The 55,111-nt window shown below is 74.3% G+C and carries 51 protein-coding genes and 2 pseudogenes; 24 read left to right on the forward strand and 29 right to left on the reverse strand.

Translation table 11 applies throughout. The annotated features are described in order from the left end of the window. Positions 1–128: 128 nt before the first annotated feature. The gene (gene xylA / locus ACZ55U_RS04860; RefSeq protein ID WP_465522465.1) at positions 129–1,301 is read right to left on the reverse strand and encodes a xylose isomerase; all 1,173 of its coding nucleotides are present in this window, start codon (positions 1,299–1,301) and stop codon (positions 129–131) included. A gap of 98 nt (positions 1,302–1,399) precedes the next feature. Between xylA and xylB the strand changes: the two genes are divergently transcribed. Both xylB and ACZ55U_RS04870 read left to right on the forward strand, forming a co-directional pair. After that, positions 1,400–2,830: a xylulokinase gene (gene xylB / locus ACZ55U_RS04865; protein WP_465522467.1), complete on the forward strand. Its 1,431-nt coding sequence runs from the start codon at positions 1,400–1,402 to the stop codon at positions 2,828–2,830. 13 nt (positions 2,831–2,843) lie between these two features. Next, positions 2,844–4,097 carry an ROK family transcriptional regulator gene (locus tag ACZ55U_RS04870; RefSeq protein ID WP_465522469.1) on the forward strand — a complete coding sequence of 418 codons (1,254 nt, stop codon included), beginning with the start codon at positions 2,844–2,846 and terminating at the stop codon, positions 4,095–4,097. A 193-nt stretch (positions 4,098–4,290) separates the two neighbouring features. Here ACZ55U_RS04870 and ACZ55U_RS04875 read toward each other — a convergent pair whose 3' ends face one another. From ACZ55U_RS04875 to ACZ55U_RS04895, 5 genes are all read right to left on the reverse strand, one after another. Next, positions 4,291–5,277, reverse strand: a complete 987-nt coding sequence (locus ACZ55U_RS04875; protein ID WP_465522471.1) for a glycoside hydrolase family 6 protein — start codon at positions 5,275–5,277, stop codon at positions 4,291–4,293. A gap of 14 nt (positions 5,278–5,291) precedes the next feature. Continuing rightward, the gene (locus tag ACZ55U_RS04880; protein ID WP_465522621.1) at positions 5,292–7,583 is read right to left on the reverse strand and encodes a beta-xylosidase/alpha-l-arabinosidase; all 2,292 of its coding nucleotides are present in this window, start codon (positions 7,581–7,583) and stop codon (positions 5,292–5,294) included. Positions 7,584–7,669: 86 nt separating this feature from the next. Next, positions 7,670–8,488: a carbohydrate ABC transporter permease gene (locus tag ACZ55U_RS04885; protein WP_465522473.1), complete on the reverse strand. Its 819-nt coding sequence runs from the start codon at positions 8,486–8,488 to the stop codon at positions 7,670–7,672. Beyond that, positions 8,488–9,426 (reverse strand): carbohydrate ABC transporter permease, encoded by a 939-nt coding sequence (locus ACZ55U_RS04890; protein ID WP_465522475.1) that lies wholly within the window; start codon positions 9,424–9,426, stop codon positions 8,488–8,490. The genes ACZ55U_RS04885 and ACZ55U_RS04890 overlap by 1 nt, the downstream gene beginning before the upstream one ends. Then, positions 9,423–10,715: an ABC transporter substrate-binding protein gene (locus ACZ55U_RS04895; RefSeq protein ID WP_465522477.1), complete on the reverse strand. Its 1,293-nt coding sequence runs from the start codon at positions 10,713–10,715 to the stop codon at positions 9,423–9,425. The genes ACZ55U_RS04890 and ACZ55U_RS04895 overlap by 4 nt, the downstream gene beginning before the upstream one ends. 181 nt (positions 10,716–10,896) lie before the next feature. On the opposite strand from ACZ55U_RS04895, the gene ACZ55U_RS04900 reads away from it, so the two are divergent. Together ACZ55U_RS04900 and ACZ55U_RS04905 are read left to right on the forward strand one after the other, a co-directional pair. Next, positions 10,897–11,904 carry a LacI family DNA-binding transcriptional regulator gene (locus ACZ55U_RS04900; protein ID WP_380460881.1) on the forward strand — a complete coding sequence of 336 codons (1,008 nt, stop codon included), beginning with the start codon at positions 10,897–10,899 and terminating at the stop codon, positions 11,902–11,904. 176 nt (positions 11,905–12,080) lie between these two features. Beyond that, complete coding sequence (locus tag ACZ55U_RS04905) at positions 12,081–13,547, forward strand: glycoside hydrolase family 10 protein (RefSeq protein ID WP_465522479.1); 1,467 nt, start codon at positions 12,081–12,083, stop codon at positions 13,545–13,547. A 97-nt stretch (positions 13,548–13,644) separates the two neighbouring features. Here ACZ55U_RS04905 and ACZ55U_RS04910 read toward each other — a convergent pair. The 10 genes and pseudogenes from ACZ55U_RS04910 to ACZ55U_RS04955 form a co-directional block, all read right to left on the reverse strand. Further along, positions 13,645–14,078: pseudogene (locus ACZ55U_RS04910) on the reverse strand (ATP-binding protein); the annotation flags it as partial. 8 nt (positions 14,079–14,086) lie between these two features. Next, positions 14,087–14,209: pseudogene (locus ACZ55U_RS04915) on the reverse strand (glycoside hydrolase family 5 protein); the annotation flags it as partial. 418 nt (positions 14,210–14,627) lie between these two features. Then, positions 14,628–15,014, reverse strand: a complete 387-nt coding sequence (locus tag ACZ55U_RS04920; RefSeq protein ID WP_465522481.1) for a VOC family protein — start codon at positions 15,012–15,014, stop codon at positions 14,628–14,630. A 214-nt stretch (positions 15,015–15,228) separates the two neighbouring features. Then, complete coding sequence (locus ACZ55U_RS04925) at positions 15,229–16,386, reverse strand: methyltransferase (RefSeq protein WP_465522483.1); 1,158 nt, start codon at positions 16,384–16,386, stop codon at positions 15,229–15,231. Positions 16,387–16,671: 285 nt separating this feature from the next. Next, positions 16,672–17,607 carry an STM4011 family radical SAM protein gene (locus ACZ55U_RS04930; protein WP_465522485.1) on the reverse strand — a complete coding sequence of 312 codons (936 nt, stop codon included), beginning with the start codon at positions 17,605–17,607 and terminating at the stop codon, positions 16,672–16,674. An 11-nt stretch (positions 17,608–17,618) separates the two neighbouring features. After that, positions 17,619–18,953, reverse strand: coding sequence for an STM4012 family radical SAM protein (locus tag ACZ55U_RS04935; RefSeq protein ID WP_465522487.1), 1,335 nt, complete (start codon positions 18,951–18,953; stop codon positions 17,619–17,621). Next, on the reverse strand, positions 18,950–19,792 hold the full coding sequence (locus tag ACZ55U_RS04940) for an STM4013/SEN3800 family hydrolase (RefSeq protein ID WP_465522623.1): 843 nt from the start codon (positions 19,790–19,792) through the stop codon (positions 18,950–18,952). Before ACZ55U_RS04940 ends, ACZ55U_RS04935 begins: the two co-directional genes overlap by 4 nt. A 29-nt stretch (positions 19,793–19,821) precedes the next feature. Then, positions 19,822–20,946, reverse strand: coding sequence for an STM4014 family protein (locus ACZ55U_RS04945; protein WP_465522489.1), 1,125 nt, complete (start codon positions 20,944–20,946; stop codon positions 19,822–19,824). A gap of 15 nt (positions 20,947–20,961) precedes the next feature. Next, positions 20,962–21,903: an STM4015 family protein gene (locus ACZ55U_RS04950; protein ID WP_465522491.1), complete on the reverse strand. Its 942-nt coding sequence runs from the start codon at positions 21,901–21,903 to the stop codon at positions 20,962–20,964. A 68-nt stretch (positions 21,904–21,971) separates the two neighbouring features. Then, complete coding sequence (locus ACZ55U_RS04955) at positions 21,972–22,949, reverse strand: STM4015 family protein (RefSeq protein WP_465522493.1); 978 nt, start codon at positions 22,947–22,949, stop codon at positions 21,972–21,974. Positions 22,950–23,150: 201 nt separating this feature from the next. Between ACZ55U_RS04955 and ACZ55U_RS04960 the strand changes: the two genes are divergently transcribed. The 4 genes from ACZ55U_RS04960 (at position 23,151) to ACZ55U_RS04975 (ending at position 26,830) form a co-directional block, all read left to right on the forward strand. Beyond that, positions 23,151–23,477, forward strand: a complete 327-nt coding sequence (locus ACZ55U_RS04960; protein WP_465522495.1) for a hypothetical protein — start codon at positions 23,151–23,153, stop codon at positions 23,475–23,477. 120 nt (positions 23,478–23,597) lie between these two features. Next, positions 23,598–24,716 carry a DUF6745 domain-containing protein gene (locus tag ACZ55U_RS04965; protein ID WP_465522497.1) on the forward strand — a complete coding sequence of 373 codons (1,119 nt, stop codon included), beginning with the start codon at positions 23,598–23,600 and terminating at the stop codon, positions 24,714–24,716. A 105-nt stretch (positions 24,717–24,821) separates the two neighbouring features. Beyond that, positions 24,822–25,616, forward strand: coding sequence for a MerR family transcriptional regulator (locus ACZ55U_RS04970; RefSeq protein ID WP_465522499.1), 795 nt, complete (start codon positions 24,822–24,824; stop codon positions 25,614–25,616). Then, positions 25,613–26,830: a glycosyltransferase gene (locus tag ACZ55U_RS04975; protein WP_465522501.1), complete on the forward strand. Its 1,218-nt coding sequence runs from the start codon at positions 25,613–25,615 to the stop codon at positions 26,828–26,830. Before ACZ55U_RS04970 ends, ACZ55U_RS04975 begins: the two co-directional genes overlap by 4 nt. Before the next feature lie 399 nt (positions 26,831–27,229). Here ACZ55U_RS04975 and ACZ55U_RS04980 read toward each other — a convergent pair whose 3' ends face one another. The 5 genes from ACZ55U_RS04980 to ACZ55U_RS05000 form a co-directional block, all read right to left on the reverse strand. Beyond that, complete coding sequence (locus tag ACZ55U_RS04980) at positions 27,230–27,469, reverse strand: hypothetical protein (protein WP_465522503.1); 240 nt, start codon at positions 27,467–27,469, stop codon at positions 27,230–27,232. Next, positions 27,466–27,717: a hypothetical protein gene (locus tag ACZ55U_RS04985; protein ID WP_465522505.1), complete on the reverse strand. Its 252-nt coding sequence runs from the start codon at positions 27,715–27,717 to the stop codon at positions 27,466–27,468. Before ACZ55U_RS04985 ends, ACZ55U_RS04980 begins: the two co-directional genes overlap by 4 nt. A gap of 260 nt (positions 27,718–27,977) precedes the next feature. Continuing rightward, positions 27,978–28,616: a VC0807 family protein gene (locus ACZ55U_RS04990; protein ID WP_465522507.1), complete on the reverse strand. Its 639-nt coding sequence runs from the start codon at positions 28,614–28,616 to the stop codon at positions 27,978–27,980. Further along, positions 28,613–29,257 carry a TetR/AcrR family transcriptional regulator gene (locus tag ACZ55U_RS04995; protein ID WP_465522509.1) on the reverse strand — a complete coding sequence of 215 codons (645 nt, stop codon included), beginning with the start codon at positions 29,255–29,257 and terminating at the stop codon, positions 28,613–28,615. The genes ACZ55U_RS04990 and ACZ55U_RS04995 overlap by 4 nt, the downstream gene beginning before the upstream one ends. A gap of 139 nt (positions 29,258–29,396) precedes the next feature. After that, entirely contained in the window at positions 29,397–30,170 is a 774-nt protein-coding gene (locus tag ACZ55U_RS05000; protein ID WP_465522511.1) for a class I SAM-dependent methyltransferase, read from the reverse strand. Between the two features lie 416 nt (positions 30,171–30,586). Between ACZ55U_RS05000 and ACZ55U_RS05005 the strand changes: the two genes are divergently transcribed. Next, positions 30,587–30,763 (forward strand): hypothetical protein, encoded by a 177-nt coding sequence (locus tag ACZ55U_RS05005; RefSeq protein WP_465522513.1) that lies wholly within the window; start codon positions 30,587–30,589, stop codon positions 30,761–30,763. Between the two features lie 158 nt (positions 30,764–30,921). Then, on the forward strand, positions 30,922–31,683 hold the full coding sequence (locus ACZ55U_RS05010; protein ID WP_465522515.1) for a class I SAM-dependent methyltransferase: 762 nt from the start codon (positions 30,922–30,924) through the stop codon (positions 31,681–31,683). A gap of 241 nt (positions 31,684–31,924) precedes the next feature. On the opposite strand, the gene ACZ55U_RS05015 is transcribed toward ACZ55U_RS05010, so the two are convergent. After that, a complete protein-coding gene (locus ACZ55U_RS05015; RefSeq protein ID WP_465522517.1) occupies positions 31,925–33,526 on the reverse strand; it encodes an ABC-F family ATP-binding cassette domain-containing protein in 1,602 nt (533 codons plus the stop codon). Between the two features lie 367 nt (positions 33,527–33,893). On the opposite strand from ACZ55U_RS05015, the gene ACZ55U_RS05020 reads away from it, so the two are divergent. Beyond that, positions 33,894–34,352 (forward strand): ATP-grasp domain-containing protein, encoded by a 459-nt coding sequence (locus tag ACZ55U_RS05020; RefSeq protein WP_465522519.1) that lies wholly within the window; start codon positions 33,894–33,896, stop codon positions 34,350–34,352. Positions 34,353–34,520: 168 nt separating this feature from the next. Beyond that, the gene (locus ACZ55U_RS05025) at positions 34,521–34,814 is read left to right on the forward strand and encodes a hypothetical protein (RefSeq protein WP_465522521.1); all 294 of its coding nucleotides are present in this window, start codon (positions 34,521–34,523) and stop codon (positions 34,812–34,814) included. Between the two features lie 252 nt (positions 34,815–35,066). Here ACZ55U_RS05025 and ACZ55U_RS05030 read toward each other — a convergent pair whose 3' ends face one another. Next, positions 35,067–36,473: an NAD(P)/FAD-dependent oxidoreductase gene (locus tag ACZ55U_RS05030; protein WP_465522522.1), complete on the reverse strand. Its 1,407-nt coding sequence runs from the start codon at positions 36,471–36,473 to the stop codon at positions 35,067–35,069. Between the two features lie 481 nt (positions 36,474–36,954). On the opposite strand from ACZ55U_RS05030, the gene ACZ55U_RS05035 reads away from it, so the two are divergent. The 5 genes from ACZ55U_RS05035 (at position 36,955) to ACZ55U_RS05055 (ending at position 41,232) form a co-directional block, all read left to right on the forward strand. Continuing rightward, positions 36,955–38,118: a magnesium and cobalt transport protein CorA gene (locus tag ACZ55U_RS05035; RefSeq protein WP_465522524.1), complete on the forward strand. Its 1,164-nt coding sequence runs from the start codon at positions 36,955–36,957 to the stop codon at positions 38,116–38,118. A gap of 143 nt (positions 38,119–38,261) precedes the next feature. Continuing rightward, entirely contained in the window at positions 38,262–38,858 is a 597-nt protein-coding gene (locus ACZ55U_RS05040) for a helix-turn-helix domain-containing protein (RefSeq protein WP_380733923.1), read from the forward strand. Between the two features lie 63 nt (positions 38,859–38,921). Continuing rightward, positions 38,922–39,983, forward strand: coding sequence for a signal peptidase I (gene lepB / locus ACZ55U_RS05045; RefSeq protein WP_465522526.1), 1,062 nt, complete (start codon positions 38,922–38,924; stop codon positions 39,981–39,983). Between the two features lie 280 nt (positions 39,984–40,263). Further along, positions 40,264–40,479 (forward strand): hypothetical protein, encoded by a 216-nt coding sequence (locus ACZ55U_RS05050; RefSeq protein WP_465522528.1) that lies wholly within the window; start codon positions 40,264–40,266, stop codon positions 40,477–40,479. Positions 40,480–40,572: 93 nt separating this feature from the next. Beyond that, positions 40,573–41,232 carry a double zinc ribbon domain-containing protein gene (locus tag ACZ55U_RS05055; RefSeq protein ID WP_465522530.1) on the forward strand — a complete coding sequence of 220 codons (660 nt, stop codon included), beginning with the start codon at positions 40,573–40,575 and terminating at the stop codon, positions 41,230–41,232. Between the two features lie 122 nt (positions 41,233–41,354). Here the strand turns inward: ACZ55U_RS05055 and ACZ55U_RS05060 are convergent, their stop codons facing one another. Continuing rightward, on the reverse strand, positions 41,355–42,842 hold the full coding sequence (locus tag ACZ55U_RS05060) for an LCP family protein (RefSeq protein WP_465522532.1): 1,488 nt from the start codon (positions 42,840–42,842) through the stop codon (positions 41,355–41,357). Between the two features lie 415 nt (positions 42,843–43,257). Between ACZ55U_RS05060 and ACZ55U_RS05065 the strand changes: the two genes are divergently transcribed. Both ACZ55U_RS05065 and ACZ55U_RS05070 read left to right on the forward strand, forming a co-directional pair. After that, positions 43,258–43,620 carry a hypothetical protein gene (locus tag ACZ55U_RS05065; RefSeq protein WP_465522534.1) on the forward strand — a complete coding sequence of 121 codons (363 nt, stop codon included), beginning with the start codon at positions 43,258–43,260 and terminating at the stop codon, positions 43,618–43,620. 187 nt (positions 43,621–43,807) lie between these two features. Continuing rightward, entirely contained in the window at positions 43,808–45,049 is a 1,242-nt protein-coding gene (locus ACZ55U_RS05070; RefSeq protein WP_465522536.1) for a trans-sulfuration enzyme family protein, read from the forward strand. 37 nt (positions 45,050–45,086) lie between these two features. On the opposite strand, the gene ACZ55U_RS05075 is transcribed toward ACZ55U_RS05070, so the two are convergent. Continuing rightward, positions 45,087–46,832: a SpoIIE family protein phosphatase gene (locus ACZ55U_RS05075; protein WP_465522538.1), complete on the reverse strand. Its 1,746-nt coding sequence runs from the start codon at positions 46,830–46,832 to the stop codon at positions 45,087–45,089. Positions 46,833–47,086: 254 nt separating this feature from the next. Between ACZ55U_RS05075 and ACZ55U_RS05080 the strand changes: the two genes are divergently transcribed. Both ACZ55U_RS05080 and ACZ55U_RS05085 read left to right on the forward strand, forming a co-directional pair. After that, on the forward strand, positions 47,087–48,316 hold the full coding sequence (locus ACZ55U_RS05080; protein WP_465522540.1) for an ROK family protein: 1,230 nt from the start codon (positions 47,087–47,089) through the stop codon (positions 48,314–48,316). 152 nt (positions 48,317–48,468) lie between these two features. After that, positions 48,469–49,002, forward strand: a complete 534-nt coding sequence (locus tag ACZ55U_RS05085) for a hypothetical protein (RefSeq protein ID WP_465522542.1) — start codon at positions 48,469–48,471, stop codon at positions 49,000–49,002. A 110-nt stretch (positions 49,003–49,112) separates the two neighbouring features. On the opposite strand, the gene ACZ55U_RS05090 is transcribed toward ACZ55U_RS05085, so the two are convergent. From ACZ55U_RS05090 to ACZ55U_RS05100, 3 genes are all read right to left on the reverse strand, one after another. Continuing rightward, positions 49,113–49,808, reverse strand: a complete 696-nt coding sequence (locus ACZ55U_RS05090) for a thiaminase II/PqqC family protein (RefSeq protein WP_465522544.1) — start codon at positions 49,806–49,808, stop codon at positions 49,113–49,115. A 216-nt stretch (positions 49,809–50,024) separates the two neighbouring features. After that, positions 50,025–50,930, reverse strand: a complete 906-nt coding sequence (locus tag ACZ55U_RS05095; RefSeq protein WP_465522546.1) for a ketopantoate reductase family protein — start codon at positions 50,928–50,930, stop codon at positions 50,025–50,027. A gap of 336 nt (positions 50,931–51,266) precedes the next feature. Further along, a complete protein-coding gene (locus ACZ55U_RS05100) occupies positions 51,267–51,785 on the reverse strand; it encodes a hypothetical protein (protein WP_465522548.1) in 519 nt (172 codons plus the stop codon). Between the two features lie 114 nt (positions 51,786–51,899). Between ACZ55U_RS05100 and ACZ55U_RS05105 the strand changes: the two genes are divergently transcribed. The 3 genes from ACZ55U_RS05105 to ACZ55U_RS05115 all read left to right on the forward strand — a co-directional run bounded on the left by ACZ55U_RS05105 (position 51,900) and on the right by ACZ55U_RS05115 (position 54,472). Then, a complete protein-coding gene (locus ACZ55U_RS05105; protein ID WP_465522550.1) occupies positions 51,900–52,307 on the forward strand; it encodes a hypothetical protein in 408 nt (135 codons plus the stop codon). Positions 52,308–52,571: 264 nt separating this feature from the next. Next, the gene (locus ACZ55U_RS05110) at positions 52,572–52,982 is read left to right on the forward strand and encodes a MarR family winged helix-turn-helix transcriptional regulator (protein ID WP_465522625.1); all 411 of its coding nucleotides are present in this window, start codon (positions 52,572–52,574) and stop codon (positions 52,980–52,982) included. Further along, positions 52,979–54,472, forward strand: a complete 1,494-nt coding sequence (locus tag ACZ55U_RS05115; protein WP_465522552.1) for an MFS transporter — start codon at positions 52,979–52,981, stop codon at positions 54,470–54,472. The genes ACZ55U_RS05110 and ACZ55U_RS05115 overlap by 4 nt, the downstream gene beginning before the upstream one ends. A gap of 7 nt (positions 54,473–54,479) precedes the next feature. Here the strand turns inward: ACZ55U_RS05115 and ACZ55U_RS05120 are convergent, their stop codons facing one another. Beyond that, positions 54,480–55,019 carry a DUF5959 family protein gene (locus tag ACZ55U_RS05120; protein WP_465522554.1) on the reverse strand — a complete coding sequence of 180 codons (540 nt, stop codon included), beginning with the start codon at positions 55,017–55,019 and terminating at the stop codon, positions 54,480–54,482. Positions 55,020–55,111: the final 92 nt, after the last annotated feature.

Below are 55,111 nucleotides of genomic sequence, written 5' to 3' on the forward strand. Positions count from 1 at the left end.
TCCACCCCTTCGCCCATCCGCAACTTCACCTACCTCCCTCCCCCCCCCCCCCTCCCCCCTCCCCCCCTCCCCCCCTCCCCCCCCCCCCCCCCCCCCCCCCCCCCCCCCCCCCCGGGAGCGGACTGCGGTCAGCGGGCGCCGAGGAGGTGTTCGAGGGCCAGCTGGTCCAGCTGCTCGAAGGCCATGCCGCGCCCGGCGGAGGCGTCCACGTCGAACTCCTCGAAGGCGGAGCGGTCCGCCAGCAGCCCGGCCAGGCCGTCCTGCGCGGTGGGGAGGGCGAGTTCGGGCAGCCGGGCGGCGGCGAGCGCGGCCCGCACCTCCGGGTCGGCCCGGAACGCGCGGGAGCGCTCGGCCAGCAGCAGGTAGTTGCGCATGCAGCCGGCCGCCGAGGCCCAGACGCCGTCGAAGTCCTCGGTGCGCGGCGGCTTGAAGTCGAAGTGCTTGGGGCCGTCGTAGCCGGCCGACTCCAGCAGGTCGACCAGCCAGAAGGCCTGCCGGAGGTCCCCCGCGCCGAAGCGGAAGTCCTGGTCGTACTTGATGCCGGACTGGCCGTTGAGGTCGATGTGGAACAGCTTGCCGTGCCACAGTGCCTGGGCGATGCCGTGCGGGAAGTTGAGCCCGGCCATCTGCTCGTGCCCCACCTCCGGGTTGACGCCGACCCGCTCGGGGCGCTCCAGCTCGTTGATGAACGCCAGGGCGTGGCCCACCGTGGGCAGCAGGATGTCGCCGCGCGGCTCGTTGGGCTTGGGCTCGATCGCGAACCGCAGGTCGTAGCCCTGCTGCTCGACGTACTCGCCCAGCAGGTCGAAGGCCTCCTTCAGCCGGTCCAGCGCGGTGCGCACGTCCTTCGCCGCGCCGGACTCGGCGCCCTCGCGGCCGCCCCAGGCGACGTAGACCGAGGCGCCGAGCTCCGCGGCCAGGTCGATGTTGCGGATCGTCTTGCGCAGCGCGTAGCGCCGCACGTCGCGGTCGTTGGCGGTGAAGGCGCCGTCCTTGAAGACGGGGTGGGTGAACAGGTTGGTGGTCGCCATCGGGACCTTCAGCCCGGCGGCGTCCAGCGCGGCGCGGAAGCGCTTGACGGTCGCCTCGCGGGTGGCCTCGTCCGCGCCGAAGGGGATCAGGTCGTCGTCGTGGAAGGTGACGCCGAAGGCGCCGAGTCCGGCCAGCCGCTGGACGGTCTCGACCGGGTCGAGGGCGGGGCGGGTGGCGTCGCCGAACGGGTCGCGTCCCTGCCAGCCGACGGTCCACAGGCCGAAGGTGAACTTGTGCGCGGGGGTGGGGGCGAGCGGGTCGCTGGACATGGTGCGGCTCCGTTTCCGTGCCGAGGGGGTGTTTGTCAGGGCTCTCAACAAATTAGTATGCCGGAACGTCAGAAGGAACCCCCTCACCGGAGGAACGCATGGCTGAGCAGCGTGTCGTGATCGGCTTCGACAGCTCGACCCAGTCCACCAAGGCCCTCGCCGTCGACATCGACACGGGCGCCGTCCTGGGCGAGGGCCGCGCCCCGCACACCGTCAGCGGGGGAGCCGGCCGGGAGAGCGATCCCGAGCAGTGGTGGCGGGCGTTCGAGGAGGCCGCCGTGCGGACCGGCTGGGCCGCCCGCGCGGCCGCCGTCTCGATCGCCGGCCAGCAGCACGGCCTGGTCACCCTGGACGCGGCCGGGGCGTCGGTCCGCCCCGCGCTGCTGTGGAACGACGTCCGCTCCGCCCCCCAGGCCGCCGGACTGCGGGCCGCGATCGGCCCGGCGGAGATCGCCCGCCGCACCGGCAGTCTGCCGACCGCCGCCTTCACGGCCTCGAAGTGGGCCTGGCTGCGCGCCACCGAGCCCGCCGCCGCCGACCGCGTCGCCGCCGTCCGCCTCCCGCACGACTTCCTCACCGAGCGGCTGACCGGGGAGGCGGTGACCGACCGCGGCGACGCCTCCGGGACGGGCTGGTGGGGGCCGGACGGCTACGACAAGGACGTCCTCGACCGCATCGGCCTCGACCCGGCCCTGCTGCCGCGGGTGCTCGGACCGGGCGCGCGGGCCGGCCTGGTGCGCCCGGGGACGGCGCTGCGCGCCGGGATGCCGGTGGCCGCCGGAACCGGCGACAACATGGCCGCCGCCCTCGGGCTCGGCCTGCGGCCCGGGCAGCCGGTGCTCAGCCTCGGCACCTCCGGGACGGTCTACGCCGTCGGCCGGCAGCGGCCGGTGGACCCGAGCGGGACGGTCGCCGGCTTCGCCGACGCCCTCGGCGGCTGGCTGCCGCTCGCCTGCACGCTCAACTGCACCCTCGCCGTCGACCGCTTCGCCGCCCTGCTCGGCCGCGACCGCGAGGAGGTCGAGGCCGGCGGCACCGCGGTGGTGCTGCCCTACCTGGACGGCGAGCGCACCCCGGACCTGCCCGGCGCCTCCGGTCTGATCCACGGGCTGCGCCACGACACCACGCCGGGGCAGCTGCTCCAGGCCGCGTACGACGGCGCCGCCCACGCCCTGCTCACCGCCCTCGGCGAGGTGCTGCGCGCGGGCGGTGAGGACCCGTCGGTCGAGGAGCCGCTGCTGCTGATCGGCGGCGGCGCCCGCGGCCGCGCCTGGCAGCGGACCGTCCTGCGGCTCTCCGGCCGGGCCGTCCGGGTGCCCGCCGCCCGGGAGCTGGTCGCGCTCGGCGCGGCCGCCCAGGCCGCCGCGCTGCTGACCGGCGAGCCCGCCGACGCGGTGGCCCGCCGCTGGCGCACCGCCGACGGCCCGCTGCTGGAGCCCGTGGCCCGGGACACGGACGCCCTCGAACGGATCAGCGGTACCCTGCGTCGGGCCGGGGCCTTGCAGGGCGCCCCGGCCGAGGACCGGTAGGAGGGGCGCGAGCGTGACCGTGGTCGGCAGAGCGAGGAACAGCCAGGGCGACGGGCCCGCGTCGCAGCAGGACTTGCGGCGGCGGAACCTCTCGGTGGTCCTCGGCGCGGTCGCCGCGCACGACCCGCTCGCCCGTCCGCTGTCCCGCGCGGACGTCGCCGTCCGCGTCGGCCTGACCAGGGCGGCCGTCTCCTCGCTGGTCGACGAGCTGATCGGGCGGGGTGCGCTGACCGAGGCGGAGACCGCCTCCGACGGACGGGTCGGCCGCCCCGGGCGCGCGCTGGCGGTGAGCGACGAGGGCCCGGCCGGCCTCGGTCTGGAGATCGGGGTCACGCACCTCGCCGCGTGCGTCGTGGACCTGCGCGGCGAACCCCGGGTGTGGCGCCGGGTGGAACGGGCGAACGCCGGCCGGCCGGTCGGGCAGGTGCTGGCGGAGACCGCCGAACTGGCCGCCGCGGCGGAGGCCGAGGCCCGCGGCCTCGGGCTGCGCGTCGAGGGCCGGGTCCTGGCCGTGCCCGGGGCGGTGGCGAACGAGCCGGTCGGACGGGTGGAGCGCGCGCCCAACCTCGGCTGGCGCACCGTCGGCGTCGCCGACCACTGGCCCGACCCGGACACCGTGCCCGAGCCGGAGAACGAGGCCAACCTCGGGGCCCTGGCCGAGTACTGGAACGCCGAGCAGGCCGCGGAGACCTTCGTGCACGTCTCCGCCGATGCCGGGATCGGTGCCGCCCTGGTGATCGACGGGCGGCTGTTCCGCGGCGCCCGCGGCTTCGCCGGCGAGCTCGGGCACGTCCCCGTCCACCCGGACGGCGTCCGGTGCGCCTGCGGCGGGCGCGGCTGCCTGGAGCAGTACGCGGGCCAGGCGGCCGTGCTGCGCGAGGCCGGTCTCGGGCAGGGCGGCCCGGGCCCGGCCGGTCCGGCGGAGGGCGGCGACCCGGTCGCCCTGCTGGCCGAGCGGGCGGGAGCCGGACACGTGCCGACCCTGGCGGCGCTGGACCGGGCCGGCCGGGCGCTGGGTCTCGCCCTCGCGTCCGCCGTCGACCTCATCGACCCGGACGGCCTGGTCCTCGGCGGCACCTACGCCGAACTGGCGGAGTGGCTGCTGCCGTCCGTCCGGGCCGAACTGGCCGACCGGATCACCGTCCGGCCCTGGGCGCCGGACGCGCTGCGGCCGTCCGCCCTGGGCCGGCGCGGTCCCGTGCTGGGCGCGGCGCAGACCACGGTCCGCCGCATCATGGCGGACCCCACCCTGCTCCCGGCGGGGTGACCCCGGGGCCGACGCGGGGTGCGGGGTGCGGGTCTCGGTCCATCGCACCATCAGGCGTCCGATGACTGCCGTGAGGCGGCTCGGCTGAGGGGAGCGCGGGCGAGCCCCGCCACGGGCGAACCGCGGCGGGGCTGTTTCCGGGGCCCGTCCGGCCCGAGGGCCATTGCTCAAGGACCGAGCCGGCGATCCACGGTCAGTAGCCGTAGATCATCTTGTACGCGACCTCGGGCAGGAACTGTCCGGCGGTCGACCCCGCGCCGACGCCGCAGTTGCCGTCGGACTCGCCGGGCACCTTGATCCACAGCAGCCCCTCGGCGCCGCCGCCCCAGGTCGACGCGGTGCCGATCCTGCGCCCGGCCGGGTTGCACCACTGGCCGTTGGACCCGTTGCCGTTGCGGCTGGTGTCGACGACGAACGGCTTGGTGAAGCCCTTCGTCGACTGCAGGGCCGCGTTGACCGCGTTGCCGTAGGCGAGGTTCTCCCCGGTGGTGAGGTAGTTCGACACGTTCAGCGAGAAGCCGTGGGCACCGGCCACCCCCGCCGCGGCCAGGTGCCGGGCCATCGTGTCGGCACTCAGCCAGGCCGGGTTGCCGGCGTCCAGGTAGACCCAGGCGTTCGGAGCCTTCGACGTGAACTGCGCGATGGCATCGGTCAGCAGCCCGTTGCGCTCCGCGACCTGGGCCGACGTCATGCAGCTCTCGTCGCCGAGCGAGTCGGGTTCGAGGACGACCACCGCCGGCCGGTTGCCGATGCCGCCGGCGAAGGCGGCGATCCAGGCCCGGTAGTCGGCGGCGCTGCCGGCCCCGCCGCCGGACTGCCCGGCGCAGATGTCGCGGTTGGGGATGTTGTACGCCACCAGGATCGGAGTCTTCCCGGCGGCGGCCGCCGCACTGGTGTAGGAGCCGGTCGCGGCCCCGATGGCGCCGCTCCAGTTGCCGAACCAGCGCCCCGTCGGCACGTTGGCGATCGACGCCTGGATCGCGGCGGCGCGGCCGTCGCCGGGGTTGGCGTTGACCCACCGCTGCGCGCTGGAGTCGGGGTCGGCATAGAACCCGTTGGCCGGCAGGCCGGGGGCGGTGGCGGGGTCGGCGGCGTGGGCGGACGCGGGGTGGAGCGCGAACAGGACGGCGGTCAGCGCGGGGGCCATGAGCAGGGACAGTCGGCGGCTCGATCGGCGCATCGGGGATTCCTCCGCTACGGGGTGGGGATGGGTGGGAGCTCCTGAACGGTGATGGTCGGGTGGAGGCGGCGGGTGTGGTCGAGCGGGCGCATCGGACCGGTGAGGCGCAGCCGCACGGTGAAGCGCGCGTCGGTGCTGGAGGCGGAGATCCGCAGCTCCAGCGCCCCGGGTTCGACGGTCCGCCGGCCGTCGCGCCCGGTGAAGGAGGCCAGGTCGGCCGGGAGGGCCAGCTCCACCCGGCAGCCGGCTCCGGCGTCCAGCGGGATCCGCTGGTAGCCGACCAGCCGCTGCACCGGCTGCACCACGGAGGCCACCGGGTCGTGCAGGTAGAACTGCACCACGTCGGTGCCCGTCCGCTCACCGGTGTTGCGCAGCTCGAAGGCGAGCCGGAACTCGCCGTCGGTGCCGGCCTCGGCCACGGCCACGTCGAGCCCGGACCACGCGAACTCGCTGTAGCCGAGGCCGTGGCCGAAACCGAAGGCGGGGGTCGGGTCGGCGCTGGAGACCTCGCCGGCCTGGGCCAGCCGCGCGGCCAGGTAGGTCGACGGCTGGACCCCGGGGTGCCCGGGCACGGAGACCGGCAGCCGGCCGGACGGGTTGACCCGCCCGCTGAGCACGCCCGCGAGCGCCCGGGTGCCCTCCTCGCCGGGGAAGAAGCACTGGACGATCGCCGCCGCCTCGGCGACCGCGCGCCCGAGTGCGTACGGCCGCCCCGCGAGCAGGGCGAGCACCACCGGTGTCCCGGCGTCCAGCAGGGCCTCCAGCAGCTCCCGCTGCCGGCCGGGCAGGTCGAGCGAGGCGGCGTCGCAGCCCTCGCCGCTGGTGCCACGGCCGAAGAGCCCGGCCCGGTCGCCGAGGACGAGCACCACGACGTCGGCCCACCGGGCGGTCCGCACCGCCTCGGCGATGCCGCCGGTGTCCTCGCCGTCGACCGTCACGCCGCGCACCGTGCGCAGCTCGCTGCCGGGGAACTCGGCCGCCAACGCCTCGCGCACGGTGGGCAGTTCGATGCCGAGCGGGGTCTTCGGGTGCTGGGTGCCGACGTGCACGGGGAAGGAGTAGCAGCCGAGCACGGCGGTGGGCTCGTCGGCGTTCGGGCCGATCAGCGCGATCCGGGCGGGCCCGGCCAACGGCAGCGCGCCGTCGTTGCGCAGCAGCACCACGGCCTGCTCGGCGATCTCGGCGGCGAGCGCGCGGTTGCCGGGCGGGTCGAGGTCGACCAGGCCGCGCAGCTCCTCGGGGTCGCCCGGGTCGGTGCCGGCGAGGGCGGCGGGCACCGGGCTCCAGTCCGGGTCCAGCAGCCCCAGCTGGATCTTCTGCACCAGGACGCGGCGCAGCGCCCGGTCGACCAGCTCCTCGGGCAGGGCGCCGGCCTCGACCGCGTCGAGCAGCGGCTGCCCGAAGGTCTTCACGGTCGGCAGTTCGACGTCGATGCCGCTGGTCAGGGCGAGCCGGGCGGCGTCGGTCCAGTCCTCGGCCACGCCGTGCAGGGCGTGCAGGAAGGCGATGCCGAAGTAGTCGGCGACGACCGTGCCGGTGAAGCCCCAGGTGTCCCGGAGCAGTCCGGTGAGCAGGGCCTCGTCGGCGGAGGAGGGGAGGCCGTCGGTGTCGGTGTAGGCGGGCATCACCGAGCGGGGCCTGCCCTCGCGGACGGTCATCTCGAAGGGCGGCAGGATGACGTCGGCGCGTTCGCGCGGGCCCATGGAGACGGGGGCGAGGTTGCGCCCGGCCCGGGAGGCCGAGTACCCGGCGAAGTGCTTGAGGGTGGCGACGATCCCGGCGGCCTCCAGACCCTGGACGTAGGCGGTGGCGACGGTGCCGACCAGGTACGGGTCCTCGCCGATGGTCTCCTCGACCCGACCCCAGCGGGCGTCGCGGACCACGTCGAGCACCGGCGCGAGGCCCTGGTGCACCCCGACGGACCGCAGGTCGCGCCCGATGGCGCCGGCCATCGTCCGGACGAGCTCCGGGTTGAAGGTGGCCCCCCACGACAGCGGTACGGGGTAGGCGGTGGCGCCCCAGGCGGCGAAGCCGGCCAGGCACTCCTCGTGGGCCAGCGCCGGGATGCCGAAGCGGTTGGCGGCGACGATCCGCTGCTGGCTGCGCAGCACCGAGAGCGCGCCGAGCGCCGGGTCGACCGGTGCGGTGCCGAACGGCCGGGTCAACTGCCCGAGCCCGTACGGCAGCAGGGTGTCCAGGTCGGGCGGCTCCTCCATCTCGTGCTGGTGCGGGGCGACTTCGTCGCCCGAGTCGCCGGCGCCCACCCAGACGCCGACCAGTTGGGCGGTCTTCTCCCGCAGGGTCATCGCGGCGATCAGGGCGTCCGCCCTGGCCTCCGGGGTGAGCGCGGTGTCCCGCCAGAGGGGCGCGGGCTCGGGGTCGCGGTGGTGGTTCACTTTCCTCCCACACCCATCAGGCCCTGGACCAGGGCGCGACGGGCGAACAGGTAGACGGCGAGTACGGGGAGCACGGACAGCACCACGGCACTGAGCAGCCCGGGCACGTCCACGCCGTGCTCGGTCTGGAACTCGTACAGGCCGAGGGTCATGACCTTGGTGGTGTCGGACTGGGTGAGGATCAGCGGGAAGAGGAAGCCGTTCCAGGCCTGGAGCGCGGCGAAGACCACGATCGAGGACAGGCCGCCCTTGGACAGCGGCAGGACCAGCTGCCGGAACACCCGGGCCGGGGAGGCGCCGTCCATCGTCATCGCCTCGTACAGCTCGGGCGTGATGTCGCGCATCGCACCGGTCAGTACCAGGGTGCAGACCGGCAGGCAGAAGGCGGCGGTCGGCAGGATGACCCCGATCAGGTGGTCGTACAGGCCGCTCTTGCTGATCAGGTAGAACATCGGCACGATCACCGCCTGGGCGGGGATCGCCAGGCCGAGCAGGAACATCCGGAACACCCAGCCGGTGGCCCGGCCGGGGGCGCGCACGATGGCGTAGGCGAGCGGCGGGACGACCAGCAGCACGATGGCGACCACGCTGACGGTGACGACCAGGGTGTTGAGGAAGTCCTGGCCGAAGCCGTTCGACAGGTCGGCCAGGTAGTTGTCCAGGGTCCACTGCGCCGGCGGATTCAGCGGGCCCTCGGTGGAGTAGTCGGCGCGGGTGCGGAAGGTGGCGATCAGCAGCACGTACAGCGGCAGGCCGACCAGCAGCAGCCACACCAGGGAGCCGAACCCGGCCAGGACGTTGGGGCGACGGCGCATCAGATGCCCTCCGCCGTACCGCGCATCCGGTCGTAGCCGGAGAGCCGGACCACCGCGAGCGAGATCAGGGTGGCGACCACGACGAGGACCAGGGCGATGGCCGAGCCCGCGCCGAAGTCGAAGCTCTTGAAGGCCTTCTGGTACATGTGGTAAGCGGTGACGGTGGTGTCGGTGCCGGGGCCGCCCTGGGTGAGGATCAGCACCGTGTCGAAGGTGGTCAGGCCTCCGACCACCATCAGGATCACCGAGGTGATGATCGTGTTGCGCAGCTGCGGCAGGGTGATGTGGAAGAACTGCCGCACCCGGCCGGCCCCGTCGACGGCCGCCGCCTGGTAGAGCACCTGCGGGATCGCCCGGGCGCCGCCCTGGTAGAGCAGCGCGTGCAGCGGGGTGAACTGCCACATGCCGACGAAGGTCAGCACCCCGATCGCGCCAGTGCGGCTGCCGAGCAGGTTGCCGTCGCCGAACAGCCAGGGGAGTTCGGCCGGCACGCCGAAGTTGGGGTCGAGCACGGCCCGCCAGACCACCGAGACGGCGGTCGCCGAGAGCAGCAGCGGCACGAAGTAGATCGCCGAGAGCACGGCCCGGTTGCGCTGCTGCCCGGCGGCCCAGACGCCGAGCAGGATGCTGACCGGCGTCTGCGTCACCACGCCGAGCGCGGTGAGCAGCAGGGTGGTCCAGACGGACTGGAGCATCACCGGGTCGTCGAGGAGGCCGGCCCAGTTGTCCAGGCCGTTGAAGCGCGGCTGGCCGATGCCGTCCCAGCTGGTGAAGGAGAGCACGACGACCAGCAGCAGCGGCACGATCGCGAACAGCAGGAAGAACACGCCCGCGGGCACCGCCCAGACGAAGCCCGGGCGGGTCGCCCCCGCACCGGAGCGCGTGCCGCGCGTCGTGGACCGGGTGGAGCGCGTCGTGGAGTGCGTGCCGCGCGTCATGAGGCCGGCAAGGCCTGCATGGCCTTGATGAAGCCGTCGGCGTCGATCCTGCCGTCGAAGAACTGCTGGACGGCGGTGTAGATCGGCGTCATGGCGCTCGGCGGGTAGGCCTGGTCCCAGGAGAGCTGGAACGAGGGCGCGGCCTTGACCAGCTCGTACTGGTCCTTGGAGTAGCCGGGGCTGGCCGAGAGGTGGAGGAAGTCGGCGGTGCCGGTGGTGGTCGGCAGGTTGCCGATGGCGAGCTGCGCCTTCACGAACTCCTCGGAGTACATCAGCTTGAGGAAGGCCGCGACGGCCTCCGGGTGCTTGGTCTTCTTCAGCACGGAGTAGAAGTTGTTGGTGTTGCCGACGACGTCCGCCGGGTCGCCCTTGCCGCCGGTGACGGCCGGGAAGGGCGAGTAGCCGAGGCCGGAGGCGGCGAACTCGGGGTTGGCGTCCTGCTGGGTGGAGTAGTACCAGGAGCCCATCAGCTCGAAGGCGGCCTTGCCCTTGGCGACCAGGGCGGGGGAGCCGCCGTCGGTGAACTTCACGGAGTCGGCGTTGTTGCCGAAGGCCCCGGCGTCGACCAGCTGCTTGAGGGCGGCCAGCGCCTTGCGGCTGTCCTCGCTCTCCCAGGCCGTCCGGTCGCCGCTCAGCGCGCGCTGGAACAGGCCGGGGCCGGCCACCCGATCGTAGAGGTACTCGAACCACATCAGGGCGGGCCACCGGTCGCCGCCGCCCAGGGCGATCGGGGTGATCCCCTTGGCCTTCAACGCCCTGGTGGCGTCGAGCAGTTCGTCCCAGGTCTTCGGCGGGGTGAGCCCGGCGTCGGCGAGCACCTTCTTGTTGTGGAACAGCAGTACCGGCTGGGTGCCGCGCATCGGCACGCCGTACGGCTTGCCGTCCACCACCGCGGAGTTGAACACCGAGGGCAGGAAGTTGTCCTTCAGCCCCGGGTCCTTGGCGATGAAGTCGTCCAGCGGGAGCAGCAGGTCCGCCTTGACGAAGGGCTGGATGGAGCCGCCGCCCCAGTTGAAGAACACGTCGGGGGCCCGCGGGGTGTTGATGACGGTCTGCAGCTTCTGCTGGTAGTCCGCGCCGGGTACGGTGTCGAGCACCGCCTTGACCTGGGAGGTCCGGTTGAAGGTCTCGACGATCTGCTTCTCGACCTTGTTGGCGGCGTCGCCGTAGACCAGGACGTGGATCGTCCCGGAGCCGGAGTCGGCGGAGGTGCCGCTGGACCCGCACGCAGCTGTCATCCCCAGGACGAGTGCGGTGGCCGCGGTGATCGCGGCGATTCTCGATCGCATACACTGCCTTCTATCGAATGTTTCGAGCGAGTTACCGAATGTTGTGGGAAACCTAGAGCCGTCCTGACCGCCCGTCAAGGGCTGCGACCAGGACCGGACCAACCCCGCGGCGGGCTAGCATCCCTGCCGTACGGTCACCCATGACGGAGTCCGCCCGGCCAGGGCAGTGCAGGAGGAACCCGTGACCAGAGCGGCGACGCTCGCCGAGATCGCGCAGGAGGCCGGGGTCTCCGCGCCGACGGTTTCGAAAGTCCTGAACGGCCGGGCCGATGTCGCCCCGGCCACCCGGGAGCGGGTGGAGGAGCTGCTGCACCGGCATGGCTACCGGCGGCGCGGTGGCGGCCGCCCGGCGAGCCCGCTGCTGGAGCTGGTCTTTCACGAGCTGGAGAGCGCCTGGGCGGTGGAGGTGATCCGCGGGGTGGAGAACGCAGTGCGCGAGGAGGGGCTGAGCATCGTGCTCTCCGAGTCCGCCGGCCGGCTCAGCCCCGGCCAGTCCTGGGTCGACGGGGTGCTCGCCCGCCGGCCGACCGGCGTGGTGCTGGTGCTGTCCGACCTGAACCGCGCCCAGCGGGACCAACTGGCCGGCCGTGGCATCCCGTTCGTGGTGATGGACCCGGCCGGCGACCCGGGCCAGGACGTGCCCGCCGTCGGCACCACCAACTGGGACGGCGGCCTCGCCGCCACCCGGCACCTGCTCGACCTCGGCCACCGCCGGATCGGCCTGATCGGCGGCCCGGCCCGGATGATGTGCAGCCGCGCCCGGGCCGACGGCTACCGGGCGGCGCTCGACATGGCGGGCATCCCGTACGACCCGGCCCTGGTCCGCGAGGGCGACTTCCACCACGAGTCCGGACGGCGGGTCGGCCTGGAGCTGCTGACCCTCCCGGACCGGCCGACCGCCGTGTTCGCCGGGAACGACCTGCAGGCGCTCGGACTGTACGAGGCCGCCCGTGAACTGGGGCTGCGCGTCCCGGAGGAGCTCAGCGTGGTCGGCTTCGACGACCTGCCGCTGGCCCGCTGGGTGGGCCCGCCGCTGACCACCGTGCGCCAGCCGCTGACCGAGATGGCCGAGACCGCGGCCCGGCTGGTGATCGACCTCGCCCGCGGGGTGCGGCCCGGCACGCTGCGGGTGGACCTGGCCACCAGCCTGGTCGAGCGCAGCAGCACCGCCCCGCCCGCGAACGGTTGACGGCGCGTCGGACGGGCCCTAGGGTCCCCGAAGGATCGGCGAGATGTCCGAAACTTTCGAGTCCTCTTGGCCGGTCCGCAGCTCGCTGTGCCGTGCGCCGGCGCGCTGCCCCATGCCCACCTGCCCCACCGCACGTCCAGCTCTTCGCCACCCCGACAGAGAAAAGGACCACGCCGGTGTCATTGCGTTCGTTCCGCATCCCCCGTCCGAGGCGTTCCCGCCGCGTCGCCGGCGCCCTCGCCGTCACCGCCGCGGCCGCCCTGGCGTCCACCGCGACCCTGCTGCCGGCCGGCCAGGCCGGCGCGGCGGGGGCCACCCTGCGCTCGCTCGCCGAGGCGCAGGGGATCTACTTCGGTACCGCCATCACCCAGGGCGACCTGAACAACTCCGCCCTCACCGCCGTCGCGGGCAGCGAGTTCGGCATGCTCACCCCCGCCAACGAGATGAAGTGGGACACCATCGAGCCCTCGCGGGGCAGCTTCAACTACGGCCCCGCCGACCGGCTCGTCTCCTTCGCGCAGTCCCACTCGATGCGGCTGCGCGGCCACACCCTGGTCTGGCACAACCAGCTGCCGTCCTGGGTGAACGCCCTTCCCGGCAACCAGGTGCAGGCCGCGATGCGCGACCACATCACCAACGAGGTGGGCCACTACAAGGGCAAGCTCTACGCCTGGGACGTGGTGAACGAGATGTTCGAGGAGAACGGCAGCTTCCGCGCCGACGCCTTCTACAACGCGATGGGCACGGGCTTCGTCGCCGACGCGCTGCGCACGGCCCGCGCCGCCGACCCGAACGTCAAGCTGTACCTGAACGACTACAACATCGAGGGCCTGAACGCCAAGAGCGACGCCATGTACAACCTGGTGAAGTCGCTCAAGAGCCAGGGCGTCCCGATCGACGGCGTCGGCTTCCAGGCGCACTTCATCGTCGGCCAGGTCCCCTCGTCCCTGAAGGCCAATCTGGAGCGGTTCACCGCCCTCGGCGTCGAGGTCGCCATCACCGAGCTGGACGACCGCACGCAGCTCCCCGCGACCAGCGCCGCCCTGGTGCAGCAGGGGCGCGACTACGCCTCGGTGATCAGCACCTGCCTGGCCGTGCGCGGCTGCGTGGGCGTCACCCAGTGGGGCGTCGGCGACCGCGACTCGTGGATCCCCGGGACCTTCCCCGGCTACGGCGCTGCCACCCTGTACGACGACAACTACCAGGCGAAGCCCGCCTACGCCGCCTCGGCCGCCGCCCTCGGCAGCGGGGCTGCCACGCCCACGCCGACCCCGTCCACCCCGGGCCCCACGCCCACCTCCACGCCGTCCACCCCGGCCCCCGCCGTCTCCTGCACGGTGACCGGATCGGTCAGCAGCTGGGACACCGGTCTGGTCGAGAACCTCACCGTCACCAACACCGGCTCCACCGCCGTCAACGGCTGGAAGCTGGCCTTCGACCTGCCGGCCGGCCAGACCGTCACCTCCGCCTGGAGCGCCGTGATCGATCAGTCGGCCGGCCGGGTCACCGCCGGGAACGTCGAGTACAACAGGACGATCGTCCCCGGGGCGTCGGCCTCCTTCGGCTTCCAGGCCACCCACACCGGTGACGTCGCGCTGGCCACGGGCTTCAGCCTCGACGGCACCCCCTGCACGACCGCCTGACGCCGCCAGCCGCCAGTCGCCAGCCGCCAGGCCCTGTCCGGCGATCCGCCCGGACAGGGTCTCGGTGGGTACCACCGGCGGCCTGCCGCGGGCCGCGCTACCGCGGGTCGATGGTCTGCACACACCAGCTCGTGTTGCCGCCGGTGTGTGCCGGGCGCCCCAGCCCTGGGTGAGCTGGGCGACCAGCATCAGGCCCCGGCCGCCCTCGTCGGAGGCGCGGGCCCGGCGCGGGTGGGGCGTGGTCTCGCTGGCGTCGGAGACCTCGCAGGTCAGCGTGGTGTCGCAGATCAGCGTGGTGTCGCGGATCAGCCGCAGCCTGATCGGTGGCCCGCCGTACTCGACGGCGTTGGTGACCAGCTCGCCGACCACCAGTTCGGTGACGAAGGCCGGCTCCTCCAGGCCCCAGGCGGCCAACCGCTCGGCGGCGAACCGCCGGGCGTGCGGGACCTGCGAGACGTCGGGCCCGCCGTGCCAGCCACGACACCGAGCACGGCGCCGCGCGCCGGCAGCGGCACGGTGATCGCCGCGTCGGCCGGTCTGACGCGGTCGACGAACGCGTGCCCGCAGCTGTTCTCACCGATCTCGCCCGACACGAGTGGGAGGCGTGCGGCGACCGGAGCCAGGGTGGAGGTCCAGCAGGTCTCGCTGGCACAGGAGTTGAACCAGCGGCCTCGCCCTCCGAAGGTTTCATCGACCCAGTGCTCGACACCCGGACGTAGACGGAGTCGTTTCCCGGCGCGACCTCTTCGTCCGTAGCGGCCGCATCCGCTCACCTGCCGGGCCCGGCCGATCGGCCGGGCCCGGCAGGTGAGCGGATGCGGCGGCGGCGATTCCCCGGTCGCCGCCGTACGCCCGTGCGACGGGCCAGCCGAGGAGACCTCCTCCGGCACGTTCGGCTCGGGCCTGCCGGTCACACGTTCGGCGATGCCCGCACTGCCGTGCGGCGGTAGTGCCGGGCTCGTACGCCGAGCACGGTCGCCGCATCGAGGCCGGGGACGTCAGCGCGGACAGCACTGGCCCGAAGGCCCGCGCCGACGGGACCGGAGCGGTCGCCGCGACGTCGGCGGGGACGGGCCGGCGTCAGGTGGTGGTGCGTTCGTTCACACAGAGGATGTTTCCTTCACTGTCCTTGAACCAAGCAGCGCGCATGCCCTCGGCCTCGGCAACGCCGTTGACCGTCCTCAGGCCGGGGAAGTCGTAGTCCTCGAACGTGATGCCACGGTTGCGTAGAGCTGTCATCTCGGCGTCGAGGTCGGTGACCTTGAAGCTGGCCAGCGTGTGGGCGGCCTGGCCGCCGCTGGGTGTCTCGTAGATGCCGAACTCGGTGCCGCCGCACTGGAAGGTGAGCTCCTGCGGGCTCTCCCCGATGAGCTTGAGGCCGAGGGTGTCGGTGTAGAACGCCTTCGCGCGGGCCAGATCGGCAGCCGGGATGATGGCTACCAGGGGTGCGTCTCCAAGCATGTCCATCGCCTCCTACCACCAGGCTAGGTACGTCGGCGCTGGGCCGCCCAGGGAGGCCGTGGGCCGGACCGGCGGGGCGCGAAGGCGGGCTGCCGCACGGTGCGGTCGCACGCGGACCGACGGCGGCTGCGCAGTGCTGATCGGCCCTCACGATGGGTGTGGATCGGATCGAGCGTCACCCGGCGGACGCTGCGGGCCGTGTGCGGCGGGTTGCCCGGAGTCATGAGGGTGCCAACCTCCAGAGCGAGGTAACCTCGGCGGCACGGGCGGCGCGGAGGAGGGGCTCGGCCCGCTCGGGCGCGGTGGCCCGGGGGTGGCGGGGGACCGTGTCGAGCCGGCCGGTGACGCGCAGCCCGGCTCCGGAGACGGCGCCGAGCAGGTCGGCGCGGGACCGCAGGCCGAGGCGTTCGGCGAGGTCGGAGAGGACGAGCCAGCCCTCGCCGCCAGGCAGCAGACGGTCGGCCAAGCCGTCGAGGAAGCCGTGCAGCATCCGGCTGTCCCGGTCGTAGACGCCCTCGTCGAGGGTGGAGCTCGGCCGTCCCGGCAGCCACGGGGGATTGCAGACGACCAGCGCGGCCCGGCCGGGGCCGGGCGGGTAGAGGCCGGTGCCTGCGGTCTCGATGCGGCCGGCGAGACCGAGGCGGCGGGCGTTGTCGCGGGCGCAGGCGAGGGCACGTGGGTTGGCGTCGGTGACCAGGACCTCGCGCAGGCCGCGCCGGGCGAGCAGCGCGGCGAGCACCCCGGTGCCGGTGCCGAGGTCGTAGGCGGTCGGGTGGGTACGGGCGGCCGACGGCAGCGGCGCCCGGGCGACGAGGTCGACGTACTCGCCGCGGACGGGCGGGAAGACCCCGTAGTGCGGGTGGATGCGGGCGCCGAGGGCCGGGACCTCGACGCCCCTGATGCGCCACTGGTGCGCGCCGATCACACCGAGGAGTTCGCGCAGGGACACGATTCTGTTGTCAAGGAGCGGTCCGTAGGCCGCCGAGCAGGCCTCGCGGACATCGGGCGCCCGGTGGAGCGGGACGCGGTGACCCGCGTCGAGCGGTACCAGCAGCAGGCCGAGGACACGCGCCAGGCGGGCGCGCTCCTGTCGGTGCTGTCGGAATGCCTCGGCCGGGGAGGCGGGCGTACGTCGGGGTCGGCGCCGCTCGGCGCGGCGGCGCATGGCGTGCAGGAGTCGGAGCGCGCCGGGGTAGTCGCCCTGCCAGAGCAGGGCGGTGCCCTCACAGGCCAGCCGGTAGGCGGCCTCGGCGCGAAGGGTGTCGTCGGCGGCGATCAGGCGGCGCGGTGGAGGCGTGCCGTTCTCGCTGTGCCAGGGTGCGCGCAGGGCGGAGCTGGTGGGCAGGGTGGCAATGCTGGGCCGATGCGTGTCGGACACCGGGGCTCCTCGTGGTCGAGCGTGCAGGGGGCACGAAGAGCACTTCGACGAGGAGGTGACCAGCGGGCGCGTCGGGTGGTGGCGCCGCCGGGACGGCGGGCGCGGGCGTCAGGCCGGGTGCGGCTCACGCGTCGAAGCGCGAGCCGGGGTGTCACCGAGTACGAGGCCCGGCACGACGGCGAGTCGTATGCCACTGATCATCTGCGGGCCTCCTTTCCTAACCTGCTGGTCCTGCGCGGTTGTTCGTACGCTTTCACACTGCGTGGCCGGTTGGCAACCGATTTATCACCGCCCTCCTGGCCAGCCGTGCGGCACGCGCTCCAGCACTCCCGCGCCGAACAGCTCGTAGAGCGGCAGGGTCTCCAGGTGGACGTAGCCGATGTGGCAGTCGCAGACCGGCAACGGGCAGGTGCGCGACCGGAGTCGGGAGCGGTAGCTGCCGTCGTAGAGGTTGCCGAGGACGTCCCGGACGAAGTGGCAGCGGCGTACGGTGCCGTCGCCGTCCACCGACAGTACGGACTCGCCGGTGCGGCACGGCAGCCCGGCGCTGGGGTGGGCATGCCGGCTGTAGCCGAAGTGGGGGTCGACGGCGGTCCACTGGTCGGCTTCGGCGTCGGTGTAGCGGAGGCCCTCGGCGGCATTGACCCAGAGGTAGACGCCCTCGCTGAGCTCGGCTCGCAGCCGGCGGGCCTCGGTGAGGTGCTCGGGCCTGCCGACCACCCCGACGCTGTAGCGCACGCCGAGTGCGTCCAGCTCGCGGCACTTGGCGAGGAAGCGGTCGCGGGTGACCTGGCCGGGGTGGAACGTCACCCAGAGGGCGAGGGTGTCGAGGTCCGCCTCGGCGAGCCAGCCGGTGCGGCAGCTGAGGTTGGTCTGGATCGCCACGCGACGGACGTGCGGCAGGTGGCTGAGATCGACCAGCGCGCGGCGGTACCAGGAGCGCACCAGCCCCTCCCCCCAGGGGGTGAACAGCAGCGACAGGGTGTCGCCGGTGCCCGCGCGCTCGGCGGCCCAGCCGGTGAAGCGCGCCAACGCGGCGCGGTCGGCCCGTAGTTGATCGGGGCTGTCACGCCGCTTGGCGAACGGGCAGTACGGACAGTCGTAGTCGCAGGAGGCGAGCGGACCGCGGTAGAGCAGGGTGAGGTCCCGCGCGCCCCCCTCGGGTGACGTCGAGGGCGCGGGTGAGAGCGCGAGGCCGGGCACGGGGGACGGAGAGGGCATGCCGAGGAAGGTCATTTCGTCTCGTACTCCGCCATCAGCGCCCGGACCTCGGGTGAGAACAGCATCGGCCCGACGGCGTCCGAGTGCGCCAGCCCCTCGGGGCTGAGCCGCAGGGACCGCGCGTCGCCCTCGGCGAGCCAGCCGCGTTCGGCGAACTCGGCCAGCTCGGCCGGGAAGTCCTCGGCCGGTGAACTGCCGAACCTGGCCCGGTACTCCGCCAGCGACAGGCCGTCGGCCTGGAGCAGGGACTGCACCAGATGGCGCCGGCGCGGTTCCGCGCCGCCCATCCAGTGGCCCACCTCGGCATGGTCGAAGTCCGCGGTGGCGACGTAGTCGTCGATGATGCCGCGCACCTTGGTGGCGTTCACCGCGTAGTCGAACGAGTAGTGCAACCGCGAGGTGTAGGACCTGGCACCGCAGCCCAGGCCGACCATGCCGTCGGTCTGGCAGGCGTACTCGCTCGCCCCGGCCTGCGGGGAGGCGGCGCGGCGGAACATCCGCATCGACACCTGCTGGTAGCCGTGGGCGAGCAGGTGGTCGCGGCCGGCCCGGTAGAGCGCGAGCCGGCGTGCGTCCCAGGCGGCGCTGCTCTCCTGCTCGCCGCGCCGGGCCAGGCCGGTCAGCGGGCGGACGTACAACGGGTAGAGGTACAGCTCCTCGGGCTGCCAGGCGAGGGTGGTCTCCAGCGAGCGGAGCCAGCTCGCCTCGGTCTGGCCGTCGATGCCGTAGATGAGGTCGATGTTGAGCACCGGGAACCCGGCCGCGCGGATCCGGCCGAGGGCGGCCTCCACCTCGGCCCGCTTCTGCGGGCGGACGGCGGAGCGCGCCTCGTCGTCGTCGAAGGACTGCACGCCCAGGCTCAGCCGGGTGGTGCCCCGAGTGACCAGCACCTCCAGCCGGTCGGCCGTCGCGGTGGCGGGCGAGGCCTCCACCGAGAGCGGTATCGCCCGCAGGTCGGCACCCATCCGTCGCTCGGCGATGTCACACAGCCGCTCCAGCTCACCGGCCGTCAGATAGGTGGGAGTGCCCCCGCCGAACGCCGCCAGCGCGAACCGGGCGCCCTCGTCCAGCGCCGCCCGCACCGCCGCGGCCTGGCGCTCCAGGGCGTCCAGGTAGGCCGTGGTCAGGCCCTCGGGGCTGCCGATCCGGGTGAACAGGTTGCAGAAGCCGCAGCGCACCTCGCAGAACGGGATGTGCAGGTAGAGGGAGAGCGCGTGCTGGGCCTCGCCCTCCCACAGCTCGCGCAGCAGCGGGCGTGCGGGCAGCGGGCGGTAGGCCGTCTTGTGGGGGTAGGCGTAGACGTACGACTGGTACGGGGAGTCGGGGCGCGGGGGTGCGGTGGTCATGCGCGCTCCTCGGTGGTCGCGGTGGCCTCCGCCGCACGGGCGGGGAGGGTGAAGTGCGTGTAGGGGACGGTCCAGACGACCTCGTGGCCGATCCGGTGCCCGGTGTAGCCGTCCTCGCCGTACGCGGTGCCGTGGTCGGAGCAGACGATCGCGAAGCAGGGGCGGCGGGCGCTCATGGCGGCGAACAGCCGGCCGATGTGCGCGTCCACGTACTCCAGCGCGGCGGCGTGGCTGGCCCGGGAGTCCCCGTGCTCGCGGGTGGCGCCGGGCAGGTGGAACCAGTTCGGCTGGTGCAGTGCCGAGACGTTCAGGAAGAGGAACAGCGGCTGTTCGGCGGGCTGTTCGGCGGCCACCCGCTCGGCCAGGGCGACCTGCTCCTCGAAGGACGTCGGCGATGCCACCCCCAGCTCGGGCGCCCAGTGGCTCTCCTGGAAGAGACCGGGCAGCACCGAGCCCAGCGGACCCTGCTTGTTGAAGAACCCGACGCCGCCGATGCACACGGTGCGGTACCCGGTCGCGGCCAGGGCCGTCGGCAGGTCGGGGGCGTCGAACACCCAGGTGCGCGGGGCGGTGCTCTCGGAGCCGGCGAAGCGGGCCGCGAACAGGCGCGGGTGCGGGCCGTCGGGGGAGGCGGGGGTCGGCAGGAAGCCTGCCAGGATCGCCTGGTGGGAGGCGTAGGTGAAGCTGCCCGGCGCGTGCCGGCGCTCCCAGCGGCCGCCCGGGAGGACGGCGGCGAGGTTCGGGATCCGGCCGGCGGCGGCCAGCTCCTCGGCGACGTCGAAGCGGAGCGTGTCGAGGGTGACCAGGAGCAGGTCGTGGGTGCCGACGACCGCGTTCATGTCGGGGGCCGGGGCGGTGGTCTGGTGGTTCATCGAGCGGGTTCCGTGATCTGGTGGTCCGTCGCCGGGAACGACGACGGGAAGGGAGCGGTGAGCGCGGCGATCTGGGCGCCGTAGGTGTCGAGGCCCTCGGCGGGGCCGCCGGGCAGGCCGGTGAGGTTGGGGAGCAGGTCGCCGAAGGCGTTCACCTCGCCGACCAGGGCGCGCCGCCAGCCGGCGGTGGGCAGGACGTCGACGCCGACCATCGGCGAGCCGGGGAAGCAGGCCGCCGCGCGCTCGGCCGTCTCCAGCAGGGCGGGCCAGGCCGGTCCGGCGGCCTCCCGGGCCCGCTCGACGCTGCCGCGTGCGCCGCCGAGGTGCAGGTTGGTCATCGGCTGGCCACTGGTGCGCACCACGACGTGGGTGGCCCGGCCGGCGACCACCACGACCCGCAGGTCCGCCGAGCGGCCGGACTGCGAGGCCTTCGGGATCCACTGCTCGACGTGCAGCCCGTCCGGGGCCAGGCCGTCGACGATCGTGGCGACCTCCCGCTCGTCGCGGTAGCGGCGCACCCGCAGCGAGTTGTGCAACCGGCCGTCGGCGAGCTCCACGGACGTGGTGGCCAGCAGCTGCCCGCGCGGCCCGAACTCAAGGGCCATCACCCCGGAGGCGGAGGAACCGTGCGCGGGCTTGACGAACACCCGGCGCAGACCCGCTGCGGCGAGGCGCTCGCGCAGGTGCTCCCAGCCGGTGACCTCACCGCCGAGCGCCCTGGGCACCGGCACCCCGGCTCCGGCGAGCAGCGCGTGCGCCCGGCGCTTGTCGAACATCACGGCGATCTCCTCCGGATCGCCGAGAAGCCGGACACCGGGCCGGGCGGCGAGCCCGCGCAGCGCGGCCATGATCCCGGCGTACCAGGCGGCCGTGCCCTCGACCCTGGTCGGCGCGTAGCCGGGGCCGAGTGCCGGGCCGCGCAGCAGCCGGTCGACCTCGGGCTCCTCGCCGGGCGACTCGATGCGCAGCAGACTTCCCCCGGGCAGCCGGTACCGGCCGCCGAGCACGTCCAGCCAGGGCAGGACGGCGGGCTCGGGCAGCCCGGCGGCCCGGGCCGCGGCGGCGAACAGTGTCACCCGTCGGTGCCCCGGGTTGCCGAGGACGGTCAGCTGCACGGTCATCGCCTCGTCGCCCGCCTACTCGGAGACCGAGACGTAGCGGTCTTCCTCGTCGTCCGGGTCGTCGCCCTCGGCCTCGCTGAGGTCGATCTCCACCCCGGGCAGCGCCTCGCGCAGCCGCTGCTGCATCTCCTCGCTCAGGTAGTGGTGGTGCAGGTCGAGGGCGCGCAGGTGGGTGAGCGGCTGGCCCTCCAGCAGCGAGGTGGCTCCTTCGTCGGTCAGCACGCCCATGGAGAGGTCGAGCGACTCCAGCCGGGCGACCACCGGGGCGTCGCCGAGGGCGGCGGCGATCTCGTCCTGGAACTCGCTGTTGGCCAGCCCGAGGTGGCGCAGTTTCGGGAGCCGGGAGCCGTCCAGGAAGGGTGCCAGATCGTCGATCGTCGCGTCACCGCCGTACTCGTCCACGCCGAGCCAGAGGTCCAGGTGCTCCAGCGCGGGCAGTTCGGAGCCGGCCACCGCGCGGACCACGGTGGCCGGCAGGCCGCCGGACTCGAAGCGCAGCGTGGTCAGCGCGTCGTGCCGGACCGGATCCAGGCCGAGGTCCGTGCCGCCGCGCACGGTCAGCGACCTCAGCGTCGGGAAGGCGGCCAGCAGCGGGGTGATGTCGTCCATCACGAGCCAGGAGACCTCGCACTCGTCGTACGTCACCTCGGCGAGGAACAGGGCCTCCAGCGCGGGAAGACGCCCGGCCGCGGCCGTGAGCGCCTCGATCACCGGGCCGACCGGGCCGTAGCCCTCCTTCCAGTCCCACCAGGGACCGATCACCAGGGCGCGCACACCGGCCGGGTCGACCTCGCGGAGGAAGGACTGCCAGAGCTGCGCGAAGTCCTGCTCGGACCGGTACGCGAGGGCGAGCCGCCAGGCGACCGCGCCGGCGGCCGGCCGCTGTCGGGTGTCGTCGGGGACGAACTCGTGGATCGGCAGGTCGTGGAAGCGTTCGATGTGCCGGGAGATGGACATGTCGGATCCTGGTGGTCAGTCGGGCAGGGGGCGGTCAGTCGGTCGATCCGACGGCGGGACGTTGACGGCTACTCGGCCACGGCGACGTAGCGCCACTGGTCGTCGGGCTTGCCGGGCTCGGAGAGGTCGACCTCCACCCCGGGCAGCGCCTGGCGCAGGCGCTTCTGCACCTCCTCGGTGAGGAAGTGGTGGTGCAGGTCGAGGGCGCGCAGGTGGGTGAGCGGCTGGCCCTCCAGCAGCGCGGTGGCGCCCTGGTCGGTCAGCACGCCCATGGAGAGGTTGAGCGACTCCAGCCGGGCGACCACGGGGGCGTGCGCGACGGCCGCCGCGATGTCGTCCTGGAACTCGCTGTTCTGGAGCCCGAGGTGGCGCAGCGCGGGGAAGCGGGTGCCGTCCAGGAACGGCGCGAGGTCGTCCATCGTCGCGTCACCGCCGTAACCGGCCACGCCCAGCCAGAGCTCCAGGCGCTCCAGGGCCGGGAAGTCACAGCCCGCCACCGACCGCACGACCGCGCCCGGCAGGCCGCCGGCCTCGAAGCGCAGCGCCCTGAGCGCCTCGTGCCGCAACGGCTGCAGGGCCAGGCCGCCCTTGCCGTCCCAGTCCTCCGAGGCACCTCGCACCACCAGCTCGGCCAGCTGCGGGAAGGCCGTCAGCAGCGGCGTGACGTCGCACTGCTGGATCCAGGAGATCTCGCACTCCTCGTAGGTGATGTCGCCGACGAACAGCGCGCGCAGGGCGGGCAGCCGGCCGGCGGCGGCGATGATCGCCTCCATCGGCTCCCGGAAGCTGTCGGGCTCCTCCGGCGACCACTGGCCGATCACCAGGGCGCTGACCCGCGCCGCGTCGACGGCGCCGAGGAACTGCTCCCAGCGCTCGACGAACGTCGCCTCGGACTCGTACTCGAGCCTGATCCGCCAGGCGACCGCGTCCGCCTCCGGCAGCCGGGCGGTGTCGGATCCGCCCTTCTCCTCGGCCTCCTCGAAGGCCTCCACGAAGTCGAAGACGGGAAGACCGTGGAACCGCTCGATGTGGTCGTTGACAGTCATGCGCTGCTCCTCTGGGGTCTGGGCCGAACAACTGTCTACCAGCCGGGACTGACAATCCGGTGGCCGGGGCGCCACCCGGGCGCGTTGTCAGACCCTTGCTCTATGTTCGGGTCCTGGCTCCGGAGAGTGACCGCGGCAGGCGCGGCGGAGCCGTGGGTTCCGGCGTCCGCCGGGGTCCGGCCGTACGGCGAGGGAGGACTGATGTACCGCCAGGGCGATGTGCTGATCGTGCCGGTCGAGGAGAGCGCGGTGCCGCCGAGGGCGGCGGAGCTGGCCGTGCAGCCCCGGGACGCGCGGGGCCGGATGGTGCTGGCCCTCGGCGAGGTCACCGGACACGCGCACGCCGTCGTCGGTCCCGGCGAGCTGCGCCGTGAGGCCGGGCCGTTCGGCGCCGGCTGGCTGCGCCTGCCCGAGGGCGGCCGGGTGGTGCACGAGGAGCACGCGGCGATACCGCTGCCCAAGGGCTGGTACCGGGTGGTCCGTCAGCGCGAGTACGTACCGGGAGCGGTGCGGGTGGTCGCCGACTGATCACCGCTCCGCGCCGAAAGGGGCGGACCACGACGGGGCACGAGGGCGGGGCGCGGCCGGGGCCGCGGCCCGGAACGGGAACGGACGGCGGGCGGGAGCCCGACCGGGAACGGAGCAGGGATGGAGACGGTGATCCACGACGAGGTCCACGGCGGACGCACGGGCGCGCGGGAACTGCCCGGGCCGGCCGGGGTCACGGCCCGCTGGCGGGCGGCCGCGGCGGCCACCGGGACGGGCGACCGGGCGGTGGCCGAACGCGCCGTCCGGGCCGCCTACCGGGCGGCGGGACTGCCCGAGCCCGAGGCGGTCCACTGGTTCGGTTCGCCGCTCGCCGCGACCGAGGTGGCGCTGGAGCTGCGGGCCGCCGGCGCGGAGAGCGTGCGCGAGGCCGTGCGCACCCGGCCTTGGGAGGAGGCCCGGCGCAGGGCCGTCGAGCAGGTCGGCACCACCGGGTGGGCGGGTCACTGGGCCCTCACGGGCGGCGAACTCGGCCCGGTCACCACCCCGCTCGCCGACCGGCTGCGCAACGCCGTGCTCGACCGGCTCGCCCCCGAGGCCGACCAGGAGGCCGACACCGCCGTGGCCGAGGCGGCGCGGGCCCGCCGCACCACCGTCCGGCTCGCCCTGCTGGACGCCGTGCGCGGCCAGCACGACGCGCCGTGGTTCGCCGCCTTCGAGGCCGCCGGCACGAGTGCCGAGGCGGTCGCACCACTCGCCGAGCTGGCCTGGGAGGTCGGCTGGTGGTGGCCCTACCGCGGCGTGGCCCTGCTCAGCGAACGGCCGACGGCCCTGCACCGTGACGAGGCCGGGCGGCTTGACCGGGCGGACGGGCCCGCCCTGGAGTACGCCGACGGCTTCGCCCTCCACGCCTGGCGCGGCATGCCCGTCCCGCCGGAGTTCCTGGCGGGCCTGGCCGAGGTGACGGTCGAGCGGATTCGCACCGAGGAGAACGCCGAGCTGCGCCGCGTCCTGCTGGAGCACTACGGCTACGAGCGCTACCTCGCCGACTCCGGTGCCGAGCCCGTCCACCGGGACGAGACCGGTGTGCTCTGGCGGATCGTCCTGCCCGACGACGAGCCGGTGGTGATGGTCGAGGTGGTCAACTCCACCCCCGAACCGGACGGCACCCACCGCACCTACTGGCTGCGCGTCCCCCCGACCACCCGCACCGCGCGTGCTGGGGTCGCCTGGACCTTCGGCATACCCGAGTCCGCCTACCACCCGCAGCGCGAGACCTGACCACGGACGCCTCCGGCATCCGGAGCGAGCTGCGCGTGTTGACCCTTACCCCACGTCAGGCCGCACGGTGGGGCGCAGCGAACGAACGGATGATCGGAGGGACGCATGAGCTGGTCGGTGGGACAAGTCTCCGGCTTCGCCGGAGTCACGATCCGGACCCTGCACCACTACGACCGGTCCGGGCTGCTCTCGCCCAGTGAGCGAAGCCCGGCCGGCTACCGGCTCTACAACGGTGCGGACCTCGCCAGGCTCCAGCAGATCCTCTTCTACCGGGAGCTCGGCTTCCCGCTCGACGAGATCGCCGACATCCTGGCGGACCCGCAGGCCAGCGCGCTGGACCACCTGCTGGCGCGGCGTCAGGTGCTCACCGAGCAGATCGCCCGGTTGCAGAAGCTCGTCGACGTCGCCGAGCGGGCCATCGAGGTGCAGCGCACCGGGGTCGAGCTGACCCCGGAGGAGCGCTTCGAGGTCTTCGGCGACGTCGTCTTCGACCTCAGCTACGCCGCCGACGCCCACCTGAAGTGGGGCGAGCGGGACAGTCACCAGGAGGCGCTGGCCCGTGCCGCCACCCACTCCAAGGAGGACTGGCAGCAGCTGATGGCGGAGGCCGCCGAATGGCGAGGTCGACTGCTGGAGGCCTTCGACGAGGGATTGCCGGCCGACCATCGGACACTGCTGGAGCTCGCCGAGGAGCACCGGCAGCACATCACCCGGTGGTTCACGCCCTGCCCGCCGGAGATGCACTGCCGGATCGCCGACGACTACGAGGCGGACGCCCGCGCCTTCGCCCTCGTCGTCCCGCCGGTCGACCAGCGCCCGGGACTGGCCGGCTACCTCCGTACGGCGATCGGCGCCAACGCCGAGCGGCACGGCGCGGGCGGACCGGAGGCGGCCGGGTGAGGATCCTCGTCATGGCCGCCGGCTCCCACGGTGATGTCGCTCCCTACACCGGGCTCGGCGCCCGCCTGCGCGGCGCGGGGCACGAGGTGGCGCTCGCGGCGCCCGAGACCTTCCGCGAGCTGGTGGCCGACAGCGGCCTCGGCTTCCGCCCGCTCCCGGCCGACCCGCGCGGAACGGGCACCGGGTCACCCCGCGGGCGCTCCGAACTGCTGGCGCGGGCCGCCGCCTTCATCGGGCAGCTGGGCGACGGGCTCATGGACGCCGCTGCGCCCGGAGCCGACCTGCTCCTGCTGAGCACCACCACCGCGCCGTTGGGATGGCACCTCGCGGAGGCGATGGGTGTGCCCAGCATGGGGGTCTACCTGCAACCCACCCTGCCGACGAGGGAGTTCCCGCCGGTCGTCGGGGGCGGCCGCTCCCTGGGCAGCTGGGGCAACCGGGCGGCGGGGGCGCTCGGCCAGCGGGTCGTCGACCGTCTGCATGCCGAGGCCGCACGCCGGTTGCGGTCGCGGCTGGGCCTCCCGGCAGTCGCCCAGACCGCCCGCCGGAGGGCGGTGGGACGGGCGGACTGGCCGGTGCTGCACGGATTCAGCCCGCACCTCGTGCCCCGACCGGCCGACTGGCGGAGGGGACTGCGGGTCGTCGGCAACTGGTGGCCGTACGTGGCGGACGGCTACCAGCTGCCGACCGAGGTCGAGGCCTTCCTGCGGGCCGGACCGCCGCCGGTGTTCATCGGCTTCGGGAGCATGGCGGCGGGGCAGGGCGAGCGGCTGAGCGCGTTGGTGGTGGAGGCCCTGCGGCGGGCCGGGGGCCGGGGCGTGGTGCAGGCGGGCTGGGCCGGGATCGCCGGGGAGGGCGACGACGTGCTGGCGGTGGGCGAACTGCCGCACGCCCGGTTGTTCCCGCGCATGGCGGCGGTCGTGCACCACGCGGGTGCGGGTACGGCGGCCGCGGTGCTGCGGGCGGGAGTGCCGAGCGTGCCCGTCCCGGTGGCGGCGGACCAGCCCTTCTGGGCGGACCGGCTCACCAGGCTCGGCGCCGGGACGGCTCCGCTCCGGTTCGCCGACCTCACCGCCGACCGGCTGGCGGAGGCCATCCGCAAGGCCGTCGCGCAGCAGCGGCTGCGTGAGCGGGCGCAGGAGGCGGCCCGTGCGATGGCCAAGGAGGACGGCGCGGGGCGGGTCGTGGAGGCGGTGGTGGCGTTGGGCGGATAGGGGGTGAGAGGCGGACGGCTGAGGGGCCCCACGCCAGGGTCCGTTCCAGCCCGCCGAGCACCGCGGTGTTGCTGAGCTGTGGCGCCACGGGGCGCAGTGGTCGCCTGCGTCTTGGGCGGCGATGAGGACGGTGTGTGTTCGGGAGAACGGAGGAGGTGGTAGAGCCGGGTGTCCTGGCCCGGGACGAGGGTTTCGGCCTCGTAGCCGAGGACCAGGACCAGGCAGGTGACGAGGTGGGCCATGTCATCACAGCGGAACCGTCGGATGGTCGGGGTGGGTTCCCAGAAGTCCTGGAGTGCGCGTCCGGCGCGGGCGTCGCGGAGGAACCCGGGTGCCGAAGGTCTCGGCGTGCGTGGCCAGGAGGGGAGTGGTGGGGCCGAGCTCCGGGAGGGCGGTCTGTCACCAGAGCCGGTTGACGGCCTCCCGGTCGGCCGGGGGCAGGGTCACTGGGGCTGCCGTCGCCAGCGGCAGTGCCGCCCGGGCTGGCGGTGCTGCTGGTTCCGTCGACGAGCCGGTGCAGATCCCGGGCCCGCCGAGCCAGTTGTCGACGGCGCCCGGGTCTGCGACTACGGCGGCGAGACGGGGTTCGAAGGCCGTGGCACGAATGGCCAGGATGCCGCTCATGCTCCAGCCGGTCATGGCGATCCGGTCATCGCGATCCGGTCGGGGGCGACGAGGGGCGGGACGAGCGGAGAGCGGAGGAGGTGGTCGAGGACCGGGCGGATGACGTGTCTCCAATCGGGCCGGAACGGGATGCCGTGTTCGAAGGGCAGGGCGCCCTGGCCGGGCCCTTCCAGGACGAGGACGTTCCAGCCGCGTTCGAACGCGGCGCGGGCACCGCAGCAGTAGAGGTCGAGTTTCTGGGCGTCGCTGCCGTTGACGAGCACGAGGGCGGGGCGGAGCCTGGGCCGGTCCGGCCGGAGTGCGCAGGTAGGCGGGCAGCAGTCCCGTGCCCTCGCACGGGGTGCACAGGTGCTGCATCGACGGGTCGACGAGTGAGCCGGCACGGTGCGAGCAGGTGCGCGTCTCGGCGAAGACGGCCGACCCGTCGGCCGATCGCGCGCTGCCGAGGACGGAGAACAGGGAGAGGGAGAGGAATTGGCGGCACGTCGGTGAGCGTCGCGGGCTCACGGCTCGGTCCATCCGGTCAGGCCCGCAGGCCGTGGCGCTTGGTGTACCCGAGGTGGAACAGGAGCAGCGGCGTGACGATCACCGGCCAGCTCAGGTTCATGGCGGCCGGAGCGGCATCGACAGGAAGGAGGTAGGCGAAGGCCAGCTGGGCAAGGGCGTTGAGCAGGCTGGCGGTGCCCCAGACGGCCGTGAGCACCCGGAGACCGTGGCGGAACACGGCCTCCTGCTCCCAGCGGTCCTCCCAGGCGCGCAACCCGTCTTCGCCGGCCTTGGCCCGTACGAAGGACCGGAATACGACCATCAGGGCCGGGCGGCCGTAGGCGACCGAGGCCAGCAGCCAGATTCCGATGAGCCCGCCGAGCATGCCCGTCCAGGCTTCGCGGATCAGCAGGGTGCGGGCGTCTCCGGTGAGTGCGGACAGCACCAGGCCGAGCAGGATCATGCTGAGGACCAGCAGGGCCGGGAAGTCGACGCGGCGGGTCCGGACCAGCCGTACCACCACGGTGACGGCGGGTACGGCGGCGGACCAGAGCAGTGACCACCACTGGTCCACGCCCACCGTGCGCAGCCCGTAGTAGAAGAGGAGTGGCAGGCCGAGATCGATCAGCAGGGGTAACAGGGCGGCGGCGCGGCGCGGGGCGGCGTGCAGGGTCACTTCGCCTCCACGTTCCTGGTCGCGAGCGTGAACAGGGTGACCAGTTCGCGCCCGTAGGCCCGGGCGTCGAACTCGTCCCCGGCGGACAGCCGGTTGGCGGCCGCGTCGATCGAGGCGCGGATCGCGGTGGCCATCGCCTCGGCGTCGAACGGGCGGAAGTCGCCGCTGAGCTGCCCGTTCCGCAGGTGCTCGACCAGCCGCGCCACGGGGGTGTCGAAACCGGCCGAGCTGACCAGTGGACTGCCGTCCTCCCGGCGGGCGTTGGCGAGGACGTCCACCAGGGCCCGCACCTCGACCGGGTGTTCCGCCAGGAACTCCAGGTTCGCCTCGATGTAGGCGGACAACTGTGCGGCGGGTTCCGGGCGCGCCTGGATGCGGGGCTGCATGAAGGCCCGGGCCGCCTCCTGGACGGTGTCGACGAGGGCCTGGAAGAGGTCCTCCTTGTCCTCGAAGTGGTACGAGATCAGCCGCACGCTGGAGAGCTTCGCCCGCTTCGCGATCTGGGCGAACGAGGCGCGGGCGTATCCGAGTTCGGCCACGGTTTCGATCGTGGCGGCGACGATCTGGGCGCGTCGGGCATCGGTGGTGAGGCTCCGGCCGGAGCCGCGGCCGGGCGGTGCGGGGTCAGGATTTACTCGCATGAGTAAAAATTAACATGGATCGGCAAAACCGTGGGCGCGGAAGTGCCCTGCCGCAAACGCGCGAACGGATGCGGCGGGCGGATCCCCGGCGACAGCGACCCCGTCGGCTGCGGCCCGTCGGCTGCGGGGCCGGTGGGTGTCAGGGTGCCCGGGCGATCAGGACGGGCTGGAAGAAGCCGGTGTCGGCGGGCTGCTCCCAGCGGACGCCGGACAGGCCCACTTCGGTGGCGAAGGTGCTCAACTCGCCCTGGACGAGGGCCCAGTAGGTGGAGCGGCGGACGGAGACCTGCCACTGACCGGTGTCGTCCGGCAGGAGCCGGAAGAGCTCCAGGTCGTACCGCTCGCCGTCCTCGTGCCACTGCCAGAGCTGGAAGACGACCGACCGGCGGCCGTCGTGCTCGGCGGTCTGCGGCGCCGTGGATGCGGGACGGTTGCGGCGCAGCTCGTCGTACGGGCGGGTGGTGACCAGCAGCAGTCCGTTCGGGCGCAGAACCCGCCGCATCTCGCCGAGCGCGGTGCGGACGCCATCGGCCGTCAGCAGATGGGGCAGCGAGTTGTCTGCGCAGACGACGACGTCGAACCGGTCGTCCGGAAAGGGGAGTTCGCGCATGTCGGCGGCGGCGGTCGGCAGTCGGAGTCCGCGTTCGGCCGCCTCTGCGGTGGCGCGGGCGGCGGCGGCCGGGCTGAGGTCGGTGCCGGTGACGCGGTGGCCGAGCGCGGCCAGGCCGACCGCCTGGGTGCCGATGCCACACGCGCAGTCCAGCACCTCGGCTGGACCGTCGCCGAGGTGAGTGCGGATCAGGGCGTCCAGAGCGGAGCCCTGGCGGGCGATCGAGGCGTTCCAGTCGGCGTAGAGCAGGTGGTAGCCGTCGGCGAAATCGTCGTAGAAGCGGCCGAGGTCGGACTGGGTCATGGCGGCAGGTCTCCACGGGAGGGCGGTGGACGCGGCAACGTGGCCGTCGGGACTGGTACGGGCGGCGTGGCGACGGCACGGCCCGGCCACGGTGCGGCCCCGAGCGGGCGGTGGTGACCGGCCCGTTCGCCACGGCGCAATCCTCGCCCGGGCGCGTCGAGCGGGGTACCGGTTTTCGGGACCGCGGAGGGGAAGGAGGCGTCCAACGGGTGGCGGGCGAGGAGCGGTCGGACGGGCTTCCGCCTCACGCAGCGGCGGCGCCTGGGTCGGCCCGGATGGTCGGGGCGACGCGGACAGCCCGGACAGCCCGGACAGCCCGAACGGCCGGCAGGGGCGGCGGCCGGGGTTGTCGAGCTGCCGGCGGGCAGTTGGTGGGATTGGGGGGCCGGTTCTGGCCTGCGGGGGAGCTGTGGCTGGTGGAGCGCCAGTGCGGGGAGGAGCCGGGTGTCCTGGTCTCCTTCCTGGTCGCCTTCGAGGCGGACGGCGGTGGCTCGGAAACGGTGAGCGGGCTGTTCGCCGCCGGGCATCGGGAGCTGCGGGAGGGCGCCGTCCGCCGGTACCTGCCGGACTCCCAGTCGACTCGACGCCGCTGACCGTCCGGACGGGACCGGGCCATTCCCAGGAGTCCGACGGGCCCGACCGGTGCATGGGCCGACCCGCCCCAACAGGCCAGACCGCCCCGGCCGGCGCAGGAGACGGGCGGCGAGCAATCCCACTGGCCCGGTGGCACCGTCGCCGCGATGATGCGGGCATGCGCACCTTCGAAGAGCTGATCAGCGAGGCGGAGTCCGTGTCCGTGGATGGCTGGGACTTCTCCTGGCTGGACGGCCGGGCCGCCGAGGAGCGGCCCTCCTGGGGCTACCAGCGGTTGCTGGCCGGACGGTTGGGCAGGGCGACGGCGGCGCTGGACGTCCAGACCGGTGGCGGCGAGGTACTCGCCGGCGCCGTACGGCTGGGCGGAAGCCCGCCCGTGCTCGCGGCCACCGAGTCCTGGCCGCCCAACCTGGCCCGCGCCACGCGGCTGCTGCACCCGCTGGGCGCGGTGGTGGTCGCGGACCCGGACGAGCCGCCCCTGCCGTTCGCCGACGAGGACTTCGACCTGGTCAGCAGCCGGCACCCGGTGCGGGCCTGGTGGACGGAGATCGCCCGGGTGCTGCGGCCCGGCGGCACCTACTTCGCCCAGCACGTGGGCCCGGCGTCCGCCTTCGAGCTGGTCGAGTACTTCCTCGGGCCGCAACCGGCGGCACGCGAGGGCCGCCGCCCCGAGCTGGAGAGCGGCGAGGCGGAGGCGGCCGGGTTGGAAGTGGTGGACCTGCGCTCCGAGCGGCTGCGGATGGAGTTCCGCGACATCGGGGCGGTGGTGTACTTCCTGCGCAAGGTGATCTGGATGGTCCCCGATTTCACCGTGGCCGCGTACCGTGACCGGCTGCGCGAGCTGGACGCGCTGATCCGCGCCGAGGGGCCGTTCGTGGCCCACTCGGCGCGCTTCCTGATCGAGGCACGCAAGCCGTAGCCGGCCCGAATGCGTCCGCTCCGGGCACGGAGGCTGCCGCCCGTACGGAGGTTTCCACCCCGGCACGGCGATGTCCGCCCACTGGGAGCCGGTACGGAGCCCGCATAGAAAACCCCATACACAACCCCATACACGGCCCACCACCGCAAGCCCGCCCAGAGCCCGTAAGGCCCGCCGGGAGCCCGAAAAGGGCCCCCGGCGGGCCGAACGGAGCCTCGGCGGGCCCGGCCGGCTCCCGCCCTCAGGACTGCGCGACCAACTCCAGGTACGCGTCGTGCCAGAGGTCCTCGTCGCCGTCCGGCAGGAGCAGCACCCGGTCCGGCCGCAGGGCCTCGATGGCGCCCGGGTCGTGGGTGACCATCACGATCGCGCCCGGATACGTGCCGACCGCCGCCAGGACCTCCGCGCGGGAGGCCGGGTCGAGGTTGTTGGTCGGCTCGTCCAGCAGCAGGACATTGGCGCCGGAGTGCACCAGGCCGGCCAGCGCGAGCCGGGTCTTCTCCCCGCCGGACAGCACGCCGGCCGGCTTGTCGGCGTCGTCGCCCCGGAAGAGGAACGCGCCGAGCACGTGCCGCAGTTCGCCGTCGGTGAGACCGGGCGCGGCCTGGGCGAGGTTGTCGCGCACGCTGAGGGCCGGGTCGAGGGTGTCGTGCTCCTGGGCGAAGTAGCCGAGCCGCAGGCCGGGCCCGGGCACGACGCGGCCGGAGTCCGGAGCCTCCCGGCCCGCCAGGACGCGCAGCAGGGTGGTCTTGCCGGCTCCGTTCAGACCGAGCACGACCAGCCGGCTGCCGCGGTCCACGGCCAGGTCCAGGCCGTTCAGGACCGTCCGGCCGCCGTAGGACTTGGCGAGGCTGATCGCGCCGAGCGGCATCCGGCCGCAGGGGGCGGGCTCGGGCAGCCGGATGCGGGCGGTGCGCTCGGCCTGCCGGACGGGTTCGAGTTCCGCGAGCATCCGGTCGGCCCGGCGGGCCATGCTGCGAGCGGTGGTCGCGGTGGCGACGTTGGCCCGCATCCGGTCGGCCTGGGCGTGCAGGGCGGCGGCCTTGCGTTCGGCGTTGGCCCGCTCCCGGGTGCGGCGGCGCTCGTCGGCGGCGCGCTGGGTCAGGTAGGCCTGCCAGCCGGTGTTGTGGACGTCGATCGTGGCGCGCTGCGGGTCCAGGTGGAAGACCCGGTTGACGGTCTCGGCGAGCAGTCCGAGGTCATGGCTGATCAGCACCAACCCGCCCTGGTGGGCGGCGAGGAAACCGCGCAGCCAGGCGACGGAGTCGGCGTCCAGGTGGTTGGTCGGCTCGTCCAGCAGCAGGGTGCCGTGGTCGGCGAACAGGATGCGGGCCAGTTCGACCCGGCGGCGCTGGCCGCCGGAGAGCGTGCCGACGGGGGAGTCCATCACCCGGGCGGGCAGGCCGAGCCCGGCCGCGACCCGCGCCGCTTCGGCCTCGGCGGCGTAGCCGCCCCGGGACTGGAACGCGGCCTCGGCGCGCACGTAGGCGTCCATCGCCCGGCGTTCCTCGGCGGGCGACCCGGCGCGGGCCATGGCCGTCTCGGCGGCCCGCAGGGCGCGGACGGCGGTGTCCAGGTCGCGGGCGGACAGGATGCGGTCGGTGACGGTGACCGACGGGTCGGCGGCCCGGGAGTCCTGGGGGAGGTAGCCGACGGCCCCGGTCCGGGTGACCGTGCCGGTGGCGGGCGCCAGCTGCCCGGCCAGGGTGGCGAGCAGGGTGGTCTTGCCGGCGCCGTTGCGGCCGACCAGGCCGATCCGGTCGCCGGGGGCGATGTGCAGGGTGACGTCGGACAGCAGCAGGCGGGCGCCGACGCGCACGTCGACACCACGGGTGGTGATCATGGGATAACGCTCCGAAACGGCTAGCGGACACACGGGTGGCGTGGAAGTGGGTCCGTCGGCTAGGAAATTCGGGGCGTAGACATGCGAGGCAGGCTACCGGCCGGGCGGGTGGGGCGCATCCGAATTGGGCGGCGCGGCTGACGCGGCGCGCATCCGGGGCGCCAGGGCCGTGAGCGACTCGCCGGGGCCGGTGGGCGAGCCACCGGGACCGGTGGGCGAACCGCCGGCGCCTGCGGGAAGGCCGGGCGTCGCGAGAATGTCCGTCGCCTGTCAGGGGAGGCGCCGGCACGGTTTCGGACAGCCTGCCCGCGCGGTGGCGCGCCGGGCCGCCTTGTCGTGGCCATGCCTCGTTCGCTTCCATGTCCGCATGCCCCGACGCGATCTCGTACTTCTGACCGATCACAGCTCGACCGAGGGCAGCCGGCAGGTGCTCGCCGCCGCCGCGCGGACGCTGACCGGCCGGGAGCCCGTGCAACTGGACGCCCGGCACTTCATGGTGGGCGGCAGCGGCCGGATCGAGCCCGAGGACACGGGCGGGATCCGGCTGGTGGCCGGCGGCCGGAGCGTGGTCGCCGACACGGTGATCGTCTACGAGATCCCGCCGCGGCGGCGCCGCGCCTTCGCCGACTGCCAGCGGCAGTTGCGCGGACACGGTGTGCGCTCGCTCGGCAGCGACGCCGAGGCGTGGCGGGCGGCCACCGAGAAGGACGTCACCGTCGCCCGCTTCGTGCGGGACGGCGTGCCGCACGTGCCCGGCATCGTGCTCTCCCGGCCGAGTGCGGAGACCGTCGCGGAGGCCTTCGCGGAACTCGGCGGCGACGTCTAGACCCTGCCCCGCGTCGGGGCGGGTGGTGACGACGTCTTCCGCGTCACCACCCGCTGTCGGCTCGCCGCCGTCGCGGGGCACTACGCGCGGTCCGGAACGGAGTGGCTGATCGCCCGTGACGCAGGCAACTTCCTCCCGGACGGACGCCGCCATCTGTACCGGGTGGTGGTGCTGTACGGGCGCGTGGTCCGGGTGGTCGAACTCGTCCAGACGGACCCGGACACACCCTGCGACGAGAGCCGCGGCGCCGTCCCCAGGTTGCTGGACTACAGCGAACTCCCGGACGGACTCGCGGAGTCGGCCATCGCGGCCGCCGCGTCCCTGGGGCTCGACCTCGCGGGAGTGGACCTCGCCGCCGAGAACGGCGGGGTGGTCTTCGAGGCCGATGTCCACCCCGCCCTCGGTCGGCGCGGTCTGGAGCAGGTGGCCCTGCCGTACGTGGCCGCACACCTCGCCGAGTAGTGCGGTCCGAGCGGGCAACCCGGCCCCGAGGACGGCGCCGCGCCGGCGGGTGGTGCCGAGCCGCCCGCAGCAGCGCCGCCCGAGCGCGGACCGCATCGCGAGCACCGGAAGCCCGGGACGGCCGCCCCGTCGAGCGCCGCCCCGTCGAGCGCCCGTTCCTCCGGCGCGGGAGCGCAGAACCCGTCCAGGATGCCCCCGTGACCCCCTGTACCAAGCGCGCCCCCGACCAGGAAGCGGCGACCGCCTCGCCGCTCAGCTCCGCAGCACCACCCCGAGCACCGACGGCCGGAACAGCAGCGACGGCGGCGCCACCAGCGACATCACCTCGTGGAACGCCGCGGTGACCGCCGGGTCCCGGGTGCTGCCGGCCAGCACCTTGTCGAAGAACCGGTGCTGGAGCCCGACCAGGGCGCCGGAGGGCGCGCCGGTGGTGGCGCGGAAGCGGGCGTCCTCGGTGCAGGAGATCATCCAGGGGATCTTGGAGGCCGCCGCCACCGCACGGCGCGCGGCCCGCGCCGTGGCATGCCCGATGCCGCCGTGTCGCTTCGCGGTCCGGCGCAGTTCCCGGGCGCAGAACAGGGCGACGGTGACGCCCTGCCCGTACACCGGGTTGAAGGTGCTCGCGGCGTCGCCCACCACCACCAGGCCGTCCGGGCAGCTGCGCTCGTAGTGCCGGCGCACGCCGGGACCGGGCAGGAAGCCCCGCACCTCGCCGGCCGGTTCGGCGCCCCGCAGCACGTCCTCCAGCATCGGATCGCGCAGCATGCCCAGGTGCTCGGTGAACCCCGCCTCGTCGGCCGCCGGTTCGGCGCCGCGCATACCGGCGAGGCTGACGATCCAGCGGTCGCCCTCGACCGGCAGCAGCACGCCCATCCGCGGCCTGTCCGGTGCCTTGGTCTGGAGGTAGATCGCCCGGTTGCCGAGGTCGGATCCGGCCGGACGGTGGAAGATCCGGGAGGCGTAGGCGACGCCCGCGTCCACCCGCTCCTCGGGCACCGGCCGGCAGCCCAGTCCGGCGAGCCACTTCGGCACCGAGCTGGAGCGGCCCGCCGCGTCCACCACCAACTCGGCCGGAATCTCCCGGACTTCACCGCGCCCAGACCCGCGCCCAGAGCCGGGCTCCGAGCCGCGCCCAGAGCCGCTCTCCGAGGCGGACCCGGAGCCGCGCTCGGGACCGCGCTCGCGGACCTTCACCCCGGTCACCGCGGTCGCCGAGCCGAGCAGCCCGACGACGTCCGTCCCCTCCAGGAACTCGATCGCGGGATGGGCGCGGACCCGGGCCAGCACGGACTTGTCCAGCAGCGGCCGGGTGCAGGAGAGGAACCTCAGCTGCGCGTCGTACTCGGCCAGCCAGCCGGCGGAGCTGAGCCACCGGACGTCCGAGGCCGACACCTGCCGCGCGCCCGCGGCCGTCAGCTCCTGCTTGATGCCGGGCATCATCTCCTCCAGAAGCCGGTGCCCGGCCTCCAGCACCAGGTGGGCGTGCCGGCCCTGCGGCACCCCGGCGCGGAACTCGACCCCCTCCGGGTACCGGTCCCGCTCCACCATGACGATCCGCTCGGCGAACCCGCGCAGCGCCCACGCGGCCGCCATCCCCGCGAGCCCGCCGCCGATCACCACCGCAGTACCCCGCCCCGGGGCCCTCTCCGAAGTAGTCATGACACGTAGCGTAGTGGTGCGGGTGCCTCCCCGTGACGGCTTCGCCGGGGACGAACGCTCAGGCGCGCAAGGGTCGTTGAGACCGGTCGGGGCGAGGCCGGACCGCCTCCACCGGCGCGGGCACGGGCGGGTGGCGCGGTGTGCGACCGGGCGGCGAGGGGCCCCGATGGGTGTCCGCGCGGCGTGGGTACTAGACTCGACGGGGTTGTGCTGGCGCCTCTTCGGTGCGTGAGCGCGCGGAAGCGAGGAGGTGAGAGCCGTGGAGTGCAGTAGTACGGGCCGAAGTCGGCCCCGCCCCCGGTTGTCCCGCACCACTCGCGGCCCCCGGCACACCTCCTCCCGTACGGCTCCCGCGCGGCACTGACCTCGTCCTCCCGGCGAGGCGCCGCCGGTCGCGCCGTGCGCGTGGCGGCCGGCCGGGCGCCTCCGGCCCGCCCCCTTCCCTTCACGGCGGCCGGATACCCACTGTGGAGGTCCCGCCATGTCCGACTGGCGTGTGCGCGCCGTGCGCGCGAGCAAGCGTCCGTTCTCCCGTTCCGTCGTCCGGCCCGTGGACACCCAGCCGGCGCCCGAGCACTCGATGGACCCGCGCCCGGACCAGCCCGTCGCGCCGGTGGGGCTGGAACGTTCCGTCGTGGACGCGGCGGTCTACCGGGACGGTCGCCGGATCGAGGCGCCCGCCGACCTCGCCGACATCTTCCGCACCCTGCCGGACCGGCCCGGCACGATGGCCTGGATCGGCCTGTTCCGCCCCGCCGAGGCGCAGCTGCTGGAGGCCGCCGACCGGTTCAACCTCCACGAGCTGGCCGTCGAGGACGCCATCGTCGCCCACCAGCGGCCGAAGCTGGAGCGCTACGGCGACACCCTGTTCGTGGTGCTGCGCGCCGCCCGCTACCTGGACGAGGCGGAGGAGGTCGACTTCGGCGAGATCCACCTCTTCATCGGCCCCGACTTCGTGCTCACCGTCCGCCACTCCCAGGCCCCCGACCTCTCCGCGGTGCGCAGCCGTCTGGAGGACGACCCGGAGCTGCTGGCGCTCGGTCCGGAGGCGGTGCTGTACGCGGTGCTGGACGCGGTGGTGGACGGCTACGCGCCGGTGATCGCCGGTCTCCAGCACGACATCGACGAGATCGAGACCGAGGTGTTCAGCGGGGACCCGAAGGTCTCCCGGCGCATCTACGAACTGTCCCGCGAGGTGATCGAGTTCCAGCGGGCCACCCGCCCGCTGCTGGAGATCATGCGGAGCCTGGAGGCGGGCTTCGACAAGTACGGCACCGACGACGAGCTCCAGCGCTACCTGCGCGACGTCGCCGACCACGCCACCTACGCCGCCGAGCGGGTGGACGGCTTCCGGCAGATGCTCCAGAACATCCTGGCCGTCAACGCGACCCTGGTCTCGCAGCGGCAGAACGAGGAGATGAAGCAGCTCGCCGAGGCCGGGCACGCGCAGAACGACGAGATCAAGAAGATCTCCTCCTGGGCGGCCATCCTCTTCGCGCCGACGCTCATCGGCACGGTGTACGGGATGAACTTCGAGATCATGCCGGAGCTCAAGTGGGCCTTCGGCTACCCGTTCGCGATCGGGCTGATGGCCCTGGTCTGTACGGGGCTGTACCTGATCTTCAAGAAGCGGGACTGGCTCTGACCGGCTCCCGCCTCCGGTGGGTGCGCCCCGTCCGCCGGACCGGTTCGCCGGTGGAGTGGCCCCTCACCCGTTGACGTGAGGGGCCAGCCCTCACCCGTGTGCCGGATTGACAACGGTCATTGCCGTAGCGGCAAATGGCAGGCATGGCCGACGAAGAGTTCGAGAACGTCCTCACCACGGTGGGCCCGAGGCTGCGGGCGCTGCGCCGGGAGCGCGGCACCACGCTCGCCAAACTGGCCGCCACCACCGGGATCTCGCTCAGCACCCTGTCCCGGCTGGAGTCCGGACAGCGCAAGCCGACCCTGGAGCTGCTGCTGCCGCTGGCCCGGGAGTACCGGGTGCCGCTGGACGAACTGGTCGGCGCCCCGGCCACCGGGGACCCGCGGATCCACCCGCGCCCGGTGACCAGGAACGGCCAGACCATCGTCCCGCTGACCCGCCACCTGGGCGGGCTGCACGCCTACAAGCACATCGTCCCTCCGGGCAGGAACGCCGGGCCGGAGCTGGAGCTGAAGGTCCACGAGGGCTACGAGTGGCTGTACGTGCTGTCCGGACGGCTGCGGCTGGTGCTCGGCGCCCACGACCTGGTGCTGACGGCCGGTGAGGCGGCCGAGTTCGACACCCGCACCCCGCACGCCTTCGGCAACGCCGGCCAGCAGCCGGTGGAGTTCCTCAGCCTGTTCGGTCCGCAGGGCGAGCGCATCCACGTCAGGGCGCGCCCGGGAACCTCTGTTCGGTAGGTTCGTTCCTGACAGGGGGTCTTCGTTCCGGCTCCCGCCAGGCCGTCGGGAGGGGCCGAGGAGATGAGTGTGCGACAGAGCGCGGAGTCCGGCGAGAGCGGCGGAGCAGGGGAGCGGCGGGAGACCGGTGGCGGCCGGGCGGAGGCGGCCGCGCGCACCGTGGTCGCGGAGGCCGCGGACGCCCCCGGGGCGGCGAGCGGGAACGCGGCCGGCACCAGGGGCGGGAACGCGGCCGCTACCACGGAAGGGAACGCGGACGGGACGAACGGGCGGCCGCGGAAGAAGCGCCCGTTCTGGCAGGAGCTGCCGATCCTCCTGGTGATCGCGCTGCTGCTCTCGCTCGGCATCAAGACCTTCTTCGTCCAGGCCTTCTCCATCCCCTCCGGCTCGATGGAGCAGACGCTCGCGATCGGCGACCGGGTGCTGGTCGACAAGTTCACCCCGTGGTTCGGCGCCAAGCCGGAGCGCGGTGAGGTGGTGGTGTTCCGCGACCCGGGCGGCTGGCTGGAGGGCACGCCCACCACTCCGGACGACTCCGTCATGGGGACCGTGCAGAAGGCGCTCAGCACCGTCGGCCTGATGCCCTCGGCGGACGAGAAGGACCTGATCAAGCGGGTGATCGCGGTCGGCGGGGACACCGTCGATTGCGAGGCGGGCGCGCCGCTGAAGGTGAACGGCGTCGCGCTGGACGAGCCGTACCTGTTCCCCGGGGCGACGCCCTGCGACAACGACCCGGTCGGCACCGTCACCGTGCCCAAGGGCAAGCTGTGGGTGATGGGCGACCACCGCAACAACTCGCGGGACTCCCGCTGGCACCACAACGAGACCGGGGACGGCTTCGTGCCGGTGGACAACGTGGTCGGCCGGGCCTTCGTGGTCGCCTGGCCGCTGTCCGACTGGTCCACCCTGCCGGTTCCGGACACCTTCGACAAGGTGCCGGCCGGGGCGGCGGGAGCGGCCGGCGCGCCGTTCGAGGCGCCGCCCGCGCCGGAGGCGGCCGCGCTGGCCGGGATCGTGCCGCTCGCCCTGTGGCAGCGGCGGCGGTCGGCGCACGGGGCCTCGGCGCGCGGCACTTCGGCGCGCGGGGATTCGGCGCACGGGACTTCGGCGCGGAAGGGCGAGTGAGGCCGCGTCGGAAGGGCCGGTGAAGCTCCGGCGGGCCAGGGCGAGTGAGGCCGGCCCGCTCCCGCGCTCGGTCCGGCCCGGGCGCTCGTTCCCGGCGGCGGAACTCCTCGCGCCGAACGCCTCCCGCTGATCTCTACACGCCTGTAGAATTCACCAGGTGAGCTGCACCCCGGCCGCCCGGACACCCGCTCGGGGTGGCGGGGCGGCCGGGTCCTGGTCGGGAGGCGGAGCCGTGATGGAGAGTCAGTGCGGTCCCGGGGGCACCGGAGGCCCGGCGGGGGTGGAACCGGCGGACCGGGACGTGCGGTGGGTGTACCAGCCGGTCGAGGTCGACCTCGGGGACGGCACCTGGGCGCTCGGCCGGATCAGTGCCTGGTGGCAGGACCCGGCCGGGCAGCGCTGGTGCCGGCTGCGGATCGGGCGCAGCGGCCGGCCCGCCGGCTGGCAGCGGTTCGACCCCGCCCGGGTGCTGCTGCTGCCGCTGTCCGGGCTCTGAGCGCTCGGCGGGGAAGTTCTTGGCGGAACCGTTCGGCGGGCCCTATCGTCCCTGGGAGCGACCGCTGGCAGGCACTTCACGACCGGGGACGACGTGACTTCGGAGATCTACTTCAGCAACAACTACCGCGACCTGTGCGAGCAGCACGGCACCGGCGCGGGATTCCAGTTCGAGTTCTACTGCTACCGCTGCTCGGACACCTGGCGTTCGACGTTCGAACCGTTCCGCACCGGTCAGGTGGCCGGGTGGATAGGCAAGGGCGTCAGCGCGGCCTGGAACCTCATCGGCGGCAACGCCAACACCATCAGCAACGCCGCCGACGGCCTGGCCGGCCAGACCTGGGGCACCTCGCGGGACGCCGCCTTCCAGCGGGCCATCACCAACGCCCAGTCGCACTTCAACCGCTGCGCCCGGTGCACCCACTACGTCTGCGGCCGCTGCTTCGACCCCGCCATGGGCCTGTGCCACACCTGTGCCCCGGACACCGCGGCCGAGGCGCAGGCGGCGCGGCACCGCGGCGTCAACGACGCCGTCACCGAACGCGCGTTCAAGGCCGGGCAGCAGTCCGGCGCCGAGTTCGACGTCAACGCGCCGCGCCAGCTGGTCTGCCCCCAGTGCCACACCGAGACGCACGGCACGCCGTTCTGCCCGGGCTGCGGCTTCCGCCTGGCGCAGCCCGCCCAGTGCACGAGCTGTCACAAGGACGTGCCGGACGGCGCCGCGTTCTGCCCGTCCTGCGGGACGAGGCGCTGACCGTCCGGCGGAGGTGGTCGCCGGGGAGCTGACGTTCCCCGGGCCTTCGCGCGTGGACGGCGGGGCGTGCCCGGGGCAGCGGCCGGGCGCGCCCCGCCGTCGCGCGGCTGGGGCCCTCGGGCTCAGCCGTAGGAGAGGTTGGCGCAGGGGTCGTCGTCGGCCGAGCGCGCCTCGCCGCTGATGCTGCTGGGCAGCGGGGCGGGCGCGGTGGCTGCCCCGCCGGGCGCCGGAGTGGCGGCGGTCGCCGGGTTGGCGGCGGCGAAGTCGTGGCCGACGACGACGCTGACGCCCCGTCCGCCGGGCTGCACGGTGGCGCCGGGGAACAGCTTGGCGACGGCCTCGGCGGCGGCGCGCTCGCCCGCGCCGTACTCGACGACGGTGGTGCTGCGCGGCTTGCCGACCGCGTTGCCGACGCTGGTGACGGTGTAGCCGGCGCCCTTGACGGTCTCCGCGGCCCGGCCGCCGAGCCCCGTCTCGCCGGTGCTGTTGAGCACCGAGACCTTCACGTCGGCGGCCTTGGCGTCCGAGGCGGGGGTGGGGACCGGGGCCGTCGGCGCCTCGCCGGCGGGGCTGGTGGGGGCGTCGGAGCCGGCGTCGGCGGGGGCGCTCGCGTCCTGGCCGTCGATGGTGCGGTCGGCCTTGAGCGCGGCCCAGAGCTGGTCCACGTCCGGGTGCACCAGGGCGACCCTCGGGCCCTCGTAACGCCACGGCACGGTGAGGAACTTGACGTCGTGCAGGTCGATGTCCTTGAGGGACATGGCGAAGGAGAGCAGCTTGGCGGCCGAGCCGAGCCCGGGGTCGACGGTCAGCGACTTGGTCGCCGCGTCGGCCAGCGGCAGGAGGGTGGTCGGGTCCATGCCCCGGGACTTGATCTCCTTGACGAGGGAGGAGAGGAAGGCCTGCTGACGCTTGGTGCGGCCGATGTCGGAGCCGTCGCCGATGCCGTGCCGGACCCGCACGTAGTCCAGTGCGGACTGCCCCTCGACCTTCTGCTTGCCCTTGGGGAAGACCAGCTTCCCCTTGCGGCCGAGGTTGGGGTTGAGGTCCCCCTCGTGGATGTCGTTCGGCAGGCAGACCTCCACGCCGCCGACCGCCTTGGTCATCGCCGCGAAGCCGTTGAAGTCCACCACGATGGTGTGGTCCACGCGCAGGTTGGTCAGCTTCTCGACGGCGTTCTGGGTGCAGGCCGGGTTGCCCTGGTCGCTCCCCCCGACCGAGAAGGCGCTGTTGAACATCACATTGGTCTGCTCCTTGGTCCACTTGCCGTTGGGGAGCTTGCACGGGGGGAGTGTGACCAGGGAGTCGCGGGGGATGGAGATGCCGACGGCGTGCTTGTGGTCGGCGTAGACGTGCAGCAGGATCGCGGTGTCCGAGCGGGCGCCGCCGTCCCCGCCGCCGCCCAGGTCGCTGTTGCCGTTGCCGCGGCTGTCCGAGCCGATCAGCAGGACGTTGACCGGGGTGCGGCCCTGGGCGTCCGGGGCCGCGGCCTCCGGGCGGTCCTTGCTGAGGGCGTCGCCGTCGAAGGTACTGATGTTGCTGTTCAGCCGGTAGTAGAGGGCGCCGCCGCCGAGGACCGCGAGGGCGGTGCAGCCGGCGGTGGCCCAGAGCACCTTCTCCTTGGTGCTGCGCCCGGGCTTCTTCCGGGCCCGGCTCGCCGAGCGGGCGCCGGATATATCCGCACTGTCCTGGTTCCGGCTATTTGCGCGGCCCGCGGCCCGACGCCCGCCCGCGCGGTGCGGCGAATTCTCGGCTCCGGGGGAACCCTTGCGGCCAGGCACGTCGTCATCCTCCACAGTTGCCACGCGAGCCCCCGTCGAAGCGGCGGGTTCGCATGGCCCGGGGCCGGAGCCGATCCGGGCAGGGCCCGTCGCTAAACTTTTACACCGCTGTAGAACTTCAGTGGAGCATACTAGGCACGGAAGAGAAAACCAGCTGGTCAGACCATGAGAAATTGGTCAGAGCGGCTGGTCCGTGCTGCTCCGCACGAGTGCGAGGAGCATGATGACTGATCGGATCATACGTTCGATGGCCGGTGCCCTGGTGGCGCTGCTGGCCGCCGTGGGCCTCACCGCCGCGGCATCGGGGGCGGCGGTGGCCACACCCCGAACCGTCGTGGCGGCGGTAGCGGCTGACAACGACTCGGCCGCGAACACCCCGTCCGCGAACACCTCGTCCGCGGGCACCGGCCAGGAGGTCCGCAGCGGGGCACGCGCCGCGTCGGCCACCGACGCCACCCGCCTCGCGGCCAAGGAGGAGAAGAAGAAGGGCTTCTTCGCCAAGCTGGGCAAGTTCCTCCTGGTCGTGGTGATCCTGATCATCCTGTTCTTCGTGCTGCTGATCGTCGGGATCGTCTACCTCGTCAAGCGGATCTTCAGCCGCCGCAAGTAGCCGCCGGCCGTCCTCGGCCACGAGCAGGTGCCGGCCGTCCTCGACCGCGAGTGACCGCCTGCTGCCGTGACCCGGGCGTTCGCCGCCGCCCTCCCGGGCGGTGGAGCCGGAACGACCGCCCGGGGCAGGCCACTTGGCGGCGATTGGCCCTGTCCCGCAGATCGGGGTCGCCCCGAGGATGAGCGCCATGAACGACTTCCGCTCCCACCAGGCCTCCCACACCGCCTCCCACACCGCCTCCCGTGCCGGCGACGGAGCGCGCCCCGACACCCGGATCGTCCACCCGCCGCTCGCCGAGGTCACCGGCAGCCGCCCACTCGGCGTGCCGCTGTACCAGGGCCACCTGTTCGCCTTCGAGACCGGCGACGCGCTCACCCGCGCCCACGGCGGCCCGGACGGCGCCTTCTTCTACAACCGCTTCGGCAACCCCACCGTCCGCACGCTGGAGCAGGCCGTCGCCGACCTGGAGGGCGGCACCGGGGCCCTCGCCACCGCCTCCGGCATGGGCGCGATCAGCACCGCGCTGCTCACCCTGCTGCGCGCCGGAGACCACGTCATCGCCCAACGCAGCCTGTACGGCGGCACCGTCGGCGCGCTGACCGACCTCACCGAGCGCTGGGGCGTCGAGGTCGACTACGTGAGCGGCGACGACCCCGCAGCGGTCGCGGCCGCGCTGCGCCCCGACACCAGGGTGCTACTGCTGGAGACCGTCTCCAACCCCACCACCCGGGTGACCGACCTGCCCGGGCTGATCGCCGTCGCGAAGCGGGCCGGGGTGGTGAGCGTGGTGGACAACACCTTCGCGACCCCGCTGCTGTGCCGCCCGATCGAGCACGGCGCGGACGTCGTGGTCCACTCCGTGACCAAGTACCTGGGCGGGCACTCGGACGTCCTCGGCGGGATCGCCGTCTTCGCCGACCCGCAGACGCACCACCGGGTCTGGCGGCGCTCACTCGAACTCGGCGCCGCCGCCGACCCGTTCGCCGCCTGGCTGACCCTGCGCGGCATGCAGACCCTCGCCCTGCGGGTCCGCAGGCACTGCGAGAGCGCGCTCGACCTGGCTGGCCGGCTCGCCGCCCATCCGGCGGTCACCGCCGTCCACTACCCGGGCCTGCCCACCCACCCCGACCACGAGCTCGCCCGCCGCCTGCTCCCGGACGGCCAGGGCGGCGTCCTCGCCTTCGACCTGGCCGGCGGGCGCACGGCCGCCGGGACGTTCACCGAGTCCGTCCGGCTCGCCTCGCTGGCTCCGTCGCTGGGCGACGTGCACACCCTGGTGCTGCACCCGGCCAGCACCTCCCACCGGCAGCTGTCGGACGAGGAGCTGGCGGCCGCGGGCATCGGCCCGGGGACGGTCCGGGTGTCGGTGGGCATCGAGCACCCGGAGGACATCTGGGCGGACCTGGAGCGGGCGCTGGCCGAGGTGTGAGCCCGGGAGGAGCGCCAGGACCGGGTGGCCGGGGCCGTCAGCGCCGGCGCGGGCGGGCGACCAGGAGCGCGATGTCGTCCTCCGCGGCCTGGGCCGGCGGGGGGAGGAGGGAGCGGAGCAGGGCGTCGAGCAGGTCGTCGAGGTCCCCGGCGGCGGGCAGGCGCAGGGCCGCGAGCCGCTCCAGGGAGGCGTCGATGTCCTCGCCCCGGCGCTCGACCAGGCCGTCGGTGTACAGCAGCAGGATCTGTTCCGGCAGGAGCTGATGGGTGGTCTGCTGGTAGCCGCCGAGGCCGGTGCCGAGCGGCGGGCCGGTGGGGACGCGCAGCAGCGTGGTCGGGCGGCCCGGAGCGATCAGGGCGGGCGGCAGGTGGCCCGCGCTGGAGAGGGTCCAGCGGCCGCGGCCCGGGTCGGCGAGCGCCAGCAGACACGTCGCGGGGCGGGCGGAGTCGTCCGCGGCGATGACGTCGTCGAGCCGGCGCAGGATCCGGTGCGGGGGCAGGTCCATCCCGGCGAGGTCGCGCAGTGCGGAGCGGTAGTGGCTCATGTCGACGGCCGCCTCGACGCCGTGCCCCATGACGTCGCCCATCGCCAGCAGGGTGCGGCCGAACGGCAGCCGGACCGTCTCGAACCAGTCGCCGCCGACCACCGAGCTGCTCCCGGAGGGCAGGTAGCGGGAGGCGACGGAGAGGTTCGGGTGCGGGCTGCCGGGCTCGCTGAGCAGGGCCCGCTGGAGTTCCAGGGCGAGGCCCTGGGAGCGGGCGAAGCGGCGGGCGTTGTCGAGGGCCGTGGCGGCGCGGGCGGCGAGGTCGCCGAACAGGGCGGCCTCGTCGGGGGCGAAGGCCGGGGAGGCGGCGGTGCGGCCGAGGGTGAGCAGCCCGATCAGCCGGCCCCGGGCGGCCAGCGGCAGGACCAGCAGTGAGGCCGTTGCGGCCGGGCAGGCGTCCTCGGGCCCGGGCTCGGTGAGCACGGCGATGCCGCCGGCCAGGCTGCGGGCGGCGGCGGAGCCCTCCCGGTGGCGCACCGATTCCCCGGGTCGGGGCAGCTCGGCGAGGGCCTCGGCCAGCGCCGGTACGGACCGGGCGCCGGCCCGGTGCAGCCGCCGGGGCGCGCCCCGGCCGGGCCCGTCCGGTTCGGCCTCGGGCGGCAGCAGGTCCACGGTCGCCAGTTCGGCGAGCCGGGGCACGGCGAAGGCGGCGAGTTCGGCGCCGGTGGTGCCGAGGTCGAGGGTGGTGCCGATCCGTTCGGCGGCGGCGTCCAGCAGGGCGAGCCGGGCCCGGGCCTGCTCCAGCTCGCGCAGCTGCTCGCGGGCCGGGTCGGGGTCGTCCAGCACGACGACGATCACCCCGGTGGTCCGCCCGGCGTGCCGCAGCGCCCGGTAGCGCACCCGCAGTCCGGCCGGCACGGGGGAGCCCGCGCCGGCCGGGCCGCCGGTGGCGTGCTCGCGGGCGAGCCCGTCGGCGAGGACCCGGCGCAGCGTGCCGACGGCGCCCGCGAAGGCGGTGGTCCCGGCGGCGCGGCCGAGCAGGTCCGCGCGGCGCAGTCCGGTGGCGGCGGTGAACGCGGGGTTCAGGTACTGCCAGCGCAGCCGCTCGTCGAGCAGCGCGACGCCCACCGGGGCGGCGGCGAGGACCTCGCGGAGCCGCTCCGGATCGTCGCCGCCGCCGTCGCCGCCGGTGATCGCGCCGAAGCGCGCGGCGAGGGCGGCCGCGGTCGCCGCCAGGGACCGGGAGTCCGGTGCCGCGGGCCGGGGGCCCTGCGCTCGGTTGCCGTGCCGGAAGTGCATGAGCCCATGATCACGCGCCCGGGCGCGGCACGCCCACAAGCGGGTGAAACGTTGACTCGCCGGAGACGGTGTTGTAACGGGCCCGCGGTCGACTCCGCGCGGCCCCGTGGCGGCGGGGAGAACCCGGGTGAACGCAGGATGACCACCGGTCATACTTGGGCGGCGGCGCCCGGCCCCGGACGCCGCGGGCCGGGCGACGGACCCCGGCCCCGCCCCGCGCGACGGCGCCCGCAGACCACACCGGAGGAAACCCGATGAGCCCCCACCAGCCGACCAGTCGACCGGCGGCCGGGGCCCCCGGGGTGCCGTGGAACCGGCAGCGGCTGCGCAGCAACAACGAGTGGCTGCTGCTGGAACTGCTGCGCACCGGCGGTGGCTCCTCGCGCGCCCAGCTGGCCCGCGACACCGGCCTGTCCAAGCCGACGGTGTCGGCCGCGCTGGCCGATCTGGAGCGGGCCGGCCTGGTGCGCGAGGCCGGGCGGCTGGCCCCCGAGCGGGGCCGCACCGCCGTGCTGTACGAGGTCGACCCGACGGCCGGGCACGTCCTCGGAGTGGACATCGGGCGGGCCCGGCTGCGGGTGGCCGTGGCGGACCTGGCCGGGACGGTCGTGGCCCGCCGGGACGTGGCCAACCGGGGCCGGTCGGCGAACGCCGTCGCGAACGCGGTGGTCGCCACCGCGCACGAGGCGATCGCGGAGGCGGGCCTGGCCGCCGGGGACATCGTGCACGCCGTGATCGGGACCCCGGGGGTGTGGGACGAGCGTCGGCGCGGGGTCCGGTACGCCAGCAGCCTGCCCGGCTGGGGCAGGCCGGGGCTGTTCGACCGAATAGGCGAGGGCCTGGGGACGGCCGTCTCGGTGGCCAACGACGCCAACCTGGCGGCGCTCGGCGAGTACACCCGGGGGGCGGGCCGGGGCAGCCGGATGTTCGCCTACCTGCTGGTCGGCACCGGACTCGGGCTGGGCGTGGTGAAGGACGGAGAGCTGCTGGTGGGCGCGCACGGCGCGCTGGGCGAGATCGGCCTGGTCCCGCTCCCGCTGCCGGAGCGGGGCGGCGAGCCGGCCGCGACCATCGAGCAGGAGGCCGCCGCGGACGCGGTGGTGCGCGCCGCCCGGGACTTCGGGCTGGACGGCGGCTCCGCGGCGCGCCAGCTGACGGCGAAGCAGGTGTTCGAACGGGCCCGGGCCGGAGAGGAGGCGGCGGTCCGGGCGGTGGAGCGGGAGGCCGAGCGGCTGGCCTACGCGGTGGCCGTGCTGTCGGCCGTGCTGGACCCGGACCTGGTGGTGCTGGGCGGCGGGATCGGCAGCAGCGCGGACCTGCTCCTGGAACCGTTGGAGCGGGCCCTGCACCGGCTCGCCCCGATGCGGCCGACGCTCGCACCGAGCGCCCTCGGGGAGGAGGCGGTGCTGCTCGGCGCGGTCTCCACGGCGCTGGAGACCGCACGCGCCGAGGTGTTCGAGCGTCGGACGGCGGGGCCGCGCTGACGGCCCGTCCCTCGGTGGCGGCGGCGCGGGCCGGACGCTCGGTGGCGAGGAGATCACGATCTGCCAACGAGTGAGGGTTCGGTGGACGGTGCGTATGCGATTCCTGTTTGAATCGCACGACTCATCCATACGGAACGGAGCGTTCTCCTCCCATGCCTTCACGGATACCCGGTCGCCGCCGGGCCGGTCTGGCCGGTTTCGCCGGACTCGTCCTCACCGTCGGCCTGGCACTGACCGGTTGCGACCCCTCGGCGGCCGACGGCGGTGCCAAGGCCTCGGCCACGCCGACCGTCGCCGCCACCTCGGCCGCGGCGACCACCCCGCCGGCCGCGCCCGCCGCACCCGAGCCGGCTCCGGCGACGACCCCTCCGGCCCAGCCGACGCCCGCGGCGCCGGTGGCCACGCCGCCTCCGGCCGCGCCTGCGGCCCAGCCCACGGCCCCGCCGCAGCCGCCCGTCACCAAGGCGCCGCAGCCGAAGGTGACCACCGCCCAGCCGCCGACCGACCCGGAGCCCCCGGCGGCTGCCGGCGGCAGCGCGGGCTGCGAGATCCGCTCGAACGCGGGCAACTGCTACGAGGCCGGACAGTTCTGCCGCGACGCGGACCTGGGCAAGAGCACCCACGACGCCGGCGGCCGGGTGATCTACTGCCGGATGGTCAGCGGAAAGCCGCACTGGCAGGCCTGAGGCGCTTCGGGGCCGACGCGGCTTGCGGCCGGGGATGCTTGGGGCCGGGGGCGCTCGGGGCCGGGGGTGCTTGAGCCCGTGGCTGCCTGAGGCCGGGGACGCCCCCGGCCTCAGGCGTCGATGACGCCCAGGGTGTCCCAGAACAGGTGCTCGTAGGCCTGGAGCAGCAGTCCGTACTCGCGTGCGACGGCCAGCGTCGGCTCGTCCAGCCGGTCCGGGCCCAGTGCGTCGGCGGCCTGCTGCTCCAGCTCGGGCGCGGGCTGGGCGAAGAAGTCGAAGAAGGCGCAGGCCTCGTCGGAGAAGCCGTAGTGGTGGCGCAGGGCCTGCGCGATGGTGGCGCAGTAGCCGCCCCAGGCGGCGAAGTTCGCCACCAGGGCGGCGGCCACGGCCTCGGGCTCGCCGTTCAGGGCGAACCAGGCGAGACAGTGGGGGTAGGCCTGGCAGCCGGGCAGCGGCGGACGGGTCTCCAACGCGCTTCGGTCGAGGCCGACGGCGGCGCCGAGCGCGGGCAGGGTGCGCAGGGCGGCGCTCTCGCCCTCGGCCAGGGTGACGAACCAGGCGCCGACCGGGCGGTCCGCGCGGCGGCCGGCGAGCACGAGCAGGCTGCGGCGGTCGGAGCGGATGATCCGGTGCTGCTGGGCGGCGAGTTCGGCCAGCGCCGAGCGCGGCGCGGTGCCGTCGGCGAGCGCGCTGACCAGGGCGGGGGCGGTGTCGCCGGGGGCCAGTTCGGCGCGCAGGTCCTGGATCTGGTCGAGGATCGGGTGGTTCACCGGTGCCTCCGGGGTGCGGATCGGTCCGGTGCCCATTCCTACCGTCTGACGGTGCCGGTGCGGTGGCGACAGGCCGGGGCGGGTGAGCCGGTGTGCTCGACGCGGCTCTCGTCGCCGCTCGTCGTCCTCGGTGCCCCGTGGCGGTTCGCGTCGGCGGTCGTTCGGCGGCCGTTCGGCGGTTCGGGGCGCGTGTCCGGTCGGGCGGTGCACCCCGCGGGCGCGCGGCCCGCAGGGTGAACTCCCGGCGAGGTGCTACCGGTTGGCGGCTTCGGACAGGTCACGTACCAGCCGGGCGATGGTCGGGGTGGCCACCCCGTTGGCGTCGGCCGCCCGCAGGACCGCGCCGCCGATGGCGTCCAGTTCGGTCGGCCGGCCCGCCTCCACGTCGCGCTGCATCGAGGACTTCATGGTGCCGGGGATGCGGTCGAAGGAGGCGAGCAGGGTCTGCGCGTCCGCCGGTGCGCCGACCGCCCGGGTGACGGCGCTGATCTCGTCCAGGACGGCGAGGAGTTCGGCCCGGTGCTCGGTGCGCACGGTCCCGATCTCGCTCGCGTGCCGGGTGGTGAGCAGCGCGAACGGGGCGAGGAAGGAGAGCTTGCTCCACAGCATCGCCGTCTCGTCCTCGCGCAGTGTGACGTCCGGACCGGCGTGCCGCAGCCGATCGGCGAACCGGCCGACGGCAGCGGCGTGTTCGGCGGTGGCGCCGAGTTCGACGGCGGCGAACGGGCTGGTGTGCTCGATGTGCCCGGGGGCCGTCCGGGTGGCCTCGACCCGGATCGTGCCGGCCGTCACCAGCCCGGCCGGGTAGCGCTCGCGCAACACCGCCATGTGGTCCAGTCCGTTGAGCAGCGGCACCACGATCCCGGAGCCCAGGGCTGCCGCGGGCATCCGGTCGAGCGCGGTGGCCAGCGCCGTCTCCTTGACCGTCACGAAGGCCGCGTCGACGGGCTCGCGCAGCTCGGTGTCGGCGTCCACCCGAGCGGTGAACTCGCCGAACTGGGCGCTGCGGACGTGCAGTCCGTCCCGTGCGATGGCGTCGGCGGTCCGGTCGCCGGCCAGGCAGACGACGCGGTGGCCGTCGCGGGCGAGCAGCCCGCCGATCAGTCCGCCGACGCCGCCCGGGCCGAGGACGGCGATGGTCAGGGGGGTGGTGGTCATGGTGACTCCCATGGGTGAGTGAGGGGTGGAAGCGGAGGGGCGGCTACGGGGCCTTCCGGAAGGAACGGCCCTCCGGACCGGCCGGGCTGGTGAATCCCTACCCGTCGCCGTGGCCGTTCGGGGGGTCCCCGCCGAGGTGTCCGGGCGAGCGGTCGCCGTCCGGGAGCGGGACCTCGCGGGCCCGGAGAGCTCGTGGGCCCGGGGCCCTTGTGGTCCTGTTGGTGGCCCTCGGGACCGGCGCGGTGGCCGGCCGCCCGGCCCGGCGCGGGGGCGGGCGCCGACAGGGGAGGAAGGCGGCTTCGTGGGGACCGGCGGCGGGGCCGGCCGGGAGGGGGATCATCCGGCGGCCTCGATGGGGGCGTGGAGGTAGGCGGAGTCGAAGGAGTACGGTCCCTCGTGGCGAGGCCGCCGCCCGGGGGCGAGCGGGCGGGCCGGGGCACCGGACTCCCGGCGGAGGCGGAGGCCGTCGTGGCGGAGGCTGCCGCCGACCGGGTCGGGCACCGCCAGGCCCTCGGCGCGCAGCGCCTCGACCAGTTCGTGGGCCGGCCACCCCAGCACGTCGATCCCGTGGTAGCCGAACGGGCAGGCGGGCCGGTCGTCGCCCGGATTCCGGCCGACCATGACGGCCTGGAGGCGGCCGTGCTCCTCGCCGCAGAGGGTGACGTTCAACCCGGGCAGCAGGAACGACAGCGCCCACGAGCAACCGCAGACGAAGGTGCTCCGCACCCCGCCCGGCAGCGACTCGCGGTGCGGGGCCAACAGTTCGCGCACCTCCGCCTCGGTGAGGCCGAAGCCCAGCTCGGGCAGCGGGGCGGGCAGCCGGACGCCGTGGCCGGGCAGCAGGTCGATGGTCACCGGATCATGATTCCGCGTCGGGCGGGCGGACGGGGCGGCGGGGTGGGACAAGCGCGGGTGCTTCCGGTGGCGGCGGGGCCGGGGTGCCGCTGTGCGACGAGGGGGAGAGCACGGATGAGGGCGGACGGGCGGCTGGCCGCGGCGGTACGGGCACGGGACGCCGGTGCGGTGGGGGTGGCGCTCGGCGCGGGCGCGGATCCGAACGCCGTCGACACGGACGGGCTGCCCCTGCTGTGGACGGCCGTGGCCGGCTTCGACCACGAGGTCGCCGGGCTCCTGGTGCGGTGGGGTGCCGACCCGGACGGCCCGCTGCCCGGCGGCACGACGCCGCTGCTGCGCGCCGTGGACCTCGGCTCGCCGGCACTGGTCAGCGCGGTCCTCGGCGAGGACCCGGCGCTGCGGCTGCCGGCCGAGGTGCGCGAGCGGCTGCTCGCGCTGGCCCGCTGCTGGGACGAGGCGGGCGCGGAGGAGGAACTGCGCCGTCGGACCGGGGCCCCGGGCGGGCGGAGTGGTCGCCGGTGAGGAGGACGCGGAGCCGATTGGCGATCATGCCGTGCTACCGGGGCTGCCGCCGGCAGGGGGCACGGCTGGGGTCTCGGAGCGGCGCGCGGCTCATGAGGGTGCCAGGTTCCGACTGGGGAATATCGTCAGTCCAGACTGGACAGTTCAGGCTGATGAAATTACCGTGGAGCCGTGACCGAGAAGCGAACCGTCCGTGCCGTCGCTGCCGCCGCTGCCACGGCCCCCGCAGACTCCGCGCATGCCGCCGTTCCCGACACCGCCGCGCTGGCCGCTCGTGAACTGCGCGCCGTTTACAGCCGGTTGCGCCGCACGCTCCGGGAGGCCAGTGGCAGCACCAGCGACCTGACCCCCTCCCAGACGGCCGTGCTCAGCCGGCTGATCAACGACGGCCCGGCCTCGGCCAGCGCGCTGGCAGTCGCCGAGCGGGTCCGCCCGCAGTCGATGGCCGCCACCGTCGCCGCGCTCGAACAGCAGGGACTGGTCGGCCGCCGCCCGGACCCGGAGGACGGCCGCCGTCAGGTGGTTAGCCTCACCGAAGCCGGGCTGGCCTACGTCGCGGACCGCCGCCAGGCGAGGCAGGGGTGGCTGACCCGGGCCATGGCCGACCGCTACACCGAGGCCGAGCGGGCCACCGTGCTGGAGGCGCTGGCCCTGATGGACCGGCTGAACCAGTGAGGCCCGGCCCGGGGGCCCGGCCGGCCCTGCTCCGCACGGGCCGTCACCGGTCCGCGCCGGACGGCGAGTTCGACCGCCGCCTGATCGCGCCGATGGTGCTGGGCTCGGTGCTCAACCCGATCAACTCGTCGATGATCGCCGTGGCCCTGGTGCCGGTGGGCGCCGCCTTCGGGGCGCCGCCCGCCGAGACCGCCTGGTTGGTCACCGCGCTCTACCTGGCCACCGCCGTCGGCCAGCCGGTGATCGGGCGGCTGGTGGACACCCACGGTCCGCGCCCGCTCTACCTCGCCGGGACGGCACTGGTCGGGGTCGCCGGTCTGCTCGGCGCGCTGGCCCCCTCACTCGGGCTGCTGATCGCCGCGCGGGTGCTGCTCGGGCTGGGCACCTCCGCCGCGTACCCCGCCGCGATGCACCTGACCCGCAGCGAGGCCGAGCGGACCGGGCAGTCCAGCCCCACCGGGGTGCTCACGGTGCTGGCCGTCGCCAACCAGACCGTCGCGGTGGTGGGCCCGACCCTCGGCGGACTGCTGATCGGGGTGGGCGGCTGGCGGACGGTCTTCGCCGTCAACGTTCCGCTGTCGCTGGCCTGCCTGGCGCTCGGCGCGGTCCGCCTGCCCGCCGCCGAGGGGCGCCACGGCCGGCCCGAGCACCCTGAGGACTCCGAGAGCCTTGCGGTCCCCGAGCGACGTGGGACCCCCCGGGGCGCCGGCCGCCCCGACCGGCTGGACCACGCCGGGATCGCGCTCTTCGCCGTGCTCCTGCTCGCGCTGATGCTGTTCCTGATGAAGCCCGACCCCGCCCGCTGGTACCTGCCGCTCCTCGCCGCCCTGGCGGCCACGGCCTTCGCGGTCCGGGAGCGGCGGGCCCGTACGCCCTTCATCGACCTGCGGGCACTCGCCGGCAACCGGCCGCTGATCGCCACCTATCTGCGCCAACTCCTCGGCTACACCGCCATCTACGCCTTCCTCTACGGCTACACCCAGTGGCTGGAGGAGGGACGCGGCCTGTCGGCCACCGCCGCCGGACTGGTCCTGCTGCCGCTCTCGCTGACCGCCCTCGCGGTCGCCGGCGTCACCGGCCGCCGTCCTGCGGTGCGCGGCAAGCTGCTGGTCGGATCCGGTTGCCAGATCGCCGCCTGCGCCGCCCTGCTGCTGGTGCACGCGAGCAGTCCGGGCGTGCTGCTGGTCGCCGTCGGCGTCGTGGCGGGCGTCTCGCAGGGCTTGATCGGGCTCGGGACCCAGACCGCCCTCTACCACCAGGCGGACCAGGACGCCATCGCCTCGGCGGCCGGGCTGCTGCGCACCTTCATGTATCTCGGTGCCATGGCGGCCTCGGCCGCGACCGCCGCCTTCTTCCCGCACGGAGCCACCACGGGAGGGTTGCACCACCTGGCGCTGTTCATGCTCGGCGGCGCGGCCCTGCTCTTCCTCCTCACACTGCCCGACCGCGCGCTCGGCCGGCTGGCAACACCGGCCGGAAAGGCTGAATGACGACCGCTCAGCTCTCCCAGCCCTCTCCGGCGGGCTCGCCGCGCCAGGCGTGCAGGCCCGGGACGAGTTCGACCACCTCGGACGGATAGGCGTCCCGGACCGCCTTGAGCGTCGCGCGCTGCTCGTCCAGCCAGCCCGGTGCGGGGGAGAGGACGACCCGGAGCGTGACGCCCGACTTCTCCGCGTCGGAGACGGTCACCCAGAGACCGCCCGGCCGGCCGGGCTCGATCCGCAGCTCCGGCCCGTGCTCCTCGTCCAGCCAGCGGACCGCGGACCCGCGGGTGAGCCGCTCCAACGCCCTTTCCCAGTGGTCGAGATGTCGATCGGTCACCAGGATGACGAAGTGTCCGCGCACCGAGTCCGCGGTGACGGTGATCTCGCAGTCCAGCCAGTCGTGGCCGAGCAGGGAACCCGGCGCGTGCCGTCCCAGCACCCGCACCCGGACGCTGCGCCCGCCGGTCCGTCCGTCGCAGCCAGGGGCGTCGTCGGTGCCGGGACGGTCGGTCAGTCTGATCAACTCGTTCTGCTGCGAAGAGACTTCGCTCACGGCATGCTCCTGTTGGCGGCGGGTCCAGGGGCTGACATCCTCGCGCAGGTGTTCGCCCCGTGCCAGCCCGGGCCGGGGCATTCCGTCCGTGA

The organism is Kitasatospora sp. NPDC034533 (genome assembly GCF_055575155.1).

What these genes read in the sequence shown, in the direction of transcription:
- xylA (WP_465522465.1), bottom strand. Translation starts at nt 1,301, where the DNA reads ATGTCCAGCGACCCGCTCGCCCCCACCCCCGCGCACAAGTTCACCTTC.
- xylB (WP_465522467.1), top strand. Translation starts at nt 1,400, where the DNA reads ATGGCTGAGCAGCGTGTCGTGATCGGCTTCGACAGCTCGACCCAGTCC.
- ACZ55U_RS04875 (WP_465522471.1), bottom strand. Translation starts at nt 5,277, where the DNA reads ATGCGCCGATCGAGCCGCCGACTGTCCCTGCTCATGGCCCCCGCGCTG.
- ACZ55U_RS04880 (WP_465522621.1), bottom strand. Translation starts at nt 7,583, where the DNA reads ATGACCCTGCGGGAGAAGACCGCCCAACTGGTCGGCGTCTGGGTGGGC.
- ACZ55U_RS04885 (WP_465522473.1), bottom strand. Translation starts at nt 8,488, where the DNA reads ATGCGCCGTCGCCCCAACGTCCTGGCCGGGTTCGGCTCCCTGGTGTGG.
- ACZ55U_RS04890 (WP_465522475.1), bottom strand. Translation starts at nt 9,426, where the DNA reads ATGACGCGCGGCACGCACTCCACGACGCGCTCCACCCGGTCCACGACG.
- ACZ55U_RS04895 (WP_465522477.1), bottom strand. Translation starts at nt 10,715, where the DNA reads ATGCGATCGAGAATCGCCGCGATCACCGCGGCCACCGCACTCGTCCTG.
- ACZ55U_RS04920 (WP_465522481.1), bottom strand. Translation starts at nt 15,014, where the DNA reads ATGGACATGCTTGGAGACGCACCCCTGGTAGCCATCATCCCGGCTGCC.
- ACZ55U_RS04930 (WP_465522485.1), bottom strand. Translation starts at nt 17,607, where the DNA reads ATGCCCTCTCCGTCCCCCGTGCCCGGCCTCGCGCTCTCACCCGCGCCC.
- ACZ55U_RS04935 (WP_465522487.1), bottom strand. Translation starts at nt 18,953, where the DNA reads ATGACCACCGCACCCCCGCGCCCCGACTCCCCGTACCAGTCGTACGTC.
- ACZ55U_RS04940 (WP_465522623.1), bottom strand. Translation starts at nt 19,792, where the DNA reads ATGAACGCGGTCGTCGGCACCCACGACCTGCTCCTGGTCACCCTCGAC.
- ACZ55U_RS04945 (WP_465522489.1), bottom strand. Translation starts at nt 20,946, where the DNA reads ATGACCGTGCAGCTGACCGTCCTCGGCAACCCGGGGCACCGACGGGTG.
- ACZ55U_RS04950 (WP_465522491.1), bottom strand. Translation starts at nt 21,903, where the DNA reads ATGTCCATCTCCCGGCACATCGAACGCTTCCACGACCTGCCGATCCAC.
- ACZ55U_RS04955 (WP_465522493.1), bottom strand. Translation starts at nt 22,949, where the DNA reads ATGACTGTCAACGACCACATCGAGCGGTTCCACGGTCTTCCCGTCTTC.
- ACZ55U_RS04960 (WP_465522495.1), top strand. Translation starts at nt 23,151, where the DNA reads ATGTACCGCCAGGGCGATGTGCTGATCGTGCCGGTCGAGGAGAGCGCG.
- ACZ55U_RS04965 (WP_465522497.1), top strand. Translation starts at nt 23,598, where the DNA reads ATGGAGACGGTGATCCACGACGAGGTCCACGGCGGACGCACGGGCGCG.
- ACZ55U_RS04970 (WP_465522499.1), top strand. Translation starts at nt 24,822, where the DNA reads ATGAGCTGGTCGGTGGGACAAGTCTCCGGCTTCGCCGGAGTCACGATC.
- ACZ55U_RS04980 (WP_465522503.1), bottom strand. Translation starts at nt 27,469, where the DNA reads ATGACCGGCTGGAGCATGAGCGGCATCCTGGCCATTCGTGCCACGGCC.
- ACZ55U_RS04995 (WP_465522509.1), bottom strand. Translation starts at nt 29,257, where the DNA reads ATGCGAGTAAATCCTGACCCCGCACCGCCCGGCCGCGGCTCCGGCCGG.
- ACZ55U_RS05000 (WP_465522511.1), bottom strand. Translation starts at nt 30,170, where the DNA reads ATGACCCAGTCCGACCTCGGCCGCTTCTACGACGATTTCGCCGACGGC.
- ACZ55U_RS05010 (WP_465522515.1), top strand. Translation starts at nt 30,922, where the DNA reads ATGCGCACCTTCGAAGAGCTGATCAGCGAGGCGGAGTCCGTGTCCGTG.
- ACZ55U_RS05015 (WP_465522517.1), bottom strand. Translation starts at nt 33,526, where the DNA reads ATGATCACCACCCGTGGTGTCGACGTGCGCGTCGGCGCCCGCCTGCTG.
- ACZ55U_RS05020 (WP_465522519.1), top strand. Translation starts at nt 33,894, where the DNA reads ATGCCCCGACGCGATCTCGTACTTCTGACCGATCACAGCTCGACCGAG.
- ACZ55U_RS05030 (WP_465522522.1), bottom strand. Translation starts at nt 36,473, where the DNA reads ATGACTACTTCGGAGAGGGCCCCGGGGCGGGGTACTGCGGTGGTGATC.
- ACZ55U_RS05035 (WP_465522524.1), top strand. Translation starts at nt 36,955, where the DNA reads ATGTCCGACTGGCGTGTGCGCGCCGTGCGCGCGAGCAAGCGTCCGTTC.
- ACZ55U_RS05040 (WP_380733923.1), top strand. Translation starts at nt 38,262, where the DNA reads ATGGCCGACGAAGAGTTCGAGAACGTCCTCACCACGGTGGGCCCGAGG.
- lepB (WP_465522526.1), top strand. Translation starts at nt 38,922, where the DNA reads ATGAGTGTGCGACAGAGCGCGGAGTCCGGCGAGAGCGGCGGAGCAGGG.
- ACZ55U_RS05065 (WP_465522534.1), top strand. Translation starts at nt 43,258, where the DNA reads ATGGCCGGTGCCCTGGTGGCGCTGCTGGCCGCCGTGGGCCTCACCGCC.
- ACZ55U_RS05070 (WP_465522536.1), top strand. Translation starts at nt 43,808, where the DNA reads ATGAACGACTTCCGCTCCCACCAGGCCTCCCACACCGCCTCCCACACC.
- ACZ55U_RS05075 (WP_465522538.1), bottom strand. Translation starts at nt 46,832, where the DNA reads ATGCACTTCCGGCACGGCAACCGAGCGCAGGGCCCCCGGCCCGCGGCA.
- ACZ55U_RS05080 (WP_465522540.1), top strand. Translation starts at nt 47,087, where the DNA reads ATGAGCCCCCACCAGCCGACCAGTCGACCGGCGGCCGGGGCCCCCGGG.
- ACZ55U_RS05085 (WP_465522542.1), top strand. Translation starts at nt 48,469, where the DNA reads ATGCCTTCACGGATACCCGGTCGCCGCCGGGCCGGTCTGGCCGGTTTC.
- ACZ55U_RS05090 (WP_465522544.1), bottom strand. Translation starts at nt 49,808, where the DNA reads ATGGGCACCGGACCGATCCGCACCCCGGAGGCACCGGTGAACCACCCG.
- ACZ55U_RS05095 (WP_465522546.1), bottom strand. Translation starts at nt 50,930, where the DNA reads ATGACCACCACCCCCCTGACCATCGCCGTCCTCGGCCCGGGCGGCGTC.
- ACZ55U_RS05105 (WP_465522550.1), top strand. Translation starts at nt 51,900, where the DNA reads ATGAGGGCGGACGGGCGGCTGGCCGCGGCGGTACGGGCACGGGACGCC.